Raw genomic sequence first — 49503 nt, forward strand, 5'->3', positions numbered from 1 at the left:
ACCCCTGTATAACGCTGCACCGCCGGCATGGTGGGGGGTGGTATAAAGCTGGCTATTCGATTCGGCCTCACCGCGCAGCTTCTCCGAGAGCTTAAGCACGACCATTGCCTCATCTATAGGAAGAGACTGCAGCTCAGCGGCGATTTCGCGCCGCGTATCGCTTAGCTCTGGAAAAGATAGGTTGGCAAAATCAAGCGGCTTTCCTGTGCCGCCATGAGCCTTGGTTTCTGAAGGAGGGAGGACAATGAGCATATAGATAGGGTAGCGATGTATATTTTGACCATGATTACCCGCCTTTCTGAACTATTTCTCCGCACCCTTCGTGAGGACCCAGCCGATGCCGAGGTCCCTAGCCACAAGCTGTTGGTGCGTGCCGGCTACGTGCGCCGCGTCGCGCCGGGCATTTATACCTGGTTGCCGTTGGGGCTGCGTACCCTGCGCAAGATTGAAGACGTAGTACGCCAAGAAATGGACGCCATTGGCGGGCAAGAGATGCTTTTCCCGGCGCTATTGCCGCGCGAGCCCTATGAAAAGACCAACCGATGGGTGGAATATGGTCCCAATCTATTCCGGCTGCAGGACCGCAAGAATGCGGACCTGCTGCTTGGGCCCACGCACGAGGAAATGTTTGCCAATGCCGTAAAAGACATGTACTCCTCATACAAGGATTTCCCGGTCACCTTGTATCAAATTCAGACGAAGTATCGCGATGAGGAACGCCCCCGCGCCGGGGTGCTGCGCGGGCGCGAGTTCGTGATGAAGGACTCCTACTCCTTCGATATGAACGATGAGGGCCTCGATTCCTCCTACGCCCGCCACCGCAAGGCGTATCAAAATGTTTTTGACCGCTTGGAAATCGATTACGCCATTTGTAAGGCCACTTCTGGGGCGATGGGCGGCTCCGCCTCCGAGGAGTTCTTGGCGCTATCTGAGGCGGGCGAAGACCTCTTTGTCCGCTCCACCGAGGGCGATTATGCGGCCAATGTAGAGGCAGTCGTGACCCAAGCGCCCCCAGAAAAGGACATTGCGGGTCAGCCCGCAGCAAAGGAATATCGGACCCCGGATGCCGCCACCATTGAAGCGCTTGTGCACTGGGCTAAGGCCGAGGACATTGCGGTTGATGGCCATGAGGTTCGGGCTGCGGATATCCTCAAGTGCGTCATGGTGGAGGTAACCTACCCGGCGTTAGAGGATTCTGAAGAGAAGAAGGAACTGGCGGCCGTGCTGATCCCGGGCGACCGCGAACTGGATACCAAGCGCCTTGAAGCGGCCTTGGAACCGGCAGAGTTCACCTTGGCAAGCGATAAGATTTATGCGCAATACGATTTCTTGGAGCAGGGCTTTGTGGGCCCGCGCGCGCTGAATTCCAATGGGGTGAAGGTCTTTGCCGATCCCCGCGTGGTCAAAGGTTCTTCCTGGATCACGGGCGCGGATGCGCAAAACTGCTACGTCGTGGGTTGCGTGGCCGGCCGCGATTTCCACGTCGATGAGTTTGTGGAAGCGGCCGAGGTCAAAGAGGGTGATCCCGCACCAGATAACCAGGGCACCTTGGCTTTGCAGCGTGGCATCGAGTTGGGCCACATCTTCCAGCTGGGCCGGAAGTACACCGAGGCCTTCGACGTGCAAATTCTCGATGAAAACGGCAAGCGGGCCATCCCTACGATGGGCTCTTACGGCATCGGCATCTCCCGTATGCTTGCCGTGCTGGCAGAGCAACGCCACGATGAGAAGGGCCTGAATTGGCCGGTTGCAGTGGCGCCGTACCAGGTGCACGTGGCGGTGGCGAATAAGGACGCAGCGGCCATGGAGGCCGGCGATAAGTTGGTAGAAGAGCTGTCCCAGGCGGGCCTTGAGGTGCTTTTCGATGACCGCCCGAAGGTTTCCCCAGGCGTGAAGTTCAAGGATGCAGAGCTGCTCGGCATGCCGTTTGTGGCCATCGTGGGACGCGCCTTCAAAGACGGCATCATCGAGCTGCGCATCCGCGGGCAGGAAACCCTGGAAGTTCCGGCGGATGACATCGTGGATAAACTCCTCGAGTTGGTGCGGGCCTAGCTTAAAGCACCGCCTCAAGGCCCCGTGCCAATAAGTAGTGGCAGGGTAGCGTGGGGAAGCATGAGACTAAATAAAAAGGTGCTTCCCACGGCTCTTATCACCATGGGAGCCCTGCATTTCCTGCGCGCGAAAACCTTCGAATCCATCGTGCCACCGCAGCTGCCGGGCTCGCCGCGGTTGTATAACTTTGCCTCCGGCGCCTGGGAAATAGCTACGGGCTTTTTGCTCACCGATCGCGCCACCCGCGAATCCGGTGGCGCGTCAGCCGCGGCGCTATTTCTTGCCGTGTGGCCGGCGAATATGTACCACGCCTGGATCGAACGCGATGCGGGAAAGCCGAAAAAGCTTTATCACATCATCCGTCTACCGCTGCAGATTCCGTTGATTCGCTACGCATGGAAGATTGCGCAGGGTAGGGCATAAAACCCAAAAAGAACCGACCCCCAATTTTCCACGGTAAATACCATGAAGAAACGCGGGAAGTCGGTTGCTTGCGCGATGCTGCGTTAGCGGCGGCATCACGCGACCGCTGCGGGCGGAAGCGTATTAGCCAGCCACGGGGCCGCCGCAATTAGGCCATGCGCCAGCTCCCTGGTTTGCAAGAACGTTTTCAGCGATTTCAATCTGCTGTTGCTTGGTGGCTTGGTCAGCGGTAGCCGCGTACTGGGTGCCGCCGCTACCAGCCCAGGTTTGCTGCGAGAACTGCAGCCCGCCGTGGTAGCCATTGCCGGTGTTGATGTGCCAGTCACCGCCGGACTCGCACGCGGCGACTTGGTCCCACGCGTTTTCTGGGGCGGCGTTGGCGGCTGGTGCGGCAATGCCGGCGATGCCCAACGTAGCTGCGGCCATAGTGAGCAAGGTCTTCTTAGTACGCATTGAGAAAGCACTCCTTCTCATTGTGTTGTAGGGCTTGTGGAATCTCCAGCAAGCACGTAGTCCACCAAATTACGTATGGTTTGGAGGCATTAGCAATGAAATGCGGCCTATAACTCGCTGATTTTTCGCTGACCGCCGGACAGTGAATATTCAGGTAGGCGCGGCGGGGCAAAACCGGGAGCTATGCGGCCTGGGCTTCGGCGGCGATGCCGATTAACCAGTTCAGCCACTCCTGGTTTGGGCTTTCTTGTTGTGCGGCGGCCACCGCGGCCGCGTGCCACTTGTCTGCGTCTTGTTCAACCAACGTATCGAGGAAGGCTGCAGCGGAGTCCGCATCGCTGGGAAGCGTGGTTGCGCCGGAGGAATAGGCAGGCTCTGGCTGGGGAACCTTGCCGTTATGGCCAAGTGCTTCTTGCAGTTGGTCGATGCGGCGGTGATGGACTCTTAAGAGCTTATCGATGCGCTCTTCGGCAGCAGGAGCGCTATAAGCCCGCGCGAAATCCAGGCCAAAGACCAGCTCGTATTCCCACTGCAACAAATCAGCGGCGCTATCGCGAAGGGGCTGGGAGAGCGCGGGAATATCGGGGGCATCGCCAGGCAGCCAGGCATTAAGCGTGATGGCTTGTTGGGTGACTATGGGCCGAGATTCAGAACTGACTTCATCGGCGGCTTCCGTGGTGGCAGAGGCGGCTTCTTCTAGCACCTGGGAAGAATCTGTGGCCGGTGGTGCCTGCGTGGGCCGTTCCACCTCACAGCTGTGTGGGACGTTACCTTGGTCATCGGTGCCGCAGAGGCGCGCAATCTCCTTATACAGTGCATCAGCCTGGGAGCTGCGCATATCCGCGGCCGCATCATCAACCCCTTGAAGGGCGAGGCCATCGCTCGCGGCAGCCACGGCTAGGCGCTCGAGCGCGTCTTCTGGGCGCGGGCCAAAATAGTCGACGACGGAGTCGACTGCGGAACAGCCCGCGAGGGCGGGCAGGGCGGCAGTCGAGGCTACACAGGTTAAAGCAATACGTCGGCGGTTCACCCAAAAGACTGTACCTTGAAGGACGTAGGCTAGTGGGCATGGCTTTCCCAGATGCACAACAATTAACTGATTTGCTCCAACCTCGCTTAGAAGCCCGCGGGCTGGACGTGGAGGATATTAAAACCACCAAGGCGGGAAAGAAATCACAGGTCATCATCCGTATCGATGGCGATATGCGTCCCAGCTCGGATGTATTGGAGGAAGTCTCCGACGATATTTCAGCCTTCTTTGATGAAAAAGAGGCGGCGGGTGAGCTGAATTTCGGTGCCGGATATACCTTGGAGGTCTCTACCCCCGGTGTGGATTTGCCGCTCACCGCACCGCGCCACTGGCGCCGCAATAAGGGGCGGAAGGTGACGTTTAACCGCGGCGACGACAAGAGCCACACCGCGCGTATCGGCGCGCTTAATGCGGCCGTAGATGCCGTTGTCCTTATTACTTCCCAGAAAAACGAGGTGCATACAGAAGTGGAGCGATTGGAAAACATTGCCCACGCAGTGGTAGAAATTGAGTTTGCACAGCCATCACAAAGTGAGCTAGACGCCGTGCACCAGCCATTTGCAGAAGCCGAGAGCTAACCGGCGATCGAGAGGATAGACAAGTGAATATTGATCTTGAGGCACTTCGCACCATCGAATCCGAACGGCAGGTCCCCGTCAATGACCTGTTGGAGTCGATTGCAAGTGCCTTGTTGTATTCCTACCTGGATTACCGCGAATCCACCGCGGAGGGCAAGGCCGAAGGCGCCAAGTCCCGGGTAGACATCGATACCACCACCGGTGCCGTCAGCGTCATCGTTACCGAGCGAGACCCCGAAACCGGGGAAGTTACCAGTGAGTACGATGACACCCCGGATAACTTTGGCCGCGTGGGCGCACGCGCCGTGCGCGAAGCCATCTTGCGCAAGCTGCGCGAGGCTGAAGCCGAGCGCACTTTTGATTCCTATTCGGAGCTTAGCGGGCGCGTTGTCAGTGGCATCGTCCAGCGCGATGCGCGTGCCAATGCCCGCGGCATCGTTGTAGTCCAGCTCGGTTCCGAACTGGAATCGCAAGACGGAATCTTGCTTCCCGCAGAACAAATCCCCGGGGAAAAGCTGCAGCACGGTGACCGCATCAAGGCCTATGTGGTGGGGGTCAATCGCAATGGCGCCAATGTGCAGATCAATTTGTCAAGGACCCACCCAGAGCTGGTGCGCGGGCTTTTTGAACTGGAAGTTCCGGAAGTTGCGGATGGCAGCGTGGAAATGATCGCCATCGCCCGCGAAGCCGGGCACCGCTCGAAGGTCGCCGTTATTGGTCACGCTAAGGGCTTGAACGCCAAGGGCGCGTGCATCGGCCCGCGCGGGCAGCGCGTGAATAACATCATGCGCCAGCTCGGTGGGGAAAAGATCGACATCATTGATTACAGCGAGGATCCCACCGTGTATGTGGGCAATGCATTGGCGCCCTCCAAGGTGATTAAGGTGACCGTGCTCGATAGCGAAGAGCAAGTGGCGCGAGTCATCGTCCCTGACTACCAGCTGTCCCTTGCCATTGGTAAGGAAGGCCAGAACGCGCGCCTAGCCGCCCGTTTGACTGGGTGGAAGATCGATATTCATTCAGACGCGGACGCGAATTAAGGAAATGCGGATAAATAGCGTAGGCTAGTAAACGGCCCAGATGCAGAAAGGGACATGCAGACGCAGCGAAAGTTAAGGAGTTCGATGTCGCAGACTCAACGGCTTCGTACTTGCATCGCTACGCGTCGCCGCATGCCCGATACGGAGCTGCTGCGAGTGGTCATTGATGCCAATGACCCTCAAGGCAGCCGTGCGGTGGCGGATCCATTCCGGCGGCTTCCAGGCCGTGGCGCATGGATTAGCCCCACGCTTTCTGCACTCGAGCTAGCTGAGCGCAAACATGCTTTTAAGCGCGCGCTCCGCACGTCCGCATCCGTGGACACAGGTCAGGTACGTAGGTACTTGGAAGCACAGTGCGAAAATGTACAGGGCGAAAAAGTACCGTGTGCGGAACAAGCTGCACAAGATTCGTACACACCAGAGTTAAAAAGGAAGACCGAACACTGATGAGCGCACAACGATGAAGCATCAGCGATGAAAGTCCAGAACGTTTAACTAGGAGTCAGGCCAGTTTTTCGCGGCCTTGGCTCCTAGGCGATACCAAGAGGAGACAAGTGCCCGGAAAGCTACGTGTTCACGAGTTGGCAAAACAGCTCGGAGTAACCAGCAAGGAACTGCTCGCCACCCTGAAGGAACAAGGCGAGTTCGTGAAGACCGCATCCTCGACCATCGAACCACCGGTGGTCAAAAAGATGCGTGCTCACTATGAAGCACAGTCCGGTGGCGATGCCACCGAAGCTAAGGCTGAGAAGACTGCCAAGCCCGCTAAGCCCGGACAAGGCAGCGCCAAGAAGCAGGCATCGCCTGCGCCAAAGCCAGGCGCTGGCGCACAGGGTGGGGCGAAATCCAAATCCGCTGCGCCTAAGCCCGGCGCACCGAAGCCATCCGACGCTGCACCGAAGCCAGGCGCAGGGGCCGCTAAGGCTGCCCCCAAGCCTGGCCAGGCAGCACCAAAGCCGGGCGCTGCCGCTGGAAAGCCGGCACCGAAGCCTGGCCAGGGTGCACCGAAGCCAGGTCAGAACGCAGGCCAAGGCGATGCCAAGAAGTCGGGCGAGCGTCCGAACCCAGGCAACGCCATGCCGCGTCCGATGCCTAAGCCCGGCGGATCCCGCCGTGTGGCCAATAACCCATTTTCCACGGGTGGCGGCGACAACCGCCCAGGCCCACGCCCGGGTGGCTCCAAGGGCCAGCGCGGCGGCAACCGTCCCGGCGATAACCGCGGTGGAAAGCGCGGCGGCCGCAATGAGGGCGGCGCTAACCGTCAGGGCCAGGATCAGAACCAAGGCCAGGGTGGCGGCGGTGGACGTCGTCCGTCGCCAGCCATGATGCCTTCGCATCCGAACCCTGCCTCGATGCCGTCCAAGGCACCGAGCGGTGGCGGACGCGGCGGCCGCGGTCGCGGCGGCCGCGGCGGACCTGGTGGTCCAGGTGGCCCAGGCGGCGGTCGTCCCGGCGGTTTCCGCGGTGGACGCGGTGGGCGTCGTGGCGGTACCGCTGGTGCATTCGGCCGTCCAGGTGGCGCACCACGCAAGGGCAAGAAGTCGAAGCGGCAAAAGCGCCATGAGTTTGAAGAGCAGCAGAAGCACGTTGTAGGCGGCGTCCGCTTGCCAGATGGCAAGGGACAGACCGTCCGTCTGCGCCGCGGCGCTTCGCTGTCTGACTTCGCGGAGAAGATCGGTGCCGATCCAGCAGCATTGGTGCAGGCACTGTTCAACCTTGGTGAAATGGTCACCGCAACCGCATCCGTATCGGAAGATACGCTGCAGCTGCTCGGTGACGAGATCAACTACAAGGTAGAAGTCGTCTCCCCAGAAGACGAGGATCGCGAGCTGCTCGAGTCCTTCGACCTGCAATTCGGTGAGGACGAAGGTGGCGAAGAGGCCCTCGAACACCGCCCTCCAGTCGTCTCCGTCATGGGTCACGTTGACCACGGTAAGACCCGCCTGTTGGATACCATCCGTAAGACCAATGAGGCAGCCGGCGAGGCCGGCGGTATTACCCAGGGAATCGGTGCTTACCAGACCACGGTTGACGTGGATGGCGAGCGCACCATCACCTTCCTGGATACCCCTGGCCACGAGGCCTTTACCGCCATGCGTGCCCGCGGTGCGAAGTCCACCGACTTGGCCATCTTGGTCGTTGCCGCCGATGACGGCGTCATGCCACAGACGGTTGAGGCCATCAACCACGCCAAGGCTGCCGATATCCCGGTGGTCGTGGCCGTGAACAAGGTGGATAAGCCGGAAGCGCAGCCGGAAAAGATCCGTGGCCAGCTCACGGAGTACGGCTTGGTGCCAGAAGAGTACGGCGGCGACACGATGTTCGTGGACATCTCTGCTAAGCAGGGCCAGAACATTGACCAGCTGCTGGAGTCTGTCATCCTGACTGCCGATGCCGCCCTCGAGCTCACGGCCAACCCAGAGATGGATGCCCAGGGTGTGGCCATCGAGGCCCACTTGGACCGCGGTCGCGGCCCGGTGGCTACGGTCATCGTCCAGCGCGGTACGCTGCACGTCGGCGATTCCATCGTGGTAGGTGATGCGCATGGTCGCGTGCGCCGCATGCTCGATGAGTTTGGCGAGGACGTCAAGGAAGCCGGTCCTTCCCGCCCGGTACAGGTGCAAGGCCTGTCCGGCGTTCCAGGTGCCGGCGATAACTTGCTCGTGGTCGACGATGACCGCGTGGCCCGCCAGATTGCCAACCAGCGCGATGCTCGTAAGCGTTCTGCTTTGCAGGCAAAGCAGCGCAAGCGCGTGTCCCTGGAGGATCTGGACAAGGTATTGCAGGAGACTTCGACCCTCAACCTCATCCTCAAGGGCGACAATGCCGGCTCCGTCGAGGCGCTGGAAGATGCCCTGTTGGATATCAAGACCGAGGACGAAGTCGAGCTCAACATCATCGACCGCGGTGTTGGTGCCGTAACGGAGACCAATATTTCCTTGGCCGCCGCTTCCGATGCCGTCATCATTGCCTTCAACGTTCGCGCGGAAGGCAAGGCTACGGAGATCGCCACCCAAGAGGGTGTGGATATCCGTTACTACACGGTTATCTACAAGGCCATCGAGGAAGTCGAGGCCGCTCTCAAGGGTATGCTCAAGCCGATTTACGAGGAACGCGACACCGGTGCGGCCGAAATCCGCGCCCTGTTCAAATCCTCCTCGGTGGGTACCATCGCAGGCTGTATGGTCACCGATGGCAAGGTTGTCCGCAACGGCAAGGTTCGCTTGCTCCGCGATAACAACGTGGTTACTGCCGATGCCAAGATCGAGTCCCTGCGTCACGAAAAGGACGACGCTACTGAGATCAAGGCCGGCTATGAGTGCGGTATGGTGCTGTCCTACCCGGATATCCAGGTAGGCGATATCATCCAGGCTTATGAGGAAGTCGAGGTACCGCGCGACTAGTCGCTGCTAGTTTCGGCCCGCTGTGCGTGCCCACCTCAAGGTTCTTTCTCCACGGAGGGAGATCGCGAGGTGCGGCAGGTAGAGCGGGCCGTTTCGCGTTTTCACATGTGAGGTTTTCAAGCGGTTTCCATTGGGTGCGGTGAGTAACTAAACTGGTGGTTTCTGATACCGCGACACGGTAATTTAGGAATAAATTTTTCCCCTTTAGCTTGGAGGTTCTCATGGTCGATCACGCTCGCGCTGCGCGGCTAGCAAAACGAATTCAGGAAATCGTGGCTAGTGCGATTGAGCTGCAAATCAAGGATCGCCGCCTGGAGATGGTCACCGTCACCGACGCCCGCGTCACCGGTGATTTGCACGACGCTACTGTCTTTTACACGGTGCGCGGCCACGATATCGAGGCCGAACCCGATTATGACCAAGCTGAGGAAGCACTCAAGCGCGCGAAGGGGCAGTTGCGTAAGATCGTCGGCGATCAGTTGTCCGTCCGCTTTACCCCAACCCTTACTTTTGAGCTCGATACCGTCCCGGAAGCATCCGCGCACATGGAAGAGCTCTTGGCGCGCGCTCGGGCCCGCGATGAAGAGCTAGCAAAATTGAAGGAAAACGCTAAGCCCGCGGGCGAGGCCAATCCGTATAAGACCTCTGATGAAGACGAGGCTTAAGTGACCCGCAAGGAATATCAGGACGCAGTCGATGTCATTTCTGGTGCGCAGAGCATCTGTATTATCACCCACTTGCGCCCGGACGCCGATGCCATTGGTTCAGCCACGGCGTTGCTCTTAGCCGTGCAGCAAAGTGGGAAAGAAGCCTGTGCGGTCATCGGCCAGGACAAGGATTTTGCGCCGAATCTTTACTCCATTCCCGGTGCAGACCAGGTGAAGGTCATGCGAGAGCTCCCGGAGGGTTATGACCTTTATGTCACCGTGGATTGTGGGTCTATCGATCGCACCGGATTATTTTCTGCAGATATCGCTCAGATGGCGACGGCAGGGCGCGTATTGTGCATCGACCACCACTCGTCCAATCCCGGATTTGGCTCAGTAAACTTGGTTGATTCAGAGTGCGAGTCCACCACGGTGGCCATATTGACCATCCTGGACATGCTGTCGGTGCAAATCGAAAGCAGCATCGCACACTGCCTGTACGCGGGTCTTTTGACCGATACGGGTAGCTTCCGGTGGGGCAGGCCTGCCATGCACGATGTGGCCACGCGCTTGATGCGCTATGGCCTGGATACCAAGCAGATTGCCACGGACCTGCTCGATGCCACGACTCCCGATGATTTGCAGATGGTCGGCCGCGTGCTCGCAGGACTGCGCATTGAATATGCTGGTGAAATGGGCGTGGGCATCCTCATTGCAGGCTTGGCCGATATCGAAGGTCATTCGGACTCTGCAGTGGAGTCTCTGGTGGATTTCGTGCGCGCCCTTGAAGGCACGGAATTGGGTGTGGTCTTTAAGGAACAGTCGCCCGGGATATGGGCGGTATCGCTGCGTTCGACCACGATCAATTGCGCGGCCCTGGCAGCCCAATTTGGCGGCGGCGGGCATATTCCCGCTGCCGGGTACATGACATCGGGAAGCGAAGAAAGCATCGTCGCGGAGCTGGTGAGTGCCATCGATGAACGCTAGGCAGACAACCCCCACGACAGTAAGCGCACGCGAGGTCTTTGGCCTCGCGTTTCCTGCGCTTGGAGTCCTGGCAGCGATGCCGCTCTACCTCTTGCTGGATACCGCAGTGGTGGGGCGTCTGGGCGCCCAGGAATTGGCTTCGCTCGCCGCGGCAACCACCATCCATACCGTGGTGACCACGCAGTTGACCTTTCTATCTTATGGTACGACGGCTCGCTCGTCCCGCCTTTTCGGCGCCGGAAAGCGCGCTGAAGCAGTAGCAGAAGGCGTGCAAGCAACCTACGTAGCCCTGGGCGTCGGCGGACTTTTGACGCTTATCATGTGGATCTTCGGCGGCGTTTTTGCCCAGTGGCTTACCGGGGATCCCACCACCGCGGCCGGAACAGCACTGTGGCTGCGGATCGCCGCACTGGCCATTCCCGTAACGCTGGTGGAAATGGCCGGAAATGGCTGGATGCGCGGCGTACAAAATACGAAAAAGCCGCTTTATTTCACCCTCGCTGGAATGATTCCCGGCGCCATTGCCGTGCCTGCATTCGTGTACTGGTGGGGCCTTGCCGGGTCTGCCATGGCCACCGTATTGGGAATGAGCATTATCGCGAGCCTCTTCGTGCGCGAGCTGTATAAGCAGCATGAAGGTTCGTGGGAATTTCGGTGGCACATCGTGCGCGAACAGCTGATCTTGGGCCGCGATCTTATCTTGCGTTCCGCCAGCTTTCAGGTGGCGTTTCTTACCGCAACGGCCGTGGTCTCCCGCGTGGGCACTGCGGCTTTGGGCGGCCACCAAATCATGATGCAGCTGTGGAACTTCATGTCGCTGATTTTGGATTCCTTGGCCATTGCCGCCCAGGCCCTAACTGGGGCCGCCTTGGGCGCCGGCTCGGCGCGCCACGCGCGCAGCGTGGGAAGCAAGGTAGTTATTTATTCCACCATTTTTTCGGCATTTCTTGCATTGGTGTTCGCTGCAGGAGCCGGGTTCATTCCGCGCATCTTTACGTCCTCGCAGGAGGTCATTGATGCCATGAGCCAACCGTGGTGGATCCTGGTTGGCATGGTCATCGCCGGCGGCGTGGTCTTTGCTCTCGACGGCGTCCTATTGGGGGCAGGGGATGCAGCATTCCTGCGCAGCCTGACCATTGCCTCGGTTCTTCTGGGATTTCTGCCCGGGGTGCTCCTCGCGCATGCCATGGGTACGGGCCTCACCGGTGTGTGGTGCGGGTTGGCTGCATTCATTACTTTCCGCCTCATAGGCGTGGTCTACCGCTTTTATTCCATGAAATGGGCCGTAGTAGCAGACTAGTACCTGCGCTACAGTGACTGTAACGAGTTACAACAGCAGCACAGATTTAACTACAGCGAGAGATTCCGTAACGATAATGAGCAAGGCGGGGTGGGAGCGGTAATGCCAACATTATGGGCAGTAGCAGACTTGCACGGCGCGATCCGTGAAAATTTTGCGCGCATTGCAGAGCTAACTCCACCAGATCCCGCCGATTGGCTCATTGTGGCAGGCGATGTCGCTGAGCGCAGCGAGCTTATCCTGCGCATCTTGCGGGATTTGGCTGAGCGCTATGACACAGTCATTTGGGCACCGGGCAACCACGAATTATTTTCTCGTTCCCAAGACCAGTACAAGGGGCGAGAAAAATACGATTACCTGGTTGCTGCCTGCCGGGAGATCGGCGTTATCACCCCGGAGGATCCCTATCCGGTTTTTAATGGGATAACGATTGTTCCGCTTTTTACCCTGTATGATTACAGTTTCCGCCCACCGGGTGCCTCGGTGGAAGAAGCGGTGCAGCAGGCACGCTCTAAAAAGCTTGTCATGACCGATGAGGTAGCTATCGCTCCCTTCGTAGACGTGCGCGCGTGGTGTTGGGACCGCTTGGCGTATTCTATTAAGCGTTTATCCAGAGTGCAGGGCCCAACCATCTTGGTCAATCACTGGCCGCTGGTGCAAGAACCCACGATGGTACTGCGCTTTCCAGAAATCGCCCTGTGGAGCGGTTCGCGGCATACGCGCTCATGGCCGCGACGATACCAAGCAGAAGCGGTTATTTACGGCCACTTGCACATGCCCTCAAAGATGAATGTGGATGGGGTAGACCATATCGAAGTCTCTTTAGGATACTCGCGCGAATGGCGTAACCAGCCGCACCGCATCCCGTGGCCATACCCAGTTACCTCGACATTTGGGGAGGTGAATTAGTGCTTTATCCCGACCTATTCCCAGAAACTACTCGGTATTGCTATGTGCGTACGGATGCCCGCGAGTCCGACCTACTCAACTATGAGCAGCTTGACCCCAAAGAACAGTCCTTAGTCTCGCAAGCAGTCGATATCCGGAAATCCGAATTTGGCGATGCCCGGTGGTGTGCGCACCAGGCCCTGCGCGAGCTGGGCTTTACAGGCGCAAACCCAATCCTGCGCGGGGAGCGGGGAATGCCGCTGTGGCCCGAAGGATTTATTGGATCCATGACGCATACGGAGGGCCTGCGCGCAGCGGTGGCGGCCTCCACCACGGATTTTCGCTCTATTGGCCTTGATGCGGAGCCGGCCCAGCACTTGCCCGAACATGTGTTGACCATGATCGCCCGGGCCGGGGAAATGCCGCAGCTGCCGCGCCTAGAAAAGACAGGGGTGCACTGCCCAGACCGCCTGCTGTTTTGTGCCAAGGAGGCCACCTATAAGGCGTGGTTTCCCATGACGCATCGGTGGCTCGATTTCGATCAGGCAGAGATCGATATTCGCGAAGATGGAACCTTTATTTCCTATATTTTGGCCCGTCCGACGCCGGTGCCGTTTATCACTGGGAAGTGGATCCTAGAGGGCGGTTATGTCGTGGTCTCCACGCTGGTTCCGGCCCTAGATTTCTCCGCCTGAACGGACGCCTCTCAGATCTACACTATCTACCCGCTATGTCTCTAGTTTAGAGGGTAGACGGCCGCGCCACAAAGACCGTGGCCAGCCTTTTTCCCTTTTCCTTAATGAGCGCGATGGCCTGGCCATTGGGGGCCACCGCGGCATGAACCCCGGATAGCCCGCGCGGCTCGAGCCATTTGCCCATCGCTAAGGCAGCGGCCTCGTCCTCGGTGACGGGCAGGACGGGGAAACTGCGCTTGAGCGCCTCGTCGAGGCTCAAGGACAGGCGGGGGCTTTCTGCGAGATCGTCGAGGAGGTGGGCATCGGCAAGCGCAAAGGGCCCCACCGTCGTGCGGCGCAGGGCGGTTAAATGCCCGCCGACACCAAGCGCCTCGCCCATATCGCGCGCCAAGGAACGGATATAGGTGCCGGAGGAACACTCCACGGATACATCGAGGTCAATAAAATCGCCCTCGGTGCGCAGGTCATGAATGTCAAAGCTGTGCACGGTGACCGGGCGGGCGGGGATATCTACCTCTTTGCCCTCGCGCACCAATTCATGCGCCCTTTTGCCCTTAATCTTGATGGCGGAAACAGCGGCGGGCTTTTGCATAATCTCACCGGTCAAGGTGGCAACCTCGGCCTCGATGGCGGAACGATCAAGCGCGGCTGCGGGCTTGCCCCAGCGAAATTCGCCCTCGGCATCATCGGTGGTGGTAGAAGCGCCGAGGCGAATGGTGGCTGAATAAGACTTGGTGGAGGCGACCATGTGCGCGAGGAATTTGGTGCCGCGTTCGATGCCAAGGACCAGCACCCCAGTTGCCATGGGATCTAAGGTGCCGGCATGGCCAACCTTTTTGGTGTGAAAATACCTGCGTAGGCGGCTAACAACATCGTGAGAGGTCATGCCCGCAGGCTTATCAACAATGACCAGTCCGGAATGAGCGAGCGCATCAGTCATAGGGTACAAGTCTATGCTCTACGATGGATTCCGTGGATATTTGTTACGGAATCGATGACATCCCCGCGGATGTGGGGCCGACCTCGGTAACCATTGGCGTCTTCGATGGTTTGCACCGTGGCCATCAACAGCTCGTTTCTGCCTGCGTAGAGCATGCGCGCGCGAATAATCAGGTCCCCGTCATGGTGACCTTTGACCCGCACCCGGTCTCCGTTTTCTTGCCGGAGCGCGCGCCGCTGTCCGTGGTGAGCTTCGAGCGCCGGCTGGAGCTGGCAGAAGAATTGGGCATCGAGATGGTGCTTGTCATTGACTTCACCAAGGAACTAGAGGGCGTGGAGCCGCGCCCCTATGTGCGCGACCTTTTGGTGGGCAAACTCCATGCGCACCACGTGGCGGTGGGGGAGAACTTCACCTTCGGCGCTGGGGCCAGCGGCACCGCAGAAGCCATGCGGCAGCTGGGGGAGGAATTTGGATTCAGCGTCGATATTATTCCGCTCCTGGATGAAGATGGCGTGCAGATTTGTTCCACCTATATTCGCCAAAGCCTGTCCCGGGGCGCAATAGAATCGGCGAATTGGGCGCTTGGCCGGCACTTTACGGTCACTGGTCCCGTGGTTCGCGGCGCGGGGCGCGGCGGCAAGGAACTGGGATTTCCCACAGCCAACCAGTATTTCCCGGATACCGTAGCCATTCCCGCTGACGGGGTTTATGCCGGTTGGTTTATTGTGCATTCTGACTCCCCCCTCGATGGGGATATGCAGCCCGAAGTAGCCTATGCCGCGGCTATTTCCGTCGGCACGAATCCCACCTTTGGTGATGAGGAGCGGTCCGTGGAGTCTTTTGTCTTGGACCGCGATGCCGATCTTTATGGCTATGAGGCAACCGTGAAATTCGTGGGCCACCTGCGCGATATGGTGAAGTTCCATTCCGTCGATGAGCTTTTGGAAGCCATGGCCCAGGACGTTGCAGCCGCCCGCAAGGTGCTGGCTGCCGATGCCCGCGCGCAAGGCTGCGATAGCGAAGACTATTTCTTAAAGGAGAAGTAAATGAAGGCCATCCTCGATCTTGATACCGGCATTGATGATGCCTTGGCCTTGGCTTATGCCCTGGCCCACCCCCATCTTGAGCTCATCGCTGTGACGTGTACTTATGGCAACGTCACGGTCCCGCTGGCGGTGCGCAATACCCTGGCGCTGCTGGAATTGCTGGATAGGCCTGATATCCCGGTCTTTGCCGGCCCCAGCCCGGACGGTTTCCAGCCCAGCGAGATTTCCTCGTTCATTCATGGCCAGAATGGCGTGGGCGAAGTTTTGCTTACCCCGTCCGATAAGACCGAGGACACGCAGCCGGCCACGGATTTTCTCTTGCAGGCCGTGCGCGATTACGGCGATGACTTAGTTATTATCCCCACCGGCCCGTCCACGACCATCGCCCAGGCCATGCTTGCCGATGCCACCTTTGCCACCCACGCCCACATCGTCATGATGGGCGGAGCGCTGACCGTTCCCGGCAACGTCTCCGCGTGGGCAGAGGCCAATATTTCCCAAGACCCGGATGCCACCGATTACCTCTTCCGCCACAGCCAAGATGTCACCATGGTCGGCCTAGATGTCACCCTGCGCACCCTCTTGACGGAAAAAGAAACCGCGCGCTGGCGGGAGTCCGGAACGACCGCGGGCAAGGCTTTCGCCGATATGGTGGATTACTACATCCGCGCTTATGCCACCACGGCTCCTCACCTGGGCGGTTGCGGCCTGCACGATCCGCTGGCCGTGGCGGTAGCCGCCGATCCGTCGTTGGTAAAGGTCATCGAAACCAATATGAAAACGGATACGCAAGGCCCCACCCGCGGGCGCACCATCGCCGATGAAACCCGGCTGAGCCAGAAACCTACCGCGAAGGTGGCCGTGGGCGTGGATAGCGAGCGCTTTGTCCGTGAATTCGTGGACCGCCTCGAAGAACTTTTCCGCACGGTGGGCACCAAGTAGTGCAGCGTTTTGATTTGCCACGCTAATTGGCTGTAAAATGACCAGTTGGCTTAGCGACTGTGGTTCACGACAGTTGCGGCACGCGGAGCTCGCCACGGCGGCGCTGCGCGTTGAAGAATAGTGTGGACTGAAATAAAGGAGAAATACTCATGGCATTGACCACTGAGAAGAAGGCCGAAATCCTCAAGGAGTACGGCCTGCACGAGACCGACACCGGTTCCCCCGAGGCACAGGTCGCCCTGCTGACCTCCCGCATCAATACTTTGACCGAGCACCTGAAGTTCCACAAGCACGATCACCACTCTCGTCGTGGTCTGCTGCTGATGGTTGGTCGTCGTCGTGGCCTGCTGAAGTACTTGGCAGAAAACAACGTGGATCGCTACCGTGATCTGATTTCCCGCCTGGGCCTGCGCCGCTAAGTGCGACGCGGCTGCGGCCGAATTATTCCCCTTGCTCTGCGGCAAGGGGAATTAGTGGTTTTATACCCACTTTATCCTTGTGGGGGGAGCAGGGGCGATTGCAATTGCCGTAGCTCAAAAGTACGGAATCTCTGTTAGAATTTTCACCGTTGTCAAAAACAATGTGGAAAAGGCGGCACCGACGATCGCCTAAAACATTCAAGGAGATTTACTAGATGAGCGTTCAGAACTCCGTAGAGTTCAATATCGATGAAGAATTCGGTATTACCGAAGCTATCGCCGTCCTCGACAATGGGGACTTTGGTACCCGCACCGTTCGTTTCGAGACCGGCCAATTGGCCCGCCAAGCAGATGGTTCCGTAACCACGTACCTCGACGATGACACGATGCTGCTGGCCACCACGACCGCCTCGAACCAGCCGCGCGAAAACTTTGACTTTTTCCCGCTCACCGTTGACGTGGAAGAGCGCATGTACGCAGCCGGCAAGATCCCCGGTTCCTTCTTCCGCCGCGAGGGCCGTCCCTCCACGGAGGCTATCTTGGCGTGCCGCCTCATCGACCGCCCGCTGCGCCCCACATTTGTCAAGGGCCTGCGCAATGAAGTACAGGTAGTTATCACCGTCCTGTCGCAGGACCCAGAAGAGTACTACGACGTCGTAGCCATCAACGGCGCATCGGCAGCAACCCAGCTTTCCGGCCTGCCGGTCTCCGGCGCCGTCGGCGGCGTGCGCATGGCGCTCATCGCCGATGATAAGCACCCAGAGGGCCAGTGGGTGGCTTTCCCGAACCATGAGCAGCACGAGCGCGCCCTCTTTGAGATGGTCGTGGCCGGCCGCATCGTTACTAAGGGCCGCAAAGAAGACGTCGCCATCATGATGGTGGAAGCCGGCGCTGGCACAAACGTTGCAGAGCGCATTGCCGATGGCGCCCCGGCACCGCAGGAAGCCGCCGTCGCCGAGGGCCTTGAGGCTGCTAAGCCATTCATCAAGACTTTGTGTGAGGCCCAAAACGGCCTTGCAGAGCGCACCGCTAAAGAGACCCAAGAGTTCCCGCTCTTCCCAGCCTATGAGGACGATGTCTTCGCCGCCGTGGAAAAGGCTGCTTCCAACAAGCTGGAGAACCTGCTGACCATCCCGGGCAAGCAAGAGCGCGACGAGGCTACGAACGCACACATGGAGCAGGTAGAACAAGACCTGCTACCGCAATTCGATGACCTGGAAGAGGCCGTGGCCTCCAAGCAGATTCGCGCAGCTTATAACGAGGTCATGAAGAAGATCGTGCGCCGCAAGATCTTGACCGATGGCTTCCGCATCGATGGCCGGGGGCTTACCGATATCCGCGACCTGTCCGTCGAAGTTGACTTGGTTCCACGCGCGCACGGTTCTTCCTTGTTCGAGCGCGGTGAGACGCAGATCCTCGGTGTAACCACCCTGGATATGCTGAAGATGGAGCAGCAGATCGACTCGCTTACTCCTATCGAGTCCAAGCGCTACATGCACCACTACAATTTCCCGCCATTTTCTACCGGTGAGACCGGCCGCGTTGGCTCGCCCAAGCGCCGCGAAATCGGCCACGGTGCACTAGCCGAGCGCGCCCTGCTTCCGGTCATCCCGTCGCGCGAGGATTTCCCGTATGCCATCCGCCAGGTCTCTGAGGCACTTGGTTCCAACGGTTCCACCTCCATGGGCTCTGTGTGCGCATCCACCCTGTCCCTCTACAATGCGGGTGTTCCGCTCAAGGCGCCGGTAGCCGGCATCGCTATGGGCTTGGTTTCCGGTGAGGTCAAGGGCAAGGAAAAGTTCGTGGCGCTGACCGATATCCTCGGTGCCGAAGACGCCTTCGGCGACATGGACTTCAAGGTTGCGGGTACCTCCGAATTCATCACTGCGCTGCAGCTGGACACGAAGCTCGACGGCATTCCGTCTAAGGTCTTGGCCCAGGCGCTCGAGCAGGCCCGCGATGCACGCGCCACCATTCTGGAAACCATGGCTGAGGTCATTGATTCCCCAGATGAGATGTCCGGCCTGGCCCCGAAGATCACCTCGGTGAAGATTCCGGTCAATAAGATCGGCGAGCTCATCGGGCCTAAGGGCAAGACCATCAACCAGATCACTGAAGATACCGGTGCTGACGTCTCGATTGAAGACGATGGCACGGTCTACATCTCTGCGGTAACCGGCGAAGCCGCGGACGCTGCGATTGAAAAGGTTAACTCCATTGCCAATCCGCAGTTGCCCAAGGTGGGCGAGCGCTTCCTCGGCACGGTAGTCAAGACCGTTCCATTCGGTGCCTTCGTATCCTTGACCCCAGGCCGCGATGGATTGATCCACATCTCCAACCTTGGTGGCGACGAGCGCATCGAGAAGGTCGAAGATGTCGTCAACGTGGGCGACAAGGTACAGGTAGAAATCGCGGATATTGATAACCGCGGAAAGATTTCCCTGGTACCAGTTGAGGACTAATCCCTCACGCGCTAGTTAGAGTAATGGCCCTGCTTCCCGCACATGGTGGGAATCAGGGCCATTTCTATGCCTTCGCCGTGATCACCTAGTTTTGGAAATCAAGCACGAGGCGTTTCGGGTTCTGCAGGAAGGTCACGGAATAAGGCGTTTGCTTTTTTAGCCCGATGATCAACTGCGTCTGTGCCTCGAATGTGGCGGTGTAGTTGATCTCTTGTACAACGCCGGCACCTGGTGTAATGCCAGTATCCATGAACTTTTGCTCTAACTCCGGCGTCGATGGCCACGGGGTGCCCTCGATACCAAGGTTGAGGAAAGTGGCCCCATTTACCTCGACCGGCAGTCCCGATGCCTGGTGGGCGGGCTGATCCGTATAGGTGGTAAACCAACCGGCTTCGCCGTCACCTTCTAGGTCAACCACGACGCGGGTAAAAGAATCATGCGCGGCTACCCGGATTCCGGTGGGAACGAGGCTACCCAATCCAGGAGGCAGGTGGCGCTGATCCCCGAGGGAGGGCGTGCCCATGCCGCCGAAGGCAGGCTTTGGATTATTGCCTTGTGCCTTTTGTTGATTGTGGCTTAACGGGGCAGTGTCTTCTACCGTCTTGGTCGGGTCATCGGCAGTGGTCGTGGTAGAAGGCTCTGACTTCTTTGCAGATGACATCGTCGACTCCGTTGTGGAGCTGGTGGATTCCTCCTGCGAGGCGAACGAGGCATCGGCAGCCTCGTCATCGCTGGGGCTAGCGCAAGCAGCCATTGAGAGCATGCAGCTTATACCGGCGCCAGCAGCGATAACGCGGGTGAGAGTAGATCGAGACATTGTGACCACTTCCTAGGTTGTCTACCTTGTTGTCTCTTTCGATTCTACCGGTACACAAGTGGCCCAACTGGGGAAGTGATGCAATTGTTGTACAAGGGAAACTAGTGAAGGAGTGGCCTAGCGCTTCAACTGGACGAGCTGGATGAGGTTGCCCACGGTATCGTCAAAGACCGCAATGATGGAAGGGCCAACGTCGGTGGGCTCCATGGTAAAGTCCACCCCCTTGTCTTTCAGCTCGGCGTATTCTTTCTCCACGTCCTGCGACAAGAATTGGGTGACTGGGATATTATCCGCCTTCAGCGCCTCGGTGTACGTCTTGGCGGCTGGGTGGCCCTTGGGTTCAAGCAGCAATTCAACGCTGCCATCGCCGTCGGCATTGGTGACCGTCAGCCACCGGAAATCGCCGTGTGTGACGTCATCTTTTACGCGGAAGCCAAGGACATCGACATAGAAATCGTGGGCACGAGCAACGTCATCTACTGGAACGGAAGCAATATAAATCTGCATGCTGGCAAGTCTAGCAGTGGTATTTCTGGTGACTGGAGGGCTGCCCGCCGCGCATGAGCGAGCGCGATAGGATAGGTAAAGAAGTAGAATTTTGACGCAAATTTGTTAAGAAAGTGAGGCCCACAATGGCAATCAAAGTAGGAGTCTTGGGAGCACAAGGGCGCGTCGGCAAGGCGATTGTTGAAGGCGTTAATGCCGAAGATGACCTAGAGCTCGTAGCAGAAATTAGCCGCGGGGACGATCTGCAGCAATTAGTTGATAATCATGCAGAGGTCATCGTGGACTTCACCCAACCTGATTCGGTGATGGGAAACTTGGAATTTTGTATCGCGAACGGCATTCACTGCGTGGTGGGTACCACTGGCTTTGATAAAGAGCGTTTGGACCAGGTCGAGCAGTGGACCAGCCAAGAAGGTGCTGGCAACGTGCTGATCGCGCCGAATTTCGCTATCTCCGCCGTCATGACCATGGTGCTTGCTAAGCAGGCGGCGAAGTTCTTTGAGACTGCTGAGGTCGTGGAATTTCACCACCCCACCAAGCTGGATGCGCCTTCCGGCACCGCTATCCACACCGCAGAAGCCATTGCTCAGGCGCGTCGCGATGCCGAACTGGGAGAGATGCCGGATGCGACGGAAAAGTCTCTCGATGGCGCGCGCGGCGCAAATGTAGACGGAATCCCGGTGCATGCCGTGCGTACTCGCGGCATGGTGGCCCACGAAGAGGTCATTTTCGGTGCGCAGGGACAATCCCTGACCATCCGCCAGGATTCTTACGATCGCTCCTCCTTTACTCCCGGCGTATTGGTCGGCGTGCGGGAGATTGCGCAGCACCCGGGATTGGTCGTCGGGCTAGACAAGTACCTGGGGCTGTAACGGTATGGCCACTGCGAGTGAGCTAAAGATCTATCTCATTGCCGCTACCGAGTTTCATGCACCGCAGGGAACGCAGTGGAGTGCTGATGACACGGCGACGGACGGCGAAGCCCTCGTCGAATTCGCGGGTCGGGCCTGTTACGAGTCCTTTGACAAGCCCAACCCGCGCACGGCTACGAATTCCGCCTACCTGCACCACATCATGGAGGTAGGCCATACGGCGCTACTGGAACACGCCACGGCGACGATGTACATTACTGGGCTCTCGCGCTCTGCCAGCCATGAACTAGTCCGCCACCGGCATTTTTCCTTCTCGCAGCTATCCCAGCGCTTTGTGCATCCAAATGAGACGCAAGTAGCGCTGCCCAAGCTGGTGGAAGAAGATGAACAGTTGCGCCGGTTGGTCATGCAGGCGGTCGATGAAACCCGTTTCGTCTACGATGAGCTGTTAGAAGCCTTGGAAGAAAAGCTCGATGAGCCGAATGCGCTGCTGCGAAAGAAGCAGGCGCGGCAGGCGGCGCGCGCGGTATTGCCCAATGCAACGGAAACTAGGCTCGTCGTCACCGGGAATTACCGCGCGTGGCGCCACTTCATTGGGGCCCGAGCGGCCGAGCATGCCGATACGGAATTGCGCAACGTAGCGGTGGAGTGTTTGAAGCATTTGCAGGAGCAAGCACCAGCGCTTTTCGATGACTTCCATATCACCACGTTGGCCGATGGAACGCAGATGGCAGCAAGCCCTTACGCTTAACACGCGGCACCCCGATGCGGCCAAAAGGTGCCCTAGCGGGTAACCTTGACGGCTATGAGCACAGGTATGACAGCAAAGACTGGCGTTGACACCTTCGGTCGCATTGGCGTCGCCATGGTCACTCCGTTTGATCGTGACGGTGCGCTGGATGTAGAAGCGGGTCGCCGCCTGGCAGCTCATCTCGTAGACAACGGCGTGGATTCACTCATTTTGGGTGGAACGACGGGCGAGTCTCCGACCACGTCCTTGGACGAAAAGTTGGAGCTGCTCAAGGCCGTAAAAGAGGAAGTGGGAGACCGCGTCCGGATCTGTGCGGGCGCCGGAACTAATAATACAGCCACCTCCATCGAGGTGGCCCAAGCATCCGCCGCCGCCGGAGCCGATAGCTTGCTCGTGGTGACTCCGTATTACTCCAAGCCCTCCCAAAAGGGCGTCTACGAGCATTTTGCCGCAGTTGCTGATTCAACGGATCTGCCGATTTGCGTCTATGACATCCCTGGCCGCTCGGGCATACCAGTGGCGCCGGATACGCTCCGCCGCCTTGCGGAATTGCCGACTATCCAAGCCGTGAAGGACGCCAAGGGCGATCTTTCTGCGGCCGCAGAACTAATCCAAGAAACCGACTTGGCGTGGTACTCCGGTGACGATCCGATTAACCTGCCGTGGCTATCACTCGGCGCTTCGGGTTTCATCTCCGTTATCGGTCACGCCGCACCGCGTGCCTTGGTAGAACTCTATGAAGCTTTCGATGCGGGTGATTTGGCCCGCGCGCAAGAAATAAATTACTCAACGCTTCTTCCACTGACCCGCGCTCAGGCGCGGTTGGGCGGAGCGACATTTGCAAAGGAAGCTCTGCGCCTGCAGGGCTTTGAAGTTGGCGAACCCCGCCTTCCTATCACCGCTGCGAGCGAGGAGGAACGCGAGGTACTTCGCCGTGATTTGGAACAATCTGGAGTCCTTTAAGAATGACTGAACCCCGTAACCGTTCCCGCAAGGTCACCCGCAAGGCGGGTCCACCTTCGGAAACTGAGACCGCCTCCAACGAGGCGGCTTCGCCCGTATTTCAGGCCCCTGCCAATAACGGCGGCAATGCCGGAAATGAAGACCAGGGCAACTCTGGCCACAACAACTCTTCCGATAACAAGAACGACGGCGATAACAACGGTCGCCGCTCTCGTTCCCGTGGCGGCCGCGGCCGTGGCCGTGGTGGAAACGGCAATAATGGCAATGGCCAGGGAAATAACAGCGGCGGCAATAACCGCGGTGGCAACAACAAGAACAACAACGGTGGCAACGGAAAGAACGGAAATGGCAAGGGCCGTGGCCGCAATAACAATAACCGCGGTCGCCGCAATGTGCCGAAGTCAATGCAGGGTGCGGATCTGACCAAGCGCCTGCCGGAACCACCAAAGCAGGCGAAAGATACCCTGCGTATCTACGCGTTGGGCGGAATTTCTGAAATCGGCCGCAATATGACCGTCTTTGAGTACGGTGATGAGCTGCTCATCATTGACTGCGGCGTGCTCTTCCCGTCCTCCGGCGAGCCCGGCGTGGACCTCATCCTGCCGGACTTCGGTCCGATTGAAAAGAAGATCAACAAGGTAAAGGCTCTCGTGGTCACTCACGCCCACGAGGATCACATTGGTGCCATCCCGTGGCTGCTGAAGCTGCGCCCGGATATCCCCATCGTTGCCTCCCGTTTCACCATCGCGCTAATTGCGGCGAAGTGTAAGGAACACCGCCAAAAGCCGAAGTTCGTCGAGGTTAACGAGAAGTCCGACGTGACCTACGGCTGCTTCCGCGTTCGCTTCTGGGCGGTCAACCACTCCGTGCCTGATGCACTTGGCATCATGCTGGGTACTCCGGCCGGAAATATCATTCACACCGGTGATATTAAGCTGGATCAGACCCCGTTGGATAACCGTCCGACCGACCTTCCGGCGCTATCTCGTTACGGCGACGAGGGCGTTGACCTCATGCTGTGCGATTCCACCAACGCCACGGTGCCGGGCGTATCCGCCTCCGAGGGCGATATCCCGGCCAACTTCAAGCGCTTGGTAGCTAACGCGAAGCAGCGCGTCATCTTGGCTTCCTTCGCCTCGAACGTCTACCGCGTGCAGGCCGCCATCGATGCTGCCGTGGCCAACGGCCGCAAGGTGGCTTTCAACGGCCGTTCGATGATGCGCAATATGGAAATTGCGGAAAAGATGGGCTTTTTGAAGGTGCCGCGCGGCACGATTATCCCCATCGATGAGGCCGCGAAGATGGCCCCGCACAAGACCATGCTCATCACCACCGGTACGCAGGGTGAGCCGATGGCTGCGCTCTCACGCATGGCCCGCCGCGAGCACCGCCAGATTACGGTGCGCGATGGCGACACCATCATCTTCTCGTCCTCGCTCATTCCGGGCAACGAAGAGGCCGTCTTCGGCGTTATCAATATGCTGTCTCAGATTGGTGCCAACGTCATCACCAACCAGGACGTCAAGGTCCACGCTTCCGGTCACGGCTACTCCGGCGAGCTGCTCTTCCTGTACAACGCGGCGCGCCCGCGCAATGCCATGCCGGTCCACGGCGAGTGGCGCCACCTGCGAGCCAATAAGGAATTGGCGATTTCCACCGGCGTGGCCCGCGACCGGACGGTCTTGGCGCAAAACGGCGTCGTGGTGGATCTGCGCAAGGGCCGCGCGGAGGTCGTCGGCCAACTGCAGGTTGGCCACCTCTACGTCGATGGCGTGTCCATGGGCGATGTCGATGCCGATACCTTGGCAGATCGCACCAACCTGGGCGCCGGCGGCGTGGTATCCATTACCTGCGTGATTGATAACCGCACCTCTCGCTTGCTGGAGCACCCGACCGTGGCGACCACCGGCTTCTCCGACGATGACCGTGGCGTCGTGCCCGAGGTTGCGGAGATGGTGGAAAACACCATGAACGATCTCGCCGCAGAGGGCGAGAATGACACCTACCGGATGGTGCAAAAGCTGCGCCGCAAGGTTTCCAAGCTCATGGATTCCAAGTACAAGCGCGAGCCGGTCATTTTGCCCACCATCGTGCCGACGAATTCCGGAACGCTGCTTGCCGATGACGCCGATGTCGACGCCAGCCGCGAGTCCCTGTAGGTTCTCCTACAAAAGGATTTAATCTCGGCATAGTTTCTGTGCCCCAGCATTTCGATGTCCTCGGTATGCTGGGGCACATGTCGTTTTCATCTTCAGAGCGCGCCAAGATGGTCGCGCTTTTTCATCACCTAGGTCCAGATGCCCCCACGCTATGTGAGGGCTGGACCACGCGCGACTTAGCTACTCACCTCTGGGTGCGCGAAAACCGTCCCGATGCAGCCGCAGGCATGTTCCTTTCGGTTTTTAAGCCGCGCTTGGAAAAGGAATCCACTAAGGTCGCCCGCCGCGATTTCGATGAGCTTGTCGATGCTTGGGGGAGGGGACCAGCAAAGTTCAACCCCGCACGGTTCCTCGATGCCCAGCAGAATTTGGCCGAGCATTTTATCCATCACGAGGATATTCGCCGCGCCAATGGTGAGACCGAACCGCGTGATTTCTCCGCTGCGGTGCAGAAGAAGCTGCACCGCTTTTTGAAGATCTGGGCTAAATTCAGCCTGCGCAAGTCCACCCAGTCGGTCATCTTGCAACCGGATGGGCTGCCGCGCATCGTCGTGGCGGATAAGCACGGGGTGGCCGATCGCGGCGATCGCGTGGTCCGCGTCAGCGGGGAGGTCGGGGAACTACTACTGTGGGCGTACGGGCGCGACGTTGTCCAAGTCACCATCAATGGCGATGAGTCCGCCATCGAAATGTCAACCTTGTAGGCTAGAAATAGGCCCGCCTCCGGGGCGATCCGTAATTTTTCGGCGCGGGCACTGCGTAATTGCCAGTTTACTGACCGTGCCACGCGTGTGGCGTATGTGATTTGTGGGGTTTTCCGGTTAAGGTAAATGACATGTCTGTCAAAAATGCCTCCTCTCGCGGATCGCGCCGCAACCAGACGCGAGCATCGAAAAGCGCGCCTGGCCGGAAAGCCAACCGGTCGCGCCCGTCTGACCGCAGCCAGTCCAGCGCCGGCGTGCCAGAGACCCTGGAGATGACCTCGTCTGGGAGGGCGGCAGGAACGACGCAGGAGCGTACGGGGAGCGCATTCCGGGCCGTCGGCAAGGGGCTTGGCTCCGCATTTGGTGCCACCGCGCGCGGGATGGGCAATGTTGCCCGCGGCCTAGGAAATGGCCTCGCGGGCTTAAAACCGAGCCAGGATGCACCTGCAGACGGCACGGAGGATTTCGAGAGAACAAGGGAGCCACAGGAAATTTCTGACAGCGCCGGGAAAAAGAAGAAAAGCAAGGTAACTCGCGCGCGCGATATCGCGGCCGAGGAGGAAGCCCAGGCTGCCGAGGAGGCCGCGCCTTCTTCGCAAGGCGGGTTGCGCGTCAACAATCCGGATGCGGTTGCCTTAGTGCTCATTGGCGTAGCCATCGTCCTCGCCGCCACCGTGTGGTTTGGCGTCGCCGGCCAGGTGGGTGCCTGGGTGGGCAACCTAGTGCGCTACGTTATCGGCGCCGGCGCGTGGGTGCTTCCCATTGCGCTCGTCGCGCTGGCCATCTCGCTCATGATGGAAATGGACGGTCCATCCGGACGCATTAATCCGCGCATTGCCGGTGGCACGACGATCATCGTGCTGGCGATGCTGAGCCTCATCCACATCTTTGCCGGTAATCCGCCGCTCGGGTTCACCACCGATACAGCGGGCGGGGCCGGTGGAGTTGTGGGCTTTGCCATTGGCGGGATCCTCGATGCCGCATTCACCTCTTATGTTGCGGTGCCGCTGCTCTTCCTCGTCATCATTTACGGCGCGCTCCTGGTTACGGGTATCACCATCCGCGAGGCCTATGAGCTCGTTGCGGATTCGCTGCGCTCGGCCTTTTCCCGCTTTGGCGGCAGCGATGAGGACTACGACGATGCCGACGAAGACGATCTCTACGGCCACGTGTCTGGCGATATAGACGATATCGCGCACGGCCGCGAGCGCTCCGAGCGTCCTGCGCCGAAGCGTCGCAGCACGTCCACTCCGCGCAAGACCGGCAGCTCCTATCCGGTGCAGCCGCTTGACGATGCCCCCTCAGAAGACCACACCGTCGCCTTCAATACCCCAGTCCGCGCGGGTTATGAGCCGGTGGACCGCAGTGACGAAGAACTGGGCTACGGCACGGACTCCCGCATGGGGGATACCGATGCCTTCCCAGCAGTAGACGATGCTGATTACGCAGACGACGGGGAATCCACCCAATCGGCGCTGCCAGAAAGCGAGCCCACCCGCGTCTTGGGTTCTGCCACTGGCGGGGCTTCTGCCGGTCGCAACGCGGGTAATGTAGCTTCGCGTGCTGGTCGCGCCGCGGGTGCCGCTGGTGCTGCTGCATCCGGGGCGGCCGGCGCTGTTGGTGCTGCTGGTGCCGCTGGCAAGGCCAAGGGCGCTGCAGCCGGTGCCGCTGCCGCAGGTGCTGCTGGAGCCGCCGCGGGCGCGGCAGCCGCAGGTGCTGCCAAGGCCGGATCCGATGCCGTGTCTTCGGCGCACGAGGAGGCTCGGCGCCTGTTCCGTGAGCGCTCTGGTCGCGATGCCGCCACCGGCGCACAGGTAGAATCCGCCGCGGCGGAGCAGCCTGCCGCGCAACCCCAAGCGCCCGCCCCAGCGCAGTTTGGCAACGACAACTATGCGGTGCCCTCTACCGATCTCCTAACCCCTGGCACGCCTGCGAAGGAACGCACCGAGATCAATGACCGCATCATTGAGGCCATTACTGATGTCTTCGAAGAGTTCAACGTCAATGCTCAGGTAACGGGCTTTAGCCGTGGCCCCACGGTAACCCGCTATGAGATTGAACTTGGACCAGGCGTGAAGGTCTCAAAGATTACGAACCTGCAGTCCAACCTGGCCTATGCCGTAGCGACCGATAACCTGCGTTTGCTTACGCCGATTCCAGGCAAGTCCGCGGTGGGCATTGAGGTGCCTAACCCGGACCGCGAAATGGTTCACCTGCGTGAGGTCTTGGATGCGCCTAGCATGACTTCGTCCCCGGATCCAATGTTGATTGGCCTGGGCAAGGACATCGAGGGTGAATACACGTCCTTTTCCGTGCAGAAGATGCCGCACTTGCTGGTTGCCGGTGCCACCGGTTCCGGTAAGTCTGCATTCGTGAACTCCATGCTGGTTTCGCTGCTGACCCGCGCCACCCCGGAGCAGGTGCGCCTGATCCTCGTCGATCCAAAGATGGTCGAGCTCACGCCGTATGAAGGCATCCCGCACCTGATTACGCCCATCATTACTCAGCCGAAAAAGGCCGCTGCGGCCCTCCAGTGGCTAGTGGAAGAGATGGAGCAGCGCTACATGGATATGAAGGCCGCGCGCGTGCGCAAGATCGAGGACTATAACCGCAAGGTAGTCTCCGGCGAGTACCAGGCACCGGCCGGTTCCGAGCGCGAGGTTCGTCCTTATCCTTATATCGTCTGCGTCGTAGACGAGCTGGCGGATTTGATGATGACCGCCCCGAAGGAAATCGAGGACTCCATCGTCCGCATCACCCAGAAGGCCCGCGCTGCCGGCATCCACTTGGTGCTTGCCACCCAGCGCCCGTCCGTCGATGTGGTCACCGGTCTGATCAAAACCAACGTGCCTTCCCGCTTGGCGTTTGCCACCTCGTCCTTGACCGACTCCCGCGTCATCTTGGACCAAGGCGGTGCGGAAAAGCTCATCGGCATGGGCGATGGCCTATTCATTCCGCAGGGCAAGCGCCCAGTGCGCATGCAGGGTGCATTCGTTTCCGATGATGAGGTCATGGATGTCGTCGAGGCCGCCAAATCCCAGGCCGCCCCGAACTACACCGAGGGCGTGACCGAGGAAAAGCAGTCCGAGGCTCAGAAGGAAATCGACGATGACATCGGCAAGGACATGGATGACCTCCTCGAGGCCGTCGAGCTTGTGGTAACCGCCCAGCTGGGTTCCACCTCAATGCTGCAGCGCAAGCTGCGTATTGGCTTTGCTAAAGCGGGCCGCCTGATGGACCTTATGGAATCGCGCGGCGTCGTCGGGCCATCGGAAGGCTCCAAGGCCCGCGAGGTGCTGGTCAAACCGGAAGAGCTCGACACCATCCTGTGGATGATTAAAGGCGCCGATCCTGCCGATGCCCCCAAAGAAATCCAGGACGAGATGAACCAAGAAGAAGCAGACGGTGATGCGGGCGATTCCGCAGAGTCTGCTACTTCCGATGCCCCCGATGCGCCCAATTCCGATACGCGGACGGTGCAAGCAACCTATAACCTATCGTCTGGAGCATTCTAAGTAGTGTAAGATAGTTACGGTCTTGGAGGGGAGTACCCCACATTCGGCATAGATCGTCAACACGGTAGCCTGGCGCTCCCGGTCGTGTCGGCCTAGCGAGGGATAGTCGCTGGGCGGGGGAGACCTCCGGTCACTTTCTTAAAGTAAATTCGACCGGAGGGATCTCGCGATGAATATTCCATTGTGGGTGTGGCTGGTCACCGGTGCGGTGATTCTAGCCTTTTTTATATTCGACTTTTATTCTCACGTGCGCAGTCCACATGAGCCCACCTTGAAAGAGTCGGGCCTGTGGACCCTTTTCTATATTGCCGTCGCCGTAGTTTTTGGCGGCGTCGTCTGGGCCGTTTGGGGCCATGAGCACGGCATCCAGTTCTTTACCGGTTATGTCACCGAGCAAGCGCTCTCTGTGGATAACCTCTTCGTATTTGCGCTTATCATGGGGTCCTTTAAAATCCCGCGCAAATATCAACAAAAGGTGCTGCTCATCGGCATCATCATCGCCCTTTTCTTTCGCTTGGTATTCATCCTGCTGGGTGCGGCGGTTATCGCGGCGTGGTCCGATATCTTCTACCTCTTCGCCATCTTCTTGCTCTATACTGCCATCAAGTTGGTCATCGATGAGATTCGGGACGCGCCGGAGACCAACCCGAACGATATGGCCATCATCAAGCTCGTACGCAAGGCCGTAGACGTTACCCCGCAGTACCACGGGGATAAGCTCACCCATCGCATGGATGATGGCTCAAAGAAGGGCAAGTTTGCCTTTACGCCGCTATTTGTGGCGCTGGTGTCCATTGGGCTTATCGATGTCATGTTTGCCTTCGATTCCATTCCAGCAATCTACGGCATTACCTCAGAGGCGTTTTTGGTCTTTACCACCAACGCATTCGCACTGATGGGCCTGCGCCAAATGTACTTTCTTATCGATGGCCTCTTGGACCGCCTCGTCTACCTGCCCTACGGCCTGGGCATCATCCTGGGCTTCATCGGTGTCAAGCTGCTTTTCCACGCATTGCACGAGAATAACCTGCCGTTTATCAATGGCGGCGACAATATCGAATCCGTGCCGGAAATCTCCACCATCGGCTCGCTGGTGGTCATCGTTGGAGTCCTGGTCATCACGGTTCTTGCATCGGTTATTAAGAACATGCGCGATAAGACCCAAGGCGTAGTGGCCGTATCCCACAATCACTACGACTGGGATGAGGAAGGAAATAAAATCGTGCGCAATACCCGCGGCGATTACTTGGGCAGGGCCGAGGATCTGTCCAAGGAAGACCTACCCAACTAGGGACCTAAAAGCGGGCCTTGACCGGATTCCACTCGCGGAAGCTTCGGCCCCGGAGGCAGCCTTGTTGATAGAAGGGGTCGTCGTTCATTAGCTGGATGACATCGGCAACCTGGGTGTCATCACCGTCAAAGCGCACAACGATGAGCGCGCCTCCCTGGGAATCCGTTAACGGTCCGGAGGCCACGATGGTGCCCTCATCAAATAGCTTCCCGGTGAACTCGCGGTGGGCGGGGCGCACTTTCGCTATCTCGGGGTTGGCCGGGTTGTAGTCATAACTCACTGCAAAATACTTCATACCGGCCAGTATAAAATCTTGGGGGCGTGTGCCGCGAGACCAGAACCCAAGCAGGTAGTATGTATAGGGTGAATCAACCCGGAGCACAGTCAGCGCAGTCCTCGGATGTGAATCCGCAGGTCTCTAATTGGAATCTGCCAAATATCCTTACCTGCCTGCGTATCGTTTTCATTCCGGTCTTTGCATGGCTGGTCATCGGCGGCCACCAGTGGTGGTCTTTCGGCGTCTTCGCCGCATTAATGCTCACGGATAAGCTCGATGGCGATATTGCCCGCGCTCGCGGATTGATTACTGATTTTGGCAAGATCGCCGACCCCATTGCTGATAAAGCGCTCATGACCACAGCGCTTGTCTGCCTCAATATCGTCGATGAGCTTTCGGTCTGGATCACCGTCATTATTCTGATCCGCGAATTCGGCATCACCATCTGGCGTATGGCCCTGCTGCGTCGCGGAAAGGTCGTCCCGGCCTCTAAAGGCGGCAAGCTAAAGACCGTCCTGCAGTCCTTCGCCGTGGGCCTATACTTGTGGCCGCTTCCTTCGTGGATGGATATTCCTACCGACTTCATCATGTGGATGGCCGTCGTGGTTACGGTCGTTACCGGCGTGCAGTATCTCATCGATGGACAAAAGCAAAATAGCTAAACGCGATGACCTTCACAGAATCTGACCTCGTTGCCTTATTGACAGAGCGCCACGAGACCGTGGCTTTGTGTGAATCGCTGACTGCCGGCTTAGCCAGCGCGACCATCGCTTCGGTACCAGGAGCATCTGCCGTATTGCGCGGCGGCCTTATCACCTATGCCACCGAGGTAAAATCCTACTTTCTAGACAAACCAGTCGCAGAGATCGAGCGCGTAGGCGTCGTATCTGGCGAAACCGCAGTCGATATGGCCCGCGCCGCTGCTGTGAAAACTGGGGCCGATTGGGGGATAGGGCTTACAGGTGTTGCAGGACCGGATAAACAAGAAGGAAAAGAACCCGGGACGGTATTTTTAGGAATCTATTCCGCTGACCGCGTAGCGCAGTCTTATTGCTTGCACGACTTGGGCACGGAACGCAATGAAATTAGAAGGGCCACGGTAGGAGCTGCGATCGACCAACTTGGTGCGATCATCAAAAATTTTCCTACCAGTGGGGAACAAATTTCATCGAAGGAGCGTTAAAACTTACGATGAACATTTCTACAGCAGTCCTTGAACACTCGGCGCAGACTGCCGCGGAACCTGCGGCAGCGGCACCATCGGCGCCACAACCTGCCCGCACCCCAGAGCCACTTCTGCGTGAAGCATTGGGTTTGACCCTGCGCGCATTCCGCGCGGATAAGTCAGTTACCCTGCGCGAATTGGCTAGCGTTGCCCGCGTGTCACCGGGCTACTTGTCGGAGCTCGAGCGGGGCCGCAAGGAAGTTTCTTCTGAGCTATTGGCCTCCGTGTGCCATGCGCTCGACGCGTCTGTATCGGACGTGCTGATCGAGGCTGCCGGCTATATGGCGCTGCCCTCGATGGATGAAGAGCTCGCGCATACCGCGCCGGCTGCTTCTGAGCTTTAACGCGTGCGCGACTCTTAAGAGAGAGTAGACGCGGTGGATACCTGCGATTAGTGGCGGCAGAGCCCTAGGCGTTGGGTTACTATGAACACGACAACGCGACGCATTCCCACATTCCTTAGAAAGGTCTAGAGCATAATGGCGAATCCATTTGTTAAGGGTTGGAAGTACCTCATGGCACTGTTCGATAATAAAATCGAAGAGAATGCCGATCCGAAAGTGCAGATTGAGCAGGCCATCGAAGATGCCCAACGTCAGCATCAAGAGCTTTCGCAGCAAGCCGCGGCGGTCATTGGCAATCAACGCCAGCTGGAGATGCAACTTAACCGACGCCTAGCCGAGGTCGAAAAGCTGCAGGGCAATACCCGCCAGGCGCTGGAGCTTGCCGATAAGGCACGCGCCAATGGTGATGAGAGCAAGGCCGTGGAGTATGAGAACGCCGCCGAGGCCTTTGCCGCTCAGTTGGTGACTGCAGAAGAGTCTGTAGAGGACACGAAGAAGCTCCATGACCAGGCATTGCAACAGGCTGAGCAGGCAAAGCGCGCTGTAGAACGTAATAATGCTGCCCTGCGCCAAAAGGTTGACGAGCGTTCGAAGCTGCTATCGCAGCTGGAGCAGGCAAAGATGCAGGAAAAGGTTTCCGAGTCTTTGAACTCCATGAACGAGCTATCGGCCGGCGGAAACACGCCTTCGCTTGATTCCGTGCGCGATAAAATCGAGCGCCGTTACTCCAAGGCTCTGGGGCAGGCGGAATTGGCGGAAAACTCCGTCGAAAACCGGATGGCTGAGGTGCAGCAGGCAGGCGTTCAGATGGCCGGCCATTCTCGCTTGGAGCAAATCCGTAGTGAGATGAACTCGACGAAGTCGGTGGAAGGAAACCGAACTGAGGCCATCGAGGGAAATAAGGGCTCTGGCTCCGCTGCGGATCAGGCCGCACAGCCGACGTCGAATGACGATGCAGTCCAGGCCCGTCTGCGCGAGCTGCGCGGAGAGTAACACCCTGATTCCGCGTTCGTCGTCATAGCACTAACCGCACAATAGCCTTCGATCCTTCCTTATCCGCTCTGAACGGTGGGGAAGGCGGAGGCTTTTGTGCTAGTCGGACAATTGGCTAAGTTGCCTTAGTCGCCGACGCCGCGGGCCTGGAGAGCTTCGCCAATAGCCTGAGCGCGCCGAATCGAGCGGATGATGACGGGTGTGACAAACGCCGAGGGGGAGAACCCAGCCCCGCGCGCCTTCCGGGCATCGAGAACCTCATAGACCGTTTCGAACATGAGGGGGATGAGGCGGATTGTCAGGGACATCGCCAAGCTGATGTTTTCTACTGGGACGCCGAAACGATTTAGCGGCTGGAGGGATTCTTCCAGGGACTCCATGATCGCATCGACCGTCGAGGTGAGCGTTAATAAGAAGGCCAGGATCATGGCGGCCAAGATGTTGAGGAACATCACCGCGGCGTAGTCAAAGTCCTTCGCCCACCACTGGAACCCGGCAAGGGGAATGAGGATTATTAGGGGCGGCCAGAGTTGGCTCCAGGCAATCCGTGGGGGAATGCGGGCGATGATGTACGTCAATGCCGCAGCGATCACCGCACCGCCAGCCCACGGCAAAGAGTTGAAAAAGATGCTGGTAACCAGGATGAATACCAGCAGTATGAGTATCTTCCAGCTCGGTTTCATCCGGTGGATTACCGTCGTGCCCGGAACGTACACGGAAAGCGGAATATTGGTTCTGCGTCGAGTCATTGGTTGGGCTTTCTAGAGCGGACGCTGTGCCATGAGGTCTCGGTAAAAATTGATGACCTCCTGGGGAGCGCCATCGGCGGCAACCTCGTGGTCATCGATGCAAATGACGCGATCGAAGTCCAAAAGAAATTCCAGATCGTGAGTAACCACGATGAGCTGCTGGTCGAGCTGTGCGAACTCGCGCTTTATGCGGTCACGATTGCGGAGGTCAAGCAGCGTCGTTGGCTCATCTGCGATGATGAGCACTGGGTCGATGACCAGCACGGCGGCCAGGGCGAGCAATTGTTTCTGTCCACCAGATAGGGTGTGAGGGGAGCGCTCGGCAAAGTCTAGAAGCCCGAACCGCTCTAGGGCGGCGTCGACTCGCGCAGTGCGCTCGGCCTTAGGCAGCTTGAAACGGCGCAGGGAAAAAGCGATGTCATCGCGCACGTTGGGCATGACGATCTGATTTTCGGCATCAGAAAATACGAACCCCACCTTTTCGCGCACCTTTTTGCCCTGTTCGCTGGGATTTATGCCGTCGACGGTTACGGTGCCCGCAGTGGGCTCACCCAGGCCATTGATAAGCCGGGTCAGCGTGGACTTTCCGCCGCCATTTTGACCGATGACGCCGATCCGCTGCTCGCTTAAAGTCAGGTTGATGTCATCAAGGACCACCGTCTCATCGAAAGCTACCGTTACCGAGGAAAAGTCGATGGTGGGCACTAGGAGGCCTTCTTACCCATCAGGTCGGGGAATGCGGAGTGAACACCAACGGCGATGATGACGGCCACGATGAGCTTTGCGGTGTCAACGAGGACGAACGGGCCTTGCGCCGCGATGGCCGGGCCTACATCCAGCCCGGAGCGAAGCATCAGGCCGATGGCGCCACAGGTGTACTGCACCAAGAGGCCAACGATGGCTGCGATAGCGAGAACCACGGTCATGCCGCCCTTTCCGCGTGGAGCGCGGTAAGCAATGGCGCCGGCGGCGATAGGGGAGAGCACGTATCCGATGATGTATCCCACGGTAGGGCCGGAAAGCGCCCGGAGCGTGGTGCCACCGCCTGCCAAAATGGGCAATGCTAAACCAATAAAGAGGAATAGCAGCCCAACGTAGCCGCCGCGTTTTCCGCCCAAGATGAGGCCGGCCAAAATGAGTGCGGCGTTCTGCAAGACGATGGGGACGCCGACGGTGCCTACGGGGATAGAAACGAAGGCTAAAACGATAACGAGGGCGGTAAATACCGCAACATAAGCAATGGTGGTTGCCACGGAGTTCTTCTGCATGGAAAAAGATTAGCATCTTGGATAAAGACGCTGTAGACATGCGTATTTGAACGTTGTTCAAGGAGGGCATTTTTGGAGTTCTGGTAAAGGTTTTGGAATAATTTCCGTGGTGGTGGGTAGGATTGCGCGCATGCGATTGACGGAGTACCACCAATTGGTTGTGGATGAATTTGGCGAATCAAAAGGGGCGTGGATTAGCCATTCGCATGTTTTATCTGCGCTCAATGGAACGCCGGATGAGCTTATCGAACGCGGCGTCGATCCTCGCCGTGTATGGATAGGGCTGTGCGATGACTTCGATGTCCCCCAAGAGCGCCGTCTCGGCGTAGATTACCCAACGTTATAGGGTCTGAGAGAAGCCGAAAAGGCGTGTCCATTTTCGATATTCGAACAGATGTATGTACTCTTGTTGGGGTGTCGGTGTGGGCGACTACAGTGGGATTGCATTGAGGTCGGAACCATTTCGGGTTCTGCAGCAGTCTAATTTAAGTGTTCACGCAGCGTCGTACGAGATAAGGATTTATAACAATGGCAGCGAAAAAGAAATCATCCTCAGCCGCAACCAAGGGAGATGACCGCCAGAAGGCGCTCGATGCCGCTATGGCCATGATCGAAAAGGATTATGGCAAAGGCGCCGTTATGCGCTTGGGCGATGATAACCGGCCGCCCATCAAGGCCATTTCCTCCGGCAACACGGCAATCGACGTGGCGCTGGGTATCGGCGGCTTTCCGCGCGGTCGAATTGTAGAAATCTATGGTCCAGAGTCCTCCGGTAAGACGACGGTGGCATTGCACGCAATTGCCTCGGCGCAAAAAGACGGCGGCATTGCAGCGTTTATCGATGCCGAGCACGCCCTCGACCCCCAATATGCACGCCTGCTAGGCGTCGATACCGATAACCTCCTCGTATCCCAGCCGGATACCGGTGAACAGGCCCTGGAAATCGCGGATATGCTGGTGCGCTCCGGCGCCATCGACATCATCGTGGTGGACTCCGTGGCGGCGCTGACCCCGAAGGCGGAAATCGAAGGCGAGATGGGCGATAGCCACGTGGGCCTGCAAGCCCGCCTTATGTCCCAGGCCTTGCGCAAGATGACGGGTGCGCTATACAACTCCGGTACCACCGCAATCTTCATCAACCAGCTGCGCGAAAAGATTGGTGTGATGTTCGGTTCCCCAGAGACCACGACCGGTGGTAAGGCGTTGAAGTTCTACTCCTCCGTGCGCTGCGATATCCGCCGTATCCAGACCCTGAAGGATGGTCAAGACGCCATTGGTAACCGCACCAAACTCAAGGTGGTAAAGAATAAGGTGTCCCCACCGTTCAAGATCGCCGAGTTCGACATCATGTATGGCGAGGGTATTTCTCGGGAGTCCTCCATCATTGATCTCGGTGTAGAAAACGGCTTTATCCGCAAGTCCGGCTCCTGGTTTACCTATGAAGGCGATCAACTGGGACAAGGCAAGGAGAAGGCCCGTTCCTTCTTGAAGGACAACCCTGACCTTGCCAACGAGATCGAAAAGAAGATCTTCCAGAAGCTCGGCATCGGGGAAGAGGCGGCGAATGGTGAAGAAGCTACCGCCATGGATGTCCCCGGCTCCGATGACCCATTGACGGACGAATCCGTAGATTTGGTCCCAAACGTCGACTTCGATGACGACTAACCCTGTCCACCTGCAATCCCACCGCTTATAACCCGCACTATGAATAAACCCGCCCCTGAAAAACTAGAGCAACTCCGCCAAGCGCTTGCCGCCTATGAAAAAGGAGAAGCCGGGGGCGGGCTTTTTGATCGGGAGGCCGAAGAGGCAAAGTCCAAGGTTCGCTTCCGCGCCTTGGGCTTGCTCGACCAGCGTTCGCGGTCCCGCCAGGAATTGTATGACCGCTTAGTGCAGGCCGAATTCGACGCTGAAGTGGTGGAAGATGTCCTCGATGACTTAGCCCATGCGGGACTTATCAATGATGCTGCCTTTGCCGCCGAATGGGTGCGGCAGCGGCATAAGCGGCGAGGAAAATCGCGCAGCGTCCTCGACCGCGAGCTCCGAGACAAAGGCGTCAGCCAACCAGATAGAGATGAAGCCCTCGAGCAAATAGATGCCGCTGATGAAGAAGCTATGGCCCGAGCTTTGGCGGAAAAGAAGGCGCGCAGCCTAAAAGCCGTTCCTGCGGACAGGAAGGAAAGAGATAAGGCGCTGCGCAGGATCGTAGGTGTATTGGCACGCCGTGGGTTCAACGAGGGGATGTCTTTGCGCATTGCCATTAGCGCCCTCGAGGAGCGTTGCGAGGAGCTGGCTTCTCCTTAAAACCCGCGATGGGGGTTGAGCGCCGTGTGGACTCCAACCTAGGTACTCGCGCACGTGCCCCCAAGCGCCGCACCACGCGCACTCGAACCCACCTGGCTGCCTTCACGGGCGCCTAGCAGCGACGGTTATGAGTTGTTCTGGGTGATGGCTAAACTATGCCGACGTGGAGCAGACAATTCCTGAAACCCGTACCTATGAAGTCCGAACCTTCGGCTGCCAGATGAATGTGCACGATTCTGAGCGCATCTCTGGTCTGCTGGAGGAAGCTGGCTACGCGGCCGCAGACGAGGCCACGGAGCCGGATCTCGTCGTCTTTAACACGTGCGCAGTCCGCGAAAACGCCGACAAGCGCCTTTACGGCACGCTGGGCGCATTGAAAAAGACGAAGGAGAACCACCCAGGCATGCAAATTGCCGTGGGCGGGTGCCTTGCGCAAAAGGATAAGGACACCGTTCTTGATAATGCACCGTGGGTGGATGCCGTCTTCGGCACCCACAATATGGCCGCATTGCCAACCCTCCTCGAGCGCGCCCGCCACAATGAGGAAGCCCAAGTAGAGATCGTCGATTCGCTAGAGGCGTTTCCCTCGGTATTGCCCGCTAAGCGCGAATCCGCCTACGCGGGTTGGGTATCGGTGTCCGTGGGCTGCAATAACACTTGCACGTTCTGCATCGTTCCCTCCCTGCGCGGCAAGGAAGAGGACCGCCGGCCGGGCGATATCCTGGCCGAGGTACAAGCGCTGGTAGATCAGGGCGTCTCTGAGGTCACCTTGCTGGGCCAAAACGTCAACGCCTACGGCGTGAATTTCGCCGATCCAGAAATGCCGCGCGATCGTTTCGCTTTCTCAAAGCTGCTGCGCGAGGTGGGAAAGATTGAAGGTCTCGAACGCTTGCGGTTTACCTCCCCGCACCCGGCCGAGTTTACCTCGGATGTCATCGACGCCATGGCGGAAACCCCTGCCGTGTGCCCGCAGCTGCACATGCCGCTGCAATCCGGCTCGGATAAGGTCTTAAAGGACATGCGCCGCTCCTATCGCACGAAGAAGTTCTTGCGCATCCTTGATGAGGTCCGCGAGAAGATTCCGAACGCTGCGATTACCACCGATATCATCGTCGGCTTCCCAGGCGAGACCGAAGAGGATTTCCAGGACACCATGGACTTGGTCCGCCGCGCCCGCTTCGCTTCGGCGTTTACCTTCCAGTATTCCCCGCGCCCTGGCACCCCTGCGGCGGAGATGGAAAACCAGGTTCCCAAGGAAGTCGTTCAGGACCGCTTCGAGCGGCTCGTTGCGCTGCAGGATAGCATCCAGGCAGAAGACAACCAGAAGCTCGTGGGCACGGAGGTAGAGCTTTTGGTCCAGGCAGAAGGCGGGCGCAAGAACGACGAGACCCACCGCATGTCGGGTCGCGCTCGCGATGGGCGCCTCGTGCACTTTAGCCCTATCGACGACAACGGCGCGGATATCTCCGCTGAGATTCGCCCCGGCGACGTCGTGCGCACCAAGGTCACCGGTGCCGGTTCGTTCTTCTTGCTTGCCGATGCCGCAGTAGCCACCCACACCCGCACCAAGGCCGGCGACATGTCGGCGGCGGGTCAAACCCCCACTACCGCTCCCATCGGGGTGGGCTTGGGGCTGCCGGGCATCGGCAAGCCTGCAAGCGCTGCCGCAGCGGATTCCTGCGGCTGCTAACCGGGGGAGTAGGCTAGGGTGCCATGAGAGAGCGAAATACCACCACCGCCGCCCAGGAGGCGGCACAGGCGGAGCGCCGAGCAGCACAAACCATGGATTTGCGTGGGCAGAAGCTGACGCTGTGGATCGCTGTGGCGGCCTATATTGTCTACCTCATCGTTCCTTATGCCGGCTCTGCCCACGGGTGGCAGGCTCTCAGTTTCGGCACCACCGACGGCGGGGTAAAGATCTCGCTGATGGAAACCGTCTCTGCGTGGCTCGCGCTACTCGGCGTGGGCGTGCTGACGACTGCAACCCTGCTCACCCGCCGCGCCACCCTCGGGCTGATTGCGTGGATGATGGTGACGGTTTCATTCTTCGTTAACCTGTGGGGCTTTTGGTACCGTGGCTCCACCGCGGATGCCCCGGCCATCGGCATGTGGGTGGGCATGCTCGCCACTTTTTTGGCCTTCTTGGGCTTTAGCCTCGTCGCCCTGCGCCGCAGCCCAGAGCAACGCGCGGCCGAGGAAAAGGTCCGCGCTTCGGCGGGCCAGCTGGATGAGGTAGGAAAAATCCAGTCCGATATTGCGTCCCCGCAGCCGCAGGAGATGCTTGTCGATGACCGCCGGAAAAAGGCCGCCGAGCGTCACCGCCACCAGCACGAAGGCTAAAGGTGCAGCTCCCAGGCAGAGGATTGGGAGATTTCCCGCGCTCCGAGCCGCGCGTATAGCGCGTTCATAGCACCATCGCCGGCGGCGACGGAACAGTAGCAGCGGCGCACCTGTGGCCACGCTCCGTTGACCTCGTGCAGGGCAGTGAGCTTAGCTAATTGCGCCAAGCCTTGCCGGCGGTGGTCACGGTCGGTGACGGTAAGAGTCCATTCGCACACCTCCGGATCCGCCGCCTCGTGCCGCGCCAGTTCCGTGAGCGCCACGATGTCGCCGGCGTCATCAATGAGCGCAACGAGCAGCGTATGCCCGCGCCGCGAACGCAGGCGTTGGTGCGCCTCTTCCAACCGCTGCCTGGACCACACGATGGGCTCGGTGGACAGGGTGCCGGTATCGGCATCCGCGGACGCGACCGTTAAAAGGCGCATGACATCGTCGATATGCTCTTCCGGTATGGCATAGTCCTGCCATACCGCGGCCGAAAGCCCGGGCGGAAAGAGGGCAGCAGCCGGCTGTTCTGGAATATCGATGGCTAGTTGTCGCTCGCTATGGCGCTGCGTAAAGCCTAAGGATTGATAGACCTCCGCCATCGCGTCGTACTCCGGCGAAGTCTCCGGCGGGTGCAGCAGGCCCACGTGCGCCACGCTACGGCCGAGCTGCTGGGTGATTTTTAAGGCTGTATCTCCCATCCAGGTAGCCACCTTCTGCCCCTTGGCATCAAGGGGTTCTCCGGGCAGTGGCAGATCGCAGAGGACGCACTCGATTTCCGCGGCATTGCGTTCTTCTAAAAGCGGCAGGCTGATATGGATAAAACCCACATAGTCCAGCTCGGGACTCGGTGCGGTGGCGGGAATCTGCGGCAGACCAAGCTCGGAGACGGGCCCAAGCGTCGCCGGTCCATCGACCACTGCGAAAAGGTAGGTCTGCGATTCGCCCGAACCCTGCAGGCGGTGCACCACGCGGCTAGGCGAGGTCGAGGCCGCCGCATCCCCGCTGGCTTCCTGCGCCGCAAGGTTTGCCCAGAAAACAAACGATCGGATGCAATCCGCCGGTTCATCCTCGGCTATCTGGGTTGGGCGCGCAATCTGAACGAGGTGCACTATTTATCGTTGACGGCATTGGCAGCGGCATCGGCGAATTCCTGCCATTGCTCCGCCTGCGCGCGCAGCTCCGCGGCCTTCTTCTCCTTGCCCTTAGCTTCCGCGGCCGCGGACTGGGCCTTGAAGTCTTCCACCTTGGCCTGGAACTGGGCCACGCGAGCCTGCGCTTCAGGGTCGGTGCGCCGCCATTCGGATTCTTCCGCCTGGGTGACGCGCTTTTCTAGCTGCTCGATCTTGGATTCGTACTCGCGCACCTGATTGCGGGGCACAAAGCCGATTTCCTCCCACTTTTCCTGCAGCTCGCGCAGCTTAGCCTTGGCCTTGTCCATGCTTTGCGATGGGTCAATCAGGCTATCGTATTCCGCAAGCAGCGCGTCCTTTGCCTTGGCGTTTTCGGCGAACTCGCGGTCCCGCTCGTCGTTGACGGCATTGCGGGCATCGAAGAAGCGGTCCTGTGCCGCGCGGAACTTTGCCCACAGCTGGTCATCGACCTCGCGTGGGGCGCGGCCAGCCGCCTTCCACTCCGCCATGAGATCGCGGTAGGCGCGGGCGGTGGGACCCCAATCGGTGGAGTCCTGGATGGCTTCAGCGCGCTCGACCAGCTCTTCCTTCTTCTTCCGCGCCGCAGCACGGGCGCGATCGAGATCCGCAAAGTGCGAACCGCGGCGCCGATTAAAGGAATCGCGGGCGCGCGAATAGCGCTTCCACAGGCCGTCATCGGTCTTCTTATCGATGCCCTTAATCTGCTTCCACTCTTCCAAAATGGCGCGGATGCGGTCGCCGGCGGCCTTCCACTCGGTGGAATTCTCGGCAATCTCTTCAGCCTCGGCGGCGAGCTTTTCCTTCGCCGCAATCGCATCCTGCCGGCGCTTTTCCCGCTCCGCCTGCGCCTGTTCACCGGCCACAACGGAGTGATCAATAACCGCCGCGAGGCGGCGATCCAGCGCCGCGATATCGCCAATGACCGCAGCGGTAGGCAGGGTCTCGCGGAGTTCGGCGGCGGTTTGCTTGATTCCTGCGGCCTCGCTGGGGTTGGCGCGCAGGCGAGCCTCTAGGAGCTCGATCTCGGTGGCTAGGTCGTCATAGCGGGCGCCGAAGTGCTCGAGGCCTTCCTGCGCAGAACCTGCCTGCCATTCCCCAATCTTGCGCTCGCCCTCGGGGGCGGAAACGAAGACGGACCCATCGGCATCGACGCGCCCCCACTTGGCCGGATCGTTCTTGCTCGGAGATTGCACGGGCACGGGCTTGGCTGTGGGGCGGGGGCCCTTCTTGGGCATGGAACCTGGGGTTGGGGTGGGAGACATGGAAAGCCCTCCTAGACATATATCGCCGCGCGTCACGGCTGCCGGATGAAATCACTGGTTACATTACCGCGAAAAATCGATGTGTGCCTAGAATCTATTTAATTACCTCCACTTGGGTAGATAGTATAGAGGAATAATGTTCAATCTCATGGTTATGCCCGCCTCGCCGGCGCTGGCAGTCGAGCTAGCCCCCAACGACGCCGCCTCGCGGGCACTGCTCGCGGCGGCGCGCACGCTCGCGGTCGAAGCCGCTGCCGCCGGCATTAGCGAGGCAGAAATTATTGGATCCCGCTCCCCACGGTGGCATACCCGCCATACCGGAAGCCTGCGCGCCTGGGGAGCCGACCAAGTGCACGTGGGCGCCGGAAACTACCTGCCAGAGATCATGGCCCACTACGTCTTATCCACGGTCCCACAGATAACGGTTCGCGATAGCCGCGATTACCTGGGTACACCAGCCCCAAAGGTCCTTACCATCGTGGTCGCAGACGGCAGCGCGGGCCTTACCGAGAGGGCACCGCTGGCCCTTATCCCCGGCGCGCAGGAGGCGCACCGGTGGTGCGAGGAGGTGTTGATGGGGGCATCGGCAAGCAGCGATGCCGAGTGGCTTAAGCAACGCGGCGTGGAAGAGCCGGAGCTCTGGTTGGAGCTTTCCGGTTGCGCACCTAAGCGCGCGCAGGTGCGGGCGACAGATGCCACCCTCGGGGTCGGACGCTACGTAGCTGGCTGGGAGGTAACATGCGCCCCATCGCAGTAGTTGGCCCCACCGCCTCAGGCAAATCCGTCCTCGGGCTGGCCCTAGCCCATGAACTGGATGGGGAAGTGGTCAATGTCGATTCCATGCAGCTATACCGCGGCATGGATATCGGCACCGCGAAGCTTTCCCCCGCAGAGCGCGAAGGAATTCCGCACCACCAGCTCGATGTCTGGGACGTGACGGAGACCGCTTCCGTGGCGCGCTATCAGCAGGCGGCCTTGCGCGATATCGAGGACATCATGTCCCGCGGCAAGACGCCCATCCTCGTCGGTGGATCCATGCTCTATGCCCAGGCATTGGTGGATGATTGGCAATTCCCGCCCACCGATCCGCAGGTGCGGGCCAAATACGAGGCCCGCCGCGCCGATATCGGAACCGACGCCCTCCACGCCGAGTTGGCGCGCGTCGACCCAGCCGCAGCCGCAATCATTGAGGACAAAGACCCCCGCCGCACCGTCAGAGCACTCGAGGTCATCGAGCTGACCGGCAAGCCCTTCAAGGCCAGCCAGCCGCCGAAAAATGGCCCGCCCCGGTGGGGAACCAAGCTGCTGGGGCTGCGCACCGATAGCGAGTGGTTAAACCCGCGCATCGAAAAGCGCACGCGCCTCATGTTTGAGCAAGGCCTCGTCGAGGAAGTCGAGCGCCTGCAGGACAAGGGGCTTGTGGCCGATTCCACCGCCGGCCGCGCGATTGGTTATGCGCAGGTGCTACAGGCCCAGCGCGGCGAGCTGACGTGGGAGGATGCGGTAGAGCGCACTATTACTGGCACCCGCCGGTACGTGCGCCGCCAGCGTTCCTGGTTCAACCGCGATAAGCGCATTACCTGGCTCGATGCCGCGGGCGATACTACCGCCGAGGCTTTGTATGTGCTGCGGCGCTAGGGTAGAGGGTATGAAATTTGCCAAAGGCCATGGAACTGAAAATGACTTCGTCATCGTAGAAGACTTCGACGCCAAAACGCCGCTCTCACCGGATCGCGTGGCGGCGCTGTGTGACCGCCGGGCAGGAATCGGCGGCGATGGCCTGCTGCGGGTGGTTCGCGCCGGCGCCCTCGTGGACGCGGGCGAGCTGGCGGCCTTGCCGGACGGGGTGGATGCTGCCGATTGGTTCATGGATTACCGCAACGCCGATGGCTCCGTGGCGGAAATGTGCGGCAACGGCACCCGCGTCTTTGCCCATTGGTTGCGCTCGCACGACTTGGTTGGCGAGGACGCATTCACCATCGGCACCCGGGCGGGCGCCAAGCAGGTAACGGTGCATTCCTGCGATGCCACTGCCGCTAGCGTCACTGTGGAGATGGGGCCCGCGCGCGTGACCGGGGTGTCCACGGCCTCCGTAGGCGGTGAGTCCTACGCCGGCCTCGGGGTGGATATGGGCAACCCGCACCTTGCGGCCGTCATTCCAGGCCTGGAACCGGAAGCTTTGGCTACCAAGGAACTCACGGCGCCGGTCTACGATGAGTCCTTCTTCCCGGGTGGCGTGAACTTTGAGCTGGTTACCCCGCTGCGGGAGGGACACGTGCATATGCGCGTCTTCGAGCGCGGGGTTGGGGAGACGCAGTCTTGTGGCACGGGCACGGTTGCGGCAGCTACCGCCGCGCTTGCCGATGCCGCCCAAGCCCTCGGCACCGTCCATGTCCACGTTCCTGGCGGCGAGGTCACCGTCGAGGTTTATGACAACGGCACGCGGTTGACGGGCCCGTCCGCCATCGTGGCTACGGGCGAAACGAGCTTGTAGAGGCGTTAGTTTCCGTCGTCGATCTGTCGCGTGCGGTAATCCGGGCCGAGCTGGAAGGCCGCGCGGCGGGCCGCCAGCCAGGATTCTTTCAGCTCGCGGGCACGTTCATCGGTGACGCGGAGGAGGGATTCTAAGTCCTGCGTGCGCATGCCGTGGGCGTGGATTCTGACATTGAGGCGGCGGAGGAAGCGGCGCGCCCCGGCTAATTCGTAGTGGAACGCATCGATGGCGGGGTGGGAGCAGTCGAGGTCGAGCAGTGCCGGCCGATACAGCGTGCGATCCGCCAGTGGCTCCGCCTCTGTGGAGGTTTCGAATTCCTCGAATTCGGCGATGACGTCCTGGATATCGTCCGCCGAGAGGGAAATAGAACTGCGCAAGGCCCTTCGTTCCGCGGTATCGGGGCGCGTGCGCAGCATAAACCACCCCGCGCCCACCAGCATGGCGGCGATGATGAGGCCGGGCAGTTTTAACGTGGCAACAATCGCGATCGCGCAAAGGACCAAGAGGATAAAGACAAGTGTCCTCCGGTTTTGCGGATCGTTATGGAATGCCATGGCCTAAAAATTTAGTGCCCACCGCAGCCGCAACCGCCGGATCCGCATCCGCCATCACCGCAGCCGCCGGACGGCATGTCAATAGCGGCGGTGAGCAGGGCCGTACCGGAAATCACGGTATCCTTGGCCGGCAATTCGCCACGGTCCGCTGGCAGGCAGAGATCGAAGGGGAATAGCCCGTCCATGACGAGGTGCGCGAACTTTTCGCCGGTGAGTTCATTGGTGCGCCATTCGGCTTCCATCACCCGGGCGGCAAAGGTGGCCGCAGGAGTGGGGGCCTGTGCGCCCGAGCCCGAAGCGATGACGCGGGCGCCTTCGGATTCAAAAAGGGCGGGGTACTCGCCGGTTTCGGCTTCGAATGCGGCCGGGGACTCGTAGGTGGTGATATCAAGACCCATGGCGGTCAGCGATACCTGCTGCCATTCCTGCCGCGGTTCTTCTGCCAACAACGGTCCCTGCGCGAGGTTCGCCGTGACCTGCGCCAGCGGCGTGCCGAACGGATCGATGATATCCATGATCGCCAGCACGTCATTAAACATCTCCACGTGGGCAAAACCCTGCGTAACCGCATCGAAACCGATAAAGGTGGCGTAGGGCTCAACCGCCAAGATATTAAGTTGGGCACCCGAAGGATCGCCGTATTGGATGAGCTGGCCGCCGCGCACCTCACCGGTTACGGCAAGGCGGTCCGTGGCGATGGCTGCCTCGACCGCGTCCTGCCAGCGTTCGAAATCCAGGCCGATCGCCTGCATCTCGGTATTCTTCTTCTGGGTAGTAGTCGTTGGCCTAGGCTGCGTCGTTTCCATAGGCACCATTGTATCGCTTTGTCCAGTAAGCCCGGAAACCGCAATTCCCGTTTTGCGGCCTAACGTGCCAAAATAGATAGCAATATGAACAAATTTTCCCCGCAGAATTCTGATAGCTCGGCGAGCAAGGACGAACTTCTCGCCCAGGCCTTCCGCGACCACGCGGACACCCCGCAGGAAACCACGCCCACCAGCGGCGATCTAGATTTGGCCGAGCGCAATGCCTTCCGCCGCGTTACCCGCGAGACCTCCATCCGCGCCGAGGACACCACCGATGGCTACGAGGTGGAATACCGAAAACTGCGCCTCGAGCGCGTCATCCTCGTGGGCGTGTGGACCGAAGGCACCGTAGCGGAGGTCGAGGCCACGATGGATGAGCTGGCCGCCCTGACCGAAACCGCCGGCGCGGACGTGGTCGAAATGATCTACCAAAAGCGCGATAAACCGGATCCTGGTACTTTCATCGGCTCGGGCAAGGTCAAAGAGCTCCACGATATCGTCGAGGCCACCGGCGCCGATACCGTCGTGTGCGATGGTGAGCTGAACCCCGGCCAGCTCACGGCATTAGAGCGCGCGCTCAATACCAAGGTCATCGACCGCACCATGCTCATCTTGGACATCTTTGCCCAACACGCAAAGTCCAAGGAGGGCAAGGCGCAGGTCTCGCTGGCGCAGCTGGAATACCTCTATACCCACACCCGCGGTTGGGGCGGCAATCTCTCGCGCCAGGCCGGCGGCCGCGCCGGTTCCAATGGCGGCGTCGGCCTGCGCGGGCCCGGTGAAACCAAGATCGAGACCGACCGCCGGCGCATCCGCACCGAAATGGCGCGCCTGCGCAAGGAACTGCGCGGGATGAAGACCGCTCGCGAGGTAAAGCGTTCCCGGCGCCAGTCCTCCACGATCGCCCAGATCGCCATCGCCGGCTACACCAACGCCGGCAAATCCTCGCTCATTAATGCCATGACGAACGCGGGCGTGCTTGTGGAAGACGCCCTATTTGCCACCTTGGATCCCACGACGCGGCGCGCCTCGCTTGCCGATGGCCGCCAGGTCGTCTTCACCGATACCGTCGGCTTCGTCCGCCACCTGCCCACCCAGCTCGTGGAGGCCTTCAAATCCACCCTGGAAGAAGTGCTCGCCGCCGATATCATGCTGCACGTCGTGGACGGATCGGACCCGTTCCCGCTCAAGCAAATCGAGGCGGTCAATAAGGTCATCTACGATATCGTCAGCGAGACTGGTGAGCAGGCCCCGCCGGAAATCATCGTGATCAACAAGATTGACCAGGCCGACCCGCTCGTGCTCGCGGAGCTGCGCCACGTCCTGGATCATGAGGACGTCGTCTATGTTTCGGCGCGCACGGGGGAGGGCATCGACGAGCTGAGCGCGCGCGTGGAGCTCTTCCTCAACTCCCGCGATAGCCACGTTAAGCTGCAGGTTCCCTTCACCCGCGGCGATGTCGTCTCGCGCGTGCACGCCGAGGGCACCGTGCGCAGCGAGGAATACACCGAGGACGGCACGCTTGTCGATGTCCGCCTGCCCGCCACCACCGCCCGCGAGCTCGCCGAATTCATCGTGGACGAAGATTCCTAAAATTCGTGCCCCATGGCCCATAATGGTGGTTCGTGAGCATACTAGGTTGGACCGTCCACGGCGACGGTAAGAAAATTGCACCAGGCGCCGTGGTCGCGCCCGAGGAACGACTAAGTTGGGGCCGAACCATTGGCATCGGCATGCAGCACGTGGTGGCGATGTTTGGTGCCACGCTGCTGGTGCCCACCCTGACCGGATTTCCGGTCAATACCACGCTGCTATTTTCCGGCATCGGCACCATCCTATTCCTGCTGACTACGCGCAATCGCCTGCCGTCCTACCTGGGTTCGTCGTTTGCCTTCATCGCCCCGCTGACCGCCTCGCAGCAATACGGGATTGCGGCGCAGGCCGGATCCATTCTGGTGACCGGTTTGGTGCTGGTGGCGGTCGGAATCGTGGTCAAGGCTGCCGGCAAGCGGGTACTCGATGCGGTGATGCCGCCGGCGGTTACCGGCGCCATCGTCGCGCTCATCGGGCTCAACTTGGCGCCGAATGCGGCCGAAAACTTCGCCAGCCAGCCCTTGGTAGCAGGCATTACGCTGCTGGTTATCCTCCTGGCCACCGTGGCCGGGCGCGGCATGGTCTCGCGCCTGTCCATCCTTATCGGCGTGGTCGTCGGTTGGGTTTTCGCCGCCCTGACCGGCAACTTGGGCGAGGGAGCCAAGGACGCCATCGACGCCGCCCCGTGGGTAGGCCTGCCCGAATTCCACGCCCCAGAGTTCCATCTTTCGGCCATCGCCGTGGCCCTGCCGGTGCTCGTGGTGTTGATTGCGGAAAACGTCGGGCACGTCAAGGCCGTCTCCGAGATGACCAATCGCGACTTAGACGATCTTGCCGGCGATGCGCTGATTGCCGATGGCCTCGCCTCCTCCCTCGCCGGCGGCTTCGGCGGCTCCGGTACTACCACCTATGCCGAAAATATCGGCGTTATGGCCGCCACGCGCGTCTATTCCACCGCCGCGTATTGGGTTGCCGCCCTGACCGCTATTTTGCTGGCGTTCGTCCCGAAGTTCGGTGCGCTGATTTTCTCCATTCCCACCGGCGTGCTTGGCGGGGCCACCCTCGTGCTCTATGGGCTTATCGGCATGCTGGGCGTGCGGATCTGGATGGATAATGAGGTCAACTTCAATAACCCGGTGAACCTGACGGCGGCCGCGGTGGCCTTGATCGCGGGCATCGGCAACCTGACCCTGGGGCCCGAACCCCGGAAAGTGGACACGGGGATTTAATCAAGATGCGATAGTAAGTGTAGCTGATCCGGCGGCTTCGA

At 59.6% G+C, this 49503-nt stretch carries 48 protein-coding genes and 2 pseudogenes (1 of these 50 only partly in view); 36 read left to right on the top strand and 14 right to left on the bottom strand.

What is annotated here, in order from left to right; all coding sequences use genetic code 11:
• Positions 1-252 (bottom strand): annotated as a pseudogene (gene yaaA / locus ABRP93_RS00535) (peroxide stress protein YaaA) (it extends 472 nt beyond the left edge of the window).
• Between the two features lie 30 nt (positions 253-282).
• Here yaaA and ABRP93_RS00540 point away from each other — a divergent pair.
• Together ABRP93_RS00540 and ABRP93_RS00545 are read left to right on the top strand one after the other, a co-directional pair.
• Positions 283-2052 carry a proline--tRNA ligase gene (locus ABRP93_RS00540; RefSeq protein WP_034659203.1) on the top strand — a complete coding sequence of 590 codons (1770 nt, stop codon included), beginning with the start codon at positions 283-285 and terminating at the stop codon, positions 2050-2052.
• Between the two features lie 60 nt (positions 2053-2112).
• Complete coding sequence (locus ABRP93_RS00545) at positions 2113-2475, top strand: DoxX family protein (protein WP_349862839.1); 363 nt, start codon at positions 2113-2115, stop codon at positions 2473-2475.
• Positions 2476-2598: 123 nt separating this feature from the next.
• Here the strand turns inward: ABRP93_RS00545 and ABRP93_RS00550 are convergent, their stop codons facing one another.
• Together ABRP93_RS00550 and ABRP93_RS00555 are read right to left on the bottom strand one after the other, a co-directional pair.
• Positions 2599-2928 (bottom strand): transglycosylase family protein, encoded by a 330-nt coding sequence (locus ABRP93_RS00550; RefSeq protein WP_023022843.1) that lies wholly within the window; start codon positions 2926-2928, stop codon positions 2599-2601.
• 181 nt (positions 2929-3109) lie between these two features.
• On the bottom strand, positions 3110-3958 hold the full coding sequence (locus ABRP93_RS00555) for a DUF4439 domain-containing protein (RefSeq protein WP_349862841.1): 849 nt from the start codon (positions 3956-3958) through the stop codon (positions 3110-3112).
• A gap of 38 nt (positions 3959-3996) precedes the next feature.
• Here ABRP93_RS00555 and rimP point away from each other — a divergent pair, with 38 nt between their 5' ends.
• The 9 genes from rimP (at position 3997) to ABRP93_RS00600 (ending at position 13497) form a co-directional block, all read left to right on the top strand.
• The gene (gene rimP, locus ABRP93_RS00560) at positions 3997-4536 is read left to right on the top strand and encodes a ribosome maturation factor RimP (protein ID WP_349886462.1); all 540 of its coding nucleotides are present in this window, start codon (positions 3997-3999) and stop codon (positions 4534-4536) included.
• A gap of 23 nt (positions 4537-4559) precedes the next feature.
• On the top strand, positions 4560-5576 hold the full coding sequence (nusA, locus tag ABRP93_RS00565) for a transcription termination factor NusA (RefSeq protein WP_023022837.1): 1017 nt from the start codon (positions 4560-4562) through the stop codon (positions 5574-5576).
• Positions 5577-5660: 84 nt separating this feature from the next.
• A complete protein-coding gene (locus tag ABRP93_RS00570; protein WP_023022835.1) occupies positions 5661-6023 on the top strand; it encodes a YlxR family protein in 363 nt (120 codons plus the stop codon).
• 107 nt (positions 6024-6130) lie between these two features.
• Complete coding sequence (infB, locus tag ABRP93_RS00575) at positions 6131-8980, top strand: translation initiation factor IF-2 (RefSeq protein ID WP_349886464.1); 2850 nt, start codon at positions 6131-6133, stop codon at positions 8978-8980.
• Between the two features lie 221 nt (positions 8981-9201).
• Positions 9202-9645, top strand: a complete 444-nt coding sequence (rbfA, locus tag ABRP93_RS00580; RefSeq protein WP_237791791.1) for a 30S ribosome-binding factor RbfA — start codon at positions 9202-9204, stop codon at positions 9643-9645.
• Positions 9646-10614, top strand: a complete 969-nt coding sequence (locus ABRP93_RS00585) for a DHH family phosphoesterase (RefSeq protein ID WP_349863851.1) — start codon at positions 9646-9648, stop codon at positions 10612-10614.
• Positions 10604-11914, top strand: coding sequence for an MATE family efflux transporter (locus ABRP93_RS00590; RefSeq protein WP_349886465.1), 1311 nt, complete (start codon positions 10604-10606; stop codon positions 11912-11914). The genes ABRP93_RS00585 and ABRP93_RS00590 overlap by 11 nt, the downstream gene beginning before the upstream one ends.
• 102 nt (positions 11915-12016) lie before the next feature.
• A complete protein-coding gene (locus ABRP93_RS00595) occupies positions 12017-12823 on the top strand; it encodes a metallophosphoesterase family protein (RefSeq protein ID WP_349886466.1) in 807 nt (268 codons plus the stop codon).
• Positions 12823-13497, top strand: a complete 675-nt coding sequence (locus ABRP93_RS00600) for a 4'-phosphopantetheinyl transferase family protein (RefSeq protein WP_349886467.1) — start codon at positions 12823-12825, stop codon at positions 13495-13497. The genes ABRP93_RS00595 and ABRP93_RS00600 overlap by 1 nt, the downstream gene beginning before the upstream one ends.
• Positions 13498-13543: 46 nt before the next feature.
• On the opposite strand, the gene truB is transcribed toward ABRP93_RS00600, so the two are convergent.
• Positions 13544-14437: a tRNA pseudouridine(55) synthase TruB gene (truB, locus tag ABRP93_RS00605; RefSeq protein WP_349886468.1), complete on the bottom strand. Its 894-nt coding sequence runs from the start codon at positions 14435-14437 to the stop codon at positions 13544-13546.
• A 23-nt stretch (positions 14438-14460) separates the two neighbouring features.
• Here truB and ABRP93_RS00610 point away from each other — a divergent pair, with 23 nt between their 5' ends.
• The 4 genes from ABRP93_RS00610 to ABRP93_RS00625 all read left to right on the top strand — a co-directional run bounded on the left by ABRP93_RS00610 (position 14461) and on the right by ABRP93_RS00625 (position 19306).
• A complete protein-coding gene (locus ABRP93_RS00610) occupies positions 14461-15483 on the top strand; it encodes a bifunctional riboflavin kinase/FAD synthetase (protein ID WP_349886470.1) in 1023 nt (340 codons plus the stop codon).
• Positions 15484-16425, top strand: coding sequence for a nucleoside hydrolase (locus ABRP93_RS00615; protein ID WP_349886471.1), 942 nt, complete (start codon positions 15484-15486; stop codon positions 16423-16425). It begins immediately after the preceding gene.
• Positions 16426-16574: 149 nt separating this feature from the next.
• The gene (rpsO, locus tag ABRP93_RS00620; protein ID WP_005278802.1) at positions 16575-16844 is read left to right on the top strand and encodes a 30S ribosomal protein S15; all 270 of its coding nucleotides are present in this window, start codon (positions 16575-16577) and stop codon (positions 16842-16844) included.
• 215 nt (positions 16845-17059) lie between these two features.
• Positions 17060-19306 (top strand): polyribonucleotide nucleotidyltransferase, encoded by a 2247-nt coding sequence (locus tag ABRP93_RS00625; protein WP_349886473.1) that lies wholly within the window; start codon positions 17060-17062, stop codon positions 19304-19306.
• 85 nt (positions 19307-19391) lie between these two features.
• On the opposite strand, the gene ABRP93_RS00630 is transcribed toward ABRP93_RS00625, so the two are convergent.
• Both ABRP93_RS00630 and ABRP93_RS00635 read right to left on the bottom strand, forming a co-directional pair.
• Positions 19392-20123, bottom strand: coding sequence for an AMIN-like domain-containing (lipo)protein (locus ABRP93_RS00630; protein ID WP_349886474.1), 732 nt, complete (start codon positions 20121-20123; stop codon positions 19392-19394).
• 117 nt (positions 20124-20240) lie between these two features.
• Positions 20241-20630: a VOC family protein gene (locus tag ABRP93_RS00635; RefSeq protein ID WP_005278808.1), complete on the bottom strand. Its 390-nt coding sequence runs from the start codon at positions 20628-20630 to the stop codon at positions 20241-20243.
• Between the two features lie 125 nt (positions 20631-20755).
• Between ABRP93_RS00635 and dapB the strand changes: the two genes are divergently transcribed.
• The 7 genes from dapB to ABRP93_RS00670 all read left to right on the top strand — a co-directional run bounded on the left by dapB (position 20756) and on the right by ABRP93_RS00670 (position 30885).
• Positions 20756-21502 carry a 4-hydroxy-tetrahydrodipicolinate reductase gene (dapB, locus tag ABRP93_RS00640; RefSeq protein ID WP_349886476.1) on the top strand — a complete coding sequence of 249 codons (747 nt, stop codon included), beginning with the start codon at positions 20756-20758 and terminating at the stop codon, positions 21500-21502.
• A gap of 4 nt (positions 21503-21506) precedes the next feature.
• Positions 21507-22253 carry an FAD-dependent thymidylate synthase gene (gene thyX, locus ABRP93_RS00645; RefSeq protein ID WP_349886477.1) on the top strand — a complete coding sequence of 249 codons (747 nt, stop codon included), beginning with the start codon at positions 21507-21509 and terminating at the stop codon, positions 22251-22253.
• 54 nt (positions 22254-22307) lie between these two features.
• Positions 22308-23216: a 4-hydroxy-tetrahydrodipicolinate synthase gene (gene dapA / locus ABRP93_RS00650; protein ID WP_349886478.1), complete on the top strand. Its 909-nt coding sequence runs from the start codon at positions 22308-22310 to the stop codon at positions 23214-23216.
• A gap of 2 nt (positions 23217-23218) precedes the next feature.
• The gene (locus ABRP93_RS00655; RefSeq protein WP_349886479.1) at positions 23219-25375 is read left to right on the top strand and encodes a ribonuclease J; all 2157 of its coding nucleotides are present in this window, start codon (positions 23219-23221) and stop codon (positions 25373-25375) included.
• 65 nt (positions 25376-25440) lie between these two features.
• Positions 25441-26079, top strand: a complete 639-nt coding sequence (locus ABRP93_RS00660; RefSeq protein ID WP_349886499.1) for a TIGR03085 family metal-binding protein — start codon at positions 25441-25443, stop codon at positions 26077-26079.
• A gap of 272 nt (positions 26080-26351) precedes the next feature.
• Positions 26352-29594, top strand: a complete 3243-nt coding sequence (locus ABRP93_RS00665; RefSeq protein ID WP_502879640.1) for an FtsK/SpoIIIE family DNA translocase — start codon at positions 26352-26354, stop codon at positions 29592-29594.
• A 169-nt stretch (positions 29595-29763) separates the two neighbouring features.
• Positions 29764-30885, top strand: coding sequence for a TerC/Alx family metal homeostasis membrane protein (locus ABRP93_RS00670; RefSeq protein ID WP_349886482.1), 1122 nt, complete (start codon positions 29764-29766; stop codon positions 30883-30885).
• Positions 30886-30889: 4 nt separating this feature from the next.
• Here the strand turns inward: ABRP93_RS00670 and ABRP93_RS00675 are convergent, their stop codons facing one another.
• Positions 30890-31180, bottom strand: a complete 291-nt coding sequence (locus ABRP93_RS00675; RefSeq protein ID WP_023022809.1) for a YciI family protein — start codon at positions 31178-31180, stop codon at positions 30890-30892.
• Positions 31181-31239: 59 nt separating this feature from the next.
• On the opposite strand from ABRP93_RS00675, the gene pgsA reads away from it, so the two are divergent.
• The 4 genes from pgsA (at position 31240) to ABRP93_RS00695 (ending at position 33724) form a co-directional block, all read left to right on the top strand.
• Complete coding sequence (gene pgsA, locus ABRP93_RS00680; protein WP_349886483.1) at positions 31240-31824, top strand: CDP-diacylglycerol--glycerol-3-phosphate 3-phosphatidyltransferase; 585 nt, start codon at positions 31240-31242, stop codon at positions 31822-31824.
• Positions 31825-31829: 5 nt separating this feature from the next.
• Positions 31830-32345, top strand: coding sequence for a CinA family protein (locus ABRP93_RS00685; RefSeq protein WP_349886485.1), 516 nt, complete (start codon positions 31830-31832; stop codon positions 32343-32345).
• Positions 32346-32353: 8 nt separating this feature from the next.
• Positions 32354-32731, top strand: coding sequence for a helix-turn-helix domain-containing protein (locus ABRP93_RS00690; RefSeq protein WP_023022803.1), 378 nt, complete (start codon positions 32354-32356; stop codon positions 32729-32731).
• A gap of 135 nt (positions 32732-32866) precedes the next feature.
• On the top strand, positions 32867-33724 hold the full coding sequence (locus ABRP93_RS00695) for a PspA/IM30 family protein (RefSeq protein ID WP_023022801.1): 858 nt from the start codon (positions 32867-32869) through the stop codon (positions 33722-33724).
• 125 nt (positions 33725-33849) lie between these two features.
• Here the strand turns inward: ABRP93_RS00695 and ABRP93_RS00700 are convergent, their stop codons facing one another.
• The 3 genes from ABRP93_RS00700 to ABRP93_RS00710 are packed head-to-tail and all read right to left on the bottom strand — an operon-like array spanning position 33850 to position 35741.
• Positions 33850-34473: an energy-coupling factor transporter transmembrane component T family protein gene (locus ABRP93_RS00700; RefSeq protein ID WP_349886488.1), complete on the bottom strand. Its 624-nt coding sequence runs from the start codon at positions 34471-34473 to the stop codon at positions 33850-33852.
• A 12-nt stretch (positions 34474-34485) separates the two neighbouring features.
• Positions 34486-35178 (bottom strand): energy-coupling factor ABC transporter ATP-binding protein, encoded by a 693-nt coding sequence (locus ABRP93_RS00705; protein ID WP_349886490.1) that lies wholly within the window; start codon positions 35176-35178, stop codon positions 34486-34488.
• Positions 35178-35741, bottom strand: a complete 564-nt coding sequence (locus tag ABRP93_RS00710; RefSeq protein WP_349886491.1) for a biotin transporter BioY — start codon at positions 35739-35741, stop codon at positions 35178-35180. The genes ABRP93_RS00705 and ABRP93_RS00710 overlap by 1 nt, the downstream gene beginning before the upstream one ends.
• Before the next feature lie 130 nt (positions 35742-35871).
• On the opposite strand from ABRP93_RS00710, the gene ABRP93_RS00715 reads away from it, so the two are divergent.
• From ABRP93_RS00715 to ABRP93_RS00735, 5 genes are all read left to right on the top strand, one after another.
• Entirely contained in the window at positions 35872-36087 is a 216-nt protein-coding gene (locus ABRP93_RS00715; RefSeq protein ID WP_284769643.1) for a DUF3046 domain-containing protein, read from the top strand.
• A 182-nt stretch (positions 36088-36269) separates the two neighbouring features.
• Positions 36270-37406 carry a recombinase RecA gene (gene recA / locus ABRP93_RS00720; RefSeq protein WP_349863889.1) on the top strand — a complete coding sequence of 379 codons (1137 nt, stop codon included), beginning with the start codon at positions 36270-36272 and terminating at the stop codon, positions 37404-37406.
• A 39-nt stretch (positions 37407-37445) separates the two neighbouring features.
• The gene (gene recX / locus ABRP93_RS00725) at positions 37446-38045 is read left to right on the top strand and encodes a recombination regulator RecX (RefSeq protein WP_349863891.1); all 600 of its coding nucleotides are present in this window, start codon (positions 37446-37448) and stop codon (positions 38043-38045) included.
• A 163-nt stretch (positions 38046-38208) separates the two neighbouring features.
• The gene (gene miaB, locus ABRP93_RS00730; protein WP_349863893.1) at positions 38209-39735 is read left to right on the top strand and encodes a tRNA (N6-isopentenyl adenosine(37)-C2)-methylthiotransferase MiaB; all 1527 of its coding nucleotides are present in this window, start codon (positions 38209-38211) and stop codon (positions 39733-39735) included.
• A 23-nt stretch (positions 39736-39758) separates the two neighbouring features.
• Positions 39759-40385 carry an Rv2732c family membrane protein gene (locus ABRP93_RS00735; protein WP_349863895.1) on the top strand — a complete coding sequence of 209 codons (627 nt, stop codon included), beginning with the start codon at positions 39759-39761 and terminating at the stop codon, positions 40383-40385.
• Here the strand turns inward: ABRP93_RS00735 and ABRP93_RS00740 are convergent.
• Positions 40382-41482 carry a GNAT family N-acetyltransferase gene (locus ABRP93_RS00740; protein WP_349886492.1) on the bottom strand — a complete coding sequence of 367 codons (1101 nt, stop codon included), beginning with the start codon at positions 41480-41482 and terminating at the stop codon, positions 40382-40384. The two genes, ABRP93_RS00735 and ABRP93_RS00740, sit on opposite strands and share 4 nt — an antisense overlap.
• Entirely contained in the window at positions 41482-42786 is a 1305-nt protein-coding gene (locus ABRP93_RS00745) for a DUF349 domain-containing protein (protein ID WP_005278868.1), read from the bottom strand. Before ABRP93_RS00745 ends, ABRP93_RS00740 begins: the two co-directional genes overlap by 1 nt.
• Positions 42787-42922: 136 nt before the next feature.
• On the opposite strand from ABRP93_RS00745, the gene ABRP93_RS00750 reads away from it, so the two are divergent.
• The 3 genes from ABRP93_RS00750 to dapF are packed head-to-tail and all read left to right on the top strand — an operon-like array spanning position 42923 to position 45280.
• Complete coding sequence (locus tag ABRP93_RS00750; RefSeq protein ID WP_023022780.1) at positions 42923-43543, top strand: hypothetical protein; 621 nt, start codon at positions 42923-42925, stop codon at positions 43541-43543.
• Positions 43525-44424 (top strand): tRNA (adenosine(37)-N6)-dimethylallyltransferase MiaA, encoded by a 900-nt coding sequence (gene miaA / locus ABRP93_RS00755; RefSeq protein ID WP_349886494.1) that lies wholly within the window; start codon positions 43525-43527, stop codon positions 44422-44424. Before ABRP93_RS00750 ends, miaA begins: the two co-directional genes overlap by 19 nt.
• Positions 44425-44434: 10 nt before the next feature.
• The gene (gene dapF, locus ABRP93_RS00760) at positions 44435-45280 is read left to right on the top strand and encodes a diaminopimelate epimerase (RefSeq protein ID WP_349863900.1); all 846 of its coding nucleotides are present in this window, start codon (positions 44435-44437) and stop codon (positions 45278-45280) included.
• Between the two features lie 5 nt (positions 45281-45285).
• Here the strand turns inward: dapF and ABRP93_RS00765 are convergent, their stop codons facing one another.
• Entirely contained in the window at positions 45286-45834 is a 549-nt protein-coding gene (locus ABRP93_RS00765) for a hypothetical protein (RefSeq protein ID WP_023022775.1), read from the bottom strand.
• A gap of 11 nt (positions 45835-45845) precedes the next feature.
• Complete coding sequence (locus tag ABRP93_RS00770) at positions 45846-46649, bottom strand: hypothetical protein (protein ID WP_023022774.1); 804 nt, start codon at positions 46647-46649, stop codon at positions 45846-45848.
• A gap of 75 nt (positions 46650-46724) precedes the next feature.
• On the opposite strand from ABRP93_RS00770, the gene hflX reads away from it, so the two are divergent.
• Both hflX and ABRP93_RS00780 read left to right on the top strand, forming a co-directional pair.
• Positions 46725-48233 carry a GTPase HflX gene (hflX, locus tag ABRP93_RS00775; protein WP_349863905.1) on the top strand — a complete coding sequence of 503 codons (1509 nt, stop codon included), beginning with the start codon at positions 46725-46727 and terminating at the stop codon, positions 48231-48233.
• A 32-nt stretch (positions 48234-48265) separates the two neighbouring features.
• Positions 48266-49426 (top strand): annotated as a pseudogene (locus tag ABRP93_RS00780) (uracil-xanthine permease family protein); the annotation flags it as partial.
• Positions 49427-49503 lie beyond the last annotated feature (77 nt).

It is taken from the genome of Corynebacterium sp. KPL2850 (assembly GCF_040225855.1).
Lineage (GTDB): Bacteria > Actinomycetota > Actinomycetes > Mycobacteriales > Mycobacteriaceae > Corynebacterium.

Excerpts from the sequence above, each read along its gene's own strand:
- ABRP93_RS00540 (WP_034659203.1), top strand. The coding sequence starts at position 283 with ATGATTACCCGCCTTTCTGAACTATTTCTCCGCACCCTTCGTGAGGAC.
- ABRP93_RS00545 (WP_349862839.1), top strand. The coding sequence starts at position 2,113 with ATGAGACTAAATAAAAAGGTGCTTCCCACGGCTCTTATCACCATGGGA.
- ABRP93_RS00550 (WP_023022843.1), bottom strand. The coding sequence starts at position 2,928 with ATGCGTACTAAGAAGACCTTGCTCACTATGGCCGCAGCTACGTTGGGC.
- rimP (WP_349886462.1), top strand. The coding sequence starts at position 3,997 with ATGGCTTTCCCAGATGCACAACAATTAACTGATTTGCTCCAACCTCGC.
- ABRP93_RS00570 (WP_023022835.1), top strand. The coding sequence starts at position 5,661 with ATGTCGCAGACTCAACGGCTTCGTACTTGCATCGCTACGCGTCGCCGC.
- rbfA (WP_237791791.1), top strand. The coding sequence starts at position 9,202 with ATGGTCGATCACGCTCGCGCTGCGCGGCTAGCAAAACGAATTCAGGAA.
- ABRP93_RS00590 (WP_349886465.1), top strand. The coding sequence starts at position 10,604 with ATGAACGCTAGGCAGACAACCCCCACGACAGTAAGCGCACGCGAGGTC.
- ABRP93_RS00595 (WP_349886466.1), top strand. The coding sequence starts at position 12,017 with ATGCCAACATTATGGGCAGTAGCAGACTTGCACGGCGCGATCCGTGAA.
- truB (WP_349886468.1), bottom strand. The coding sequence starts at position 14,437 with ATGACTGATGCGCTCGCTCATTCCGGACTGGTCATTGTTGATAAGCCT.
- ABRP93_RS00610 (WP_349886470.1), top strand. The coding sequence starts at position 14,461 with ATGGATTCCGTGGATATTTGTTACGGAATCGATGACATCCCCGCGGAT.
- ABRP93_RS00615 (WP_349886471.1), top strand. The coding sequence starts at position 15,484 with ATGAAGGCCATCCTCGATCTTGATACCGGCATTGATGATGCCTTGGCC.
- rpsO (WP_005278802.1), top strand. The coding sequence starts at position 16,575 with ATGGCATTGACCACTGAGAAGAAGGCCGAAATCCTCAAGGAGTACGGC.
- ABRP93_RS00625 (WP_349886473.1), top strand. The coding sequence starts at position 17,060 with ATGAGCGTTCAGAACTCCGTAGAGTTCAATATCGATGAAGAATTCGGT.
- ABRP93_RS00630 (WP_349886474.1), bottom strand. The coding sequence starts at position 20,123 with ATGTCTCGATCTACTCTCACCCGCGTTATCGCTGCTGGCGCCGGTATA.
- ABRP93_RS00635 (WP_005278808.1), bottom strand. The coding sequence starts at position 20,630 with ATGCAGATTTATATTGCTTCCGTTCCAGTAGATGACGTTGCTCGTGCC.
- dapB (WP_349886476.1), top strand. The coding sequence starts at position 20,756 with ATGGCAATCAAAGTAGGAGTCTTGGGAGCACAAGGGCGCGTCGGCAAG.
- thyX (WP_349886477.1), top strand. The coding sequence starts at position 21,507 with ATGGCCACTGCGAGTGAGCTAAAGATCTATCTCATTGCCGCTACCGAG.
- dapA (WP_349886478.1), top strand. The coding sequence starts at position 22,308 with ATGAGCACAGGTATGACAGCAAAGACTGGCGTTGACACCTTCGGTCGC.
- ABRP93_RS00655 (WP_349886479.1), top strand. The coding sequence starts at position 23,219 with ATGACTGAACCCCGTAACCGTTCCCGCAAGGTCACCCGCAAGGCGGGT.
- ABRP93_RS00660 (WP_349886499.1), top strand. The coding sequence starts at position 25,441 with ATGCTGGGGCACATGTCGTTTTCATCTTCAGAGCGCGCCAAGATGGTC.
- ABRP93_RS00665 (WP_502879640.1), top strand. The coding sequence starts at position 26,352 with ATGACCTCGTCTGGGAGGGCGGCAGGAACGACGCAGGAGCGTACGGGG.
- ABRP93_RS00670 (WP_349886482.1), top strand. The coding sequence starts at position 29,764 with ATGAATATTCCATTGTGGGTGTGGCTGGTCACCGGTGCGGTGATTCTA.
- ABRP93_RS00675 (WP_023022809.1), bottom strand. The coding sequence starts at position 31,180 with ATGAAGTATTTTGCAGTGAGTTATGACTACAACCCGGCCAACCCCGAG.
- pgsA (WP_349886483.1), top strand. The coding sequence starts at position 31,240 with ATGTATAGGGTGAATCAACCCGGAGCACAGTCAGCGCAGTCCTCGGAT.
- ABRP93_RS00685 (WP_349886485.1), top strand. The coding sequence starts at position 31,830 with ATGACCTTCACAGAATCTGACCTCGTTGCCTTATTGACAGAGCGCCAC.
- ABRP93_RS00690 (WP_023022803.1), top strand. The coding sequence starts at position 32,354 with ATGAACATTTCTACAGCAGTCCTTGAACACTCGGCGCAGACTGCCGCG.
- ABRP93_RS00695 (WP_023022801.1), top strand. The coding sequence starts at position 32,867 with ATGGCGAATCCATTTGTTAAGGGTTGGAAGTACCTCATGGCACTGTTC.
- ABRP93_RS00700 (WP_349886488.1), bottom strand. The coding sequence starts at position 34,473 with ATGACTCGACGCAGAACCAATATTCCGCTTTCCGTGTACGTTCCGGGC.
- ABRP93_RS00710 (WP_349886491.1), bottom strand. The coding sequence starts at position 35,741 with ATGCAGAAGAACTCCGTGGCAACCACCATTGCTTATGTTGCGGTATTT.
- ABRP93_RS00715 (WP_284769643.1), top strand. The coding sequence starts at position 35,872 with ATGCGATTGACGGAGTACCACCAATTGGTTGTGGATGAATTTGGCGAA.
- recA (WP_349863889.1), top strand. The coding sequence starts at position 36,270 with ATGGCAGCGAAAAAGAAATCATCCTCAGCCGCAACCAAGGGAGATGAC.
- recX (WP_349863891.1), top strand. The coding sequence starts at position 37,446 with ATGAATAAACCCGCCCCTGAAAAACTAGAGCAACTCCGCCAAGCGCTT.
- ABRP93_RS00735 (WP_349863895.1), top strand. The coding sequence starts at position 39,759 with ATGAGAGAGCGAAATACCACCACCGCCGCCCAGGAGGCGGCACAGGCG.
- ABRP93_RS00745 (WP_005278868.1), bottom strand. The coding sequence starts at position 42,786 with ATGTCTCCCACCCCAACCCCAGGTTCCATGCCCAAGAAGGGCCCCCGC.
- ABRP93_RS00750 (WP_023022780.1), top strand. The coding sequence starts at position 42,923 with ATGTTCAATCTCATGGTTATGCCCGCCTCGCCGGCGCTGGCAGTCGAG.
- miaA (WP_349886494.1), top strand. The coding sequence starts at position 43,525 with ATGCGCCCCATCGCAGTAGTTGGCCCCACCGCCTCAGGCAAATCCGTC.
- dapF (WP_349863900.1), top strand. The coding sequence starts at position 44,435 with ATGAAATTTGCCAAAGGCCATGGAACTGAAAATGACTTCGTCATCGTA.
- ABRP93_RS00765 (WP_023022775.1), bottom strand. The coding sequence starts at position 45,834 with ATGGCATTCCATAACGATCCGCAAAACCGGAGGACACTTGTCTTTATC.
- ABRP93_RS00770 (WP_023022774.1), bottom strand. The coding sequence starts at position 46,649 with ATGGTGCCTATGGAAACGACGCAGCCTAGGCCAACGACTACTACCCAG.
- hflX (WP_349863905.1), top strand. The coding sequence starts at position 46,725 with ATGAACAAATTTTCCCCGCAGAATTCTGATAGCTCGGCGAGCAAGGAC.